49 protein-coding genes and 1 pseudogene (1 of these 50 running past the window's edge) are annotated in these 56,234 nt (G+C 70.7%); 19 read left to right on the top strand and 31 right to left on the bottom strand.

What is annotated here, in order from left to right:
- A protein-coding gene (locus tag ACK4UM_RS06395) for a gamma-glutamylcyclotransferase (RefSeq protein ID WP_409796989.1) crosses the window boundary here: on the bottom strand, positions 1-152 show its beginning. It extends 1,042 nt beyond the left edge of the window; only the first 152 of its 1,194 coding nucleotides appear in the window; the start codon lies at positions 150-152; its stop codon lies beyond the left edge, outside the window.
- Between the two features lie 153 nt (positions 153-305).
- Positions 306-1,310 carry a hypothetical protein gene (locus tag ACK4UM_RS06390; RefSeq protein ID WP_409796987.1) on the bottom strand — a complete coding sequence of 335 codons (1,005 nt, stop codon included), beginning with the start codon at positions 1,308-1,310 and terminating at the stop codon, positions 306-308.
- A gap of 568 nt (positions 1,311-1,878) precedes the next feature.
- Between ACK4UM_RS06390 and ACK4UM_RS06385 the strand changes: the two genes are divergently transcribed.
- The gene (locus ACK4UM_RS06385) at positions 1,879-2,904 is read left to right on the top strand and encodes an SIS domain-containing protein (RefSeq protein WP_409796985.1); all 1,026 of its coding nucleotides are present in this window, start codon (positions 1,879-1,881) and stop codon (positions 2,902-2,904) included.
- Positions 2,905-3,211: 307 nt separating this feature from the next.
- Positions 3,212-3,994, top strand: coding sequence for a 3-oxoadipate enol-lactonase (pcaD, locus tag ACK4UM_RS06380; protein ID WP_409796983.1), 783 nt, complete (start codon positions 3,212-3,214; stop codon positions 3,992-3,994).
- 105 nt (positions 3,995-4,099) lie between these two features.
- On the opposite strand, the gene ldtR is transcribed toward pcaD, so the two are convergent.
- From ldtR to ACK4UM_RS06330, 10 genes are all read right to left on the bottom strand, one after another.
- Positions 4,100-4,609, bottom strand: a complete 510-nt coding sequence (ldtR, locus tag ACK4UM_RS06375) for a transcriptional regulator LdtR (RefSeq protein WP_409796981.1) — start codon at positions 4,607-4,609, stop codon at positions 4,100-4,102.
- Positions 4,610-4,810: 201 nt separating this feature from the next.
- Positions 4,811-5,284 (bottom strand): DUF6163 family protein, encoded by a 474-nt coding sequence (locus ACK4UM_RS06370; RefSeq protein ID WP_409796979.1) that lies wholly within the window; start codon positions 5,282-5,284, stop codon positions 4,811-4,813.
- On the bottom strand, positions 5,284-6,327 hold the full coding sequence (locus ACK4UM_RS06365) for an enoyl-CoA hydratase/isomerase family protein (RefSeq protein WP_409796977.1): 1,044 nt from the start codon (positions 6,325-6,327) through the stop codon (positions 5,284-5,286). The genes ACK4UM_RS06370 and ACK4UM_RS06365 overlap by 1 nt, the downstream gene beginning before the upstream one ends.
- A 220-nt stretch (positions 6,328-6,547) precedes the next feature.
- Complete coding sequence (gene atpC / locus ACK4UM_RS06360) at positions 6,548-6,943, bottom strand: ATP synthase F1 subunit epsilon (protein WP_409796975.1); 396 nt, start codon at positions 6,941-6,943, stop codon at positions 6,548-6,550.
- An 80-nt stretch (positions 6,944-7,023) separates the two neighbouring features.
- On the bottom strand, positions 7,024-8,454 hold the full coding sequence (atpD, locus tag ACK4UM_RS06355) for a F0F1 ATP synthase subunit beta (protein ID WP_409796974.1): 1,431 nt from the start codon (positions 8,452-8,454) through the stop codon (positions 7,024-7,026).
- Positions 8,455-8,479: 25 nt separating this feature from the next.
- Entirely contained in the window at positions 8,480-9,355 is an 876-nt protein-coding gene (locus ACK4UM_RS06350) for a F0F1 ATP synthase subunit gamma (protein WP_409796972.1), read from the bottom strand.
- Positions 9,356-9,444: 89 nt separating this feature from the next.
- A complete protein-coding gene (gene atpA, locus ACK4UM_RS06345) occupies positions 9,445-10,980 on the bottom strand; it encodes a F0F1 ATP synthase subunit alpha (protein ID WP_409796970.1) in 1,536 nt (511 codons plus the stop codon).
- A complete protein-coding gene (locus ACK4UM_RS06340) occupies positions 10,980-11,552 on the bottom strand; it encodes a F0F1 ATP synthase subunit delta (protein WP_409796968.1) in 573 nt (190 codons plus the stop codon). Before ACK4UM_RS06340 ends, atpA begins: the two co-directional genes overlap by 1 nt.
- A 224-nt stretch (positions 11,553-11,776) precedes the next feature.
- Positions 11,777-12,418, bottom strand: a complete 642-nt coding sequence (locus tag ACK4UM_RS06335) for a methyltransferase domain-containing protein (RefSeq protein ID WP_409796967.1) — start codon at positions 12,416-12,418, stop codon at positions 11,777-11,779.
- A gap of 640 nt (positions 12,419-13,058) precedes the next feature.
- Positions 13,059-15,275, bottom strand: a complete 2,217-nt coding sequence (locus tag ACK4UM_RS06330) for a primosomal protein N' (protein ID WP_409796965.1) — start codon at positions 15,273-15,275, stop codon at positions 13,059-13,061.
- A 108-nt stretch (positions 15,276-15,383) separates the two neighbouring features.
- Between ACK4UM_RS06330 and ACK4UM_RS06325 the strand changes: the two genes are divergently transcribed.
- From ACK4UM_RS06325 to ACK4UM_RS06300, 6 genes are all read left to right on the top strand, one after another.
- Entirely contained in the window at positions 15,384-16,358 is a 975-nt protein-coding gene (locus ACK4UM_RS06325; RefSeq protein ID WP_409796964.1) for a tyrosine recombinase XerC, read from the top strand.
- Positions 16,359-16,441: 83 nt separating this feature from the next.
- Positions 16,442-17,296 carry a response regulator gene (locus ACK4UM_RS06320; protein ID WP_409796962.1) on the top strand — a complete coding sequence of 285 codons (855 nt, stop codon included), beginning with the start codon at positions 16,442-16,444 and terminating at the stop codon, positions 17,294-17,296.
- Positions 17,297-17,375: 79 nt separating this feature from the next.
- Positions 17,376-18,128, top strand: a complete 753-nt coding sequence (gene ubiG / locus ACK4UM_RS06315; RefSeq protein ID WP_409796960.1) for a bifunctional 2-polyprenyl-6-hydroxyphenol methylase/3-demethylubiquinol 3-O-methyltransferase UbiG — start codon at positions 17,376-17,378, stop codon at positions 18,126-18,128.
- A 190-nt stretch (positions 18,129-18,318) separates the two neighbouring features.
- Positions 18,319-18,561, top strand: coding sequence for a hypothetical protein (locus ACK4UM_RS06310; RefSeq protein WP_409796958.1), 243 nt, complete (start codon positions 18,319-18,321; stop codon positions 18,559-18,561).
- 118 nt (positions 18,562-18,679) lie between these two features.
- Positions 18,680-19,798, top strand: coding sequence for a polyamine ABC transporter substrate-binding protein (locus tag ACK4UM_RS06305; protein ID WP_409796956.1), 1,119 nt, complete (start codon positions 18,680-18,682; stop codon positions 19,796-19,798).
- A 183-nt stretch (positions 19,799-19,981) separates the two neighbouring features.
- Positions 19,982-21,217 (top strand): MFS transporter, encoded by a 1,236-nt coding sequence (locus tag ACK4UM_RS06300; RefSeq protein ID WP_409796955.1) that lies wholly within the window; start codon positions 19,982-19,984, stop codon positions 21,215-21,217.
- A gap of 136 nt (positions 21,218-21,353) precedes the next feature.
- On the opposite strand, the gene ACK4UM_RS06295 is transcribed toward ACK4UM_RS06300, so the two are convergent.
- From ACK4UM_RS06295 to ACK4UM_RS06260, 8 genes are all read right to left on the bottom strand, one after another.
- Complete coding sequence (locus tag ACK4UM_RS06295; protein WP_409796953.1) at positions 21,354-22,262, bottom strand: DMT family transporter; 909 nt, start codon at positions 22,260-22,262, stop codon at positions 21,354-21,356.
- Between the two features lie 13 nt (positions 22,263-22,275).
- Positions 22,276-23,475 carry a mandelate racemase/muconate lactonizing enzyme family protein gene (locus ACK4UM_RS06290; protein ID WP_409796951.1) on the bottom strand — a complete coding sequence of 400 codons (1,200 nt, stop codon included), beginning with the start codon at positions 23,473-23,475 and terminating at the stop codon, positions 22,276-22,278.
- Positions 23,476-23,746: 271 nt separating this feature from the next.
- On the bottom strand, positions 23,747-24,754 hold the full coding sequence (locus ACK4UM_RS06285; RefSeq protein WP_409796949.1) for a TRAP transporter substrate-binding protein: 1,008 nt from the start codon (positions 24,752-24,754) through the stop codon (positions 23,747-23,749).
- Between the two features lie 53 nt (positions 24,755-24,807).
- Positions 24,808-26,085: a TRAP transporter large permease gene (locus ACK4UM_RS06280; RefSeq protein WP_409796947.1), complete on the bottom strand. Its 1,278-nt coding sequence runs from the start codon at positions 26,083-26,085 to the stop codon at positions 24,808-24,810.
- A complete protein-coding gene (locus ACK4UM_RS06275; protein WP_409796946.1) occupies positions 26,082-26,642 on the bottom strand; it encodes a TRAP transporter small permease in 561 nt (186 codons plus the stop codon). Before ACK4UM_RS06275 ends, ACK4UM_RS06280 begins: the two co-directional genes overlap by 4 nt.
- Positions 26,605-27,357 carry a FadR/GntR family transcriptional regulator gene (locus ACK4UM_RS06270; RefSeq protein ID WP_409796944.1) on the bottom strand — a complete coding sequence of 251 codons (753 nt, stop codon included), beginning with the start codon at positions 27,355-27,357 and terminating at the stop codon, positions 26,605-26,607. Before ACK4UM_RS06270 ends, ACK4UM_RS06275 begins: the two co-directional genes overlap by 38 nt.
- Before the next feature lie 348 nt (positions 27,358-27,705).
- Positions 27,706-28,224 carry a YceD family protein gene (locus tag ACK4UM_RS06265; protein ID WP_409796942.1) on the bottom strand — a complete coding sequence of 173 codons (519 nt, stop codon included), beginning with the start codon at positions 28,222-28,224 and terminating at the stop codon, positions 27,706-27,708.
- A gap of 14 nt (positions 28,225-28,238) precedes the next feature.
- Positions 28,239-28,769, bottom strand: coding sequence for a ubiquinol-cytochrome C chaperone family protein (locus ACK4UM_RS06260; protein WP_409796940.1), 531 nt, complete (start codon positions 28,767-28,769; stop codon positions 28,239-28,241).
- 115 nt (positions 28,770-28,884) lie between these two features.
- On the opposite strand from ACK4UM_RS06260, the gene ACK4UM_RS06255 reads away from it, so the two are divergent.
- From ACK4UM_RS06255 to ACK4UM_RS06245, 3 genes are all read left to right on the top strand, one after another.
- A complete protein-coding gene (locus ACK4UM_RS06255; protein ID WP_409796938.1) occupies positions 28,885-29,370 on the top strand; it encodes an outer membrane protein assembly factor BamE in 486 nt (161 codons plus the stop codon).
- A gap of 137 nt (positions 29,371-29,507) precedes the next feature.
- On the top strand, positions 29,508-30,221 hold the full coding sequence (locus tag ACK4UM_RS06250) for a L,D-transpeptidase (protein ID WP_409796936.1): 714 nt from the start codon (positions 29,508-29,510) through the stop codon (positions 30,219-30,221).
- Between the two features lie 381 nt (positions 30,222-30,602).
- Positions 30,603-32,381 (top strand): acyl-CoA dehydrogenase C-terminal domain-containing protein, encoded by a 1,779-nt coding sequence (locus ACK4UM_RS06245; RefSeq protein ID WP_409796934.1) that lies wholly within the window; start codon positions 30,603-30,605, stop codon positions 32,379-32,381.
- A 7-nt stretch (positions 32,382-32,388) separates the two neighbouring features.
- Here the strand turns inward: ACK4UM_RS06245 and ACK4UM_RS06240 are convergent, their stop codons facing one another.
- Both ACK4UM_RS06240 and ACK4UM_RS06235 read right to left on the bottom strand, forming a co-directional pair.
- Positions 32,389-37,143 (bottom strand): DUF3320 domain-containing protein, encoded by a 4,755-nt coding sequence (locus tag ACK4UM_RS06240; protein ID WP_409796932.1) that lies wholly within the window; start codon positions 37,141-37,143, stop codon positions 32,389-32,391.
- 119 nt (positions 37,144-37,262) lie between these two features.
- Positions 37,263-38,141: a LysR substrate-binding domain-containing protein gene (locus ACK4UM_RS06235; protein ID WP_409796930.1), complete on the bottom strand. Its 879-nt coding sequence runs from the start codon at positions 38,139-38,141 to the stop codon at positions 37,263-37,265.
- 149 nt (positions 38,142-38,290) lie between these two features.
- Between ACK4UM_RS06235 and ACK4UM_RS06230 the strand changes: the two genes are divergently transcribed.
- From ACK4UM_RS06230 to ACK4UM_RS06220, 3 genes are all read left to right on the top strand, one after another.
- On the top strand, positions 38,291-38,593 hold the full coding sequence (locus ACK4UM_RS06230; protein WP_409796928.1) for a DUF1127 domain-containing protein: 303 nt from the start codon (positions 38,291-38,293) through the stop codon (positions 38,591-38,593).
- 147 nt (positions 38,594-38,740) lie between these two features.
- Complete coding sequence (locus ACK4UM_RS06225) at positions 38,741-40,708, top strand: acetyl/propionyl/methylcrotonyl-CoA carboxylase subunit alpha (protein WP_409796926.1); 1,968 nt, start codon at positions 38,741-38,743, stop codon at positions 40,706-40,708.
- A gap of 22 nt (positions 40,709-40,730) precedes the next feature.
- Positions 40,731-41,159 carry a hypothetical protein gene (locus ACK4UM_RS06220; protein WP_409796924.1) on the top strand — a complete coding sequence of 143 codons (429 nt, stop codon included), beginning with the start codon at positions 40,731-40,733 and terminating at the stop codon, positions 41,157-41,159.
- 74 nt (positions 41,160-41,233) lie between these two features.
- Here the strand turns inward: ACK4UM_RS06220 and ACK4UM_RS06215 are convergent, their stop codons facing one another.
- Positions 41,234-43,099 (bottom strand): ABC transporter ATP-binding protein, encoded by a 1,866-nt coding sequence (locus ACK4UM_RS06215; protein WP_409796922.1) that lies wholly within the window; start codon positions 43,097-43,099, stop codon positions 41,234-41,236.
- Positions 43,100-43,204: 105 nt separating this feature from the next.
- Between ACK4UM_RS06215 and ACK4UM_RS06210 the strand changes: the two genes are divergently transcribed.
- Positions 43,205-43,663, top strand: coding sequence for a tRNA (cytidine(34)-2'-O)-methyltransferase (locus ACK4UM_RS06210; RefSeq protein WP_409796920.1), 459 nt, complete (start codon positions 43,205-43,207; stop codon positions 43,661-43,663).
- Here ACK4UM_RS06210 and ACK4UM_RS06205 read toward each other — a convergent pair whose 3' ends face one another.
- From ACK4UM_RS06205 to mgtE (ACK4UM_RS06195), 3 genes are all read right to left on the bottom strand, one after another.
- A complete protein-coding gene (locus tag ACK4UM_RS06205; protein WP_409796918.1) occupies positions 43,664-44,389 on the bottom strand; it encodes an MgtC/SapB family protein in 726 nt (241 codons plus the stop codon). It abuts the gene before it with no gap.
- Positions 44,390-44,767: 378 nt separating this feature from the next.
- Positions 44,768-46,189, bottom strand: a complete 1,422-nt coding sequence (gene mgtE, locus ACK4UM_RS06200) for a magnesium transporter (RefSeq protein WP_409796917.1) — start codon at positions 46,187-46,189, stop codon at positions 44,768-44,770.
- A 305-nt stretch (positions 46,190-46,494) separates the two neighbouring features.
- Entirely contained in the window at positions 46,495-47,931 is a 1,437-nt protein-coding gene (gene mgtE, locus ACK4UM_RS06195) for a magnesium transporter (protein ID WP_409796915.1), read from the bottom strand.
- 354 nt (positions 47,932-48,285) lie between these two features.
- Between mgtE (ACK4UM_RS06195) and ACK4UM_RS06190 the strand changes: the two genes are divergently transcribed.
- Positions 48,286-48,621, top strand: a complete 336-nt coding sequence (locus ACK4UM_RS06190) for a hypothetical protein (RefSeq protein WP_409796913.1) — start codon at positions 48,286-48,288, stop codon at positions 48,619-48,621.
- A 12-nt stretch (positions 48,622-48,633) separates the two neighbouring features.
- Here ACK4UM_RS06190 and ACK4UM_RS06185 read toward each other — a convergent pair whose 3' ends face one another.
- Both ACK4UM_RS06185 and ACK4UM_RS06180 read right to left on the bottom strand, forming a co-directional pair.
- Positions 48,634-49,944 carry a class I SAM-dependent RNA methyltransferase gene (locus tag ACK4UM_RS06185; protein WP_409796911.1) on the bottom strand — a complete coding sequence of 437 codons (1,311 nt, stop codon included), beginning with the start codon at positions 49,942-49,944 and terminating at the stop codon, positions 48,634-48,636.
- Positions 49,945-49,954: 10 nt separating this feature from the next.
- Positions 49,955-50,698: a TlyA family RNA methyltransferase gene (locus tag ACK4UM_RS06180; protein ID WP_409796909.1), complete on the bottom strand. Its 744-nt coding sequence runs from the start codon at positions 50,696-50,698 to the stop codon at positions 49,955-49,957.
- A 183-nt stretch (positions 50,699-50,881) separates the two neighbouring features.
- On the opposite strand from ACK4UM_RS06180, the gene ACK4UM_RS06175 reads away from it, so the two are divergent.
- Positions 50,882-51,604 (top strand): superoxide dismutase, encoded by a 723-nt coding sequence (locus ACK4UM_RS06175; RefSeq protein ID WP_409796907.1) that lies wholly within the window; start codon positions 50,882-50,884, stop codon positions 51,602-51,604.
- A gap of 83 nt (positions 51,605-51,687) precedes the next feature.
- On the opposite strand, the gene acs is transcribed toward ACK4UM_RS06175, so the two are convergent.
- The 3 genes from acs to ACK4UM_RS06160 form a co-directional block, all read right to left on the bottom strand.
- Positions 51,688-53,640 carry an acetate--CoA ligase gene (gene acs, locus ACK4UM_RS06170; RefSeq protein WP_409796905.1) on the bottom strand — a complete coding sequence of 651 codons (1,953 nt, stop codon included), beginning with the start codon at positions 53,638-53,640 and terminating at the stop codon, positions 51,688-51,690.
- A 381-nt stretch (positions 53,641-54,021) separates the two neighbouring features.
- Positions 54,022-54,336 carry a type II toxin-antitoxin system RelE/ParE family toxin gene (locus ACK4UM_RS06165; RefSeq protein ID WP_409796903.1) on the bottom strand — a complete coding sequence of 105 codons (315 nt, stop codon included), beginning with the start codon at positions 54,334-54,336 and terminating at the stop codon, positions 54,022-54,024.
- A gap of 6 nt (positions 54,337-54,342) precedes the next feature.
- Positions 54,343-54,567, bottom strand: coding sequence for a hypothetical protein (locus ACK4UM_RS06160; protein WP_409796901.1), 225 nt, complete (start codon positions 54,565-54,567; stop codon positions 54,343-54,345).
- A gap of 164 nt (positions 54,568-54,731) precedes the next feature.
- Here ACK4UM_RS06160 and ACK4UM_RS06155 point away from each other — a divergent pair, with 164 nt between their 5' ends.
- Both ACK4UM_RS06155 and ACK4UM_RS06150 read left to right on the top strand, forming a co-directional pair.
- Positions 54,732-55,955, top strand: coding sequence for a Zn-dependent hydrolase (locus tag ACK4UM_RS06155; protein WP_409796899.1), 1,224 nt, complete (start codon positions 54,732-54,734; stop codon positions 55,953-55,955).
- A gap of 57 nt (positions 55,956-56,012) precedes the next feature.
- Positions 56,013-56,234 (top strand): annotated as a pseudogene (locus ACK4UM_RS06150) (hypothetical protein); the annotation flags it as partial.

Here is a 56,234-nt window from a genome sequence, read left to right as displayed (position 1 = left end):
GAGGAGTAATAGTCGAACACCAGCGTGTTGTCCGGCAGATGCACGCGCTTGACGGGAACCATGCAAGCAGCGTCGAAACCGGAGCGAGCGCAGAACGCCTGCCAGTCTGCGGCGTTCAAGTTCGAACCATAGGCGAAGTAGAACTGCGTCATCGGTGCCTCCCTGGTGATCGAACAGCAGATTATCGGCTCGACCGGGCCGCCGTGTCGGCGCTCTGTCAGCGCCCGGTCCCGTCCGCCCTACGACCGTTCGTATCAGAGGCTCGGACCTCGTGCGTCAGCAGGGTGTCAGCCGCGGCGACGCCATCAGCGTGGCGGAAGAACCTCGGATCCCGGACGCGTACGCCAGACGCCCTCGTCGACGAGACCGATGACGGCCAGATCCGGGTGGATCCGATAGAGCGACCGAACACGATCGTGGCGGATGGTGTCCAGCGCGTCGAGAGCGGCATGCTTTTCCGCGAGCGCTTGCTTCAGCGCGCGCCGAAGAGAGCCCAGGCCCTCCCTCATTCTGCTTTCGTCCATTCCGGCATCGTTGCTCGTCACCCCTTGGCAGAAATCTCCGAGCCAGCGCGAGGCCTCCGTCCGCGGCAGCGGACGCTCGACGGGATGGACGAGATGCACCTCGTCGTCTTCGAGCCACGTGAAGGCGATGTCGACATGCCCTGACTCGATGCGTGCTCGCAATTCTCCTTCGGCGAGATGCCGGCTCATGCGCACGCTTGTATCGATGTCCCCGGTTCCCACCAGAAGAAAGCCGGTCGAAAGCAGGTTGGCGGCGGGCAGGGCTCCTCGCCCCTCCAACGGCGCGTAGTCCTGCGCCGTCAGCAGGGCGAGGAGCTCCACCAGGTTGAGGAGCTGGCTCTGGACGAGGTAAGGTCGCTGTACGGTAGACGAAGCGAGGAGCCTTTCGAAGGCTGCGGCTGTTCGATCGGCACTGCATCGTGGGTCGGACGGACTCAGCTTGGCCAGCCGCTCCGTCATGACGATCTGAAGTCCATATTGAAGGGGATCCAGCACGCGCTTGGCGTCGTGCACCTCGTCCAGGAGTGCGAGCACTTCACGGATCTGCTCCACGGTGCGTGCGCTACGCGCCTGGAGATACGCGAGGCGAAATGCTGCATGCTGAGGCCAGGGCCACGGCAGCGCGGGCTCATGCCGGGCGAGATCGCGCGCCTTTTCCAGCGCTTCCCGGGCAGCGCTCGAGGAATCGCGCATCACCTTCGCGGAAACGCCGAAATCTATCGCCTTCTGCACCTGCGCACGCCGCTTCTCGTCCACCCCTATTTCGAGGCCCGCTCGTCCGCTCATCGCCGCTCTCACCAAGGTTGGAGTGATGCCGAGCTTGACAATACGGTTGTTCTCAGAGGCTGCAATCCCCGACCATGTACATGCCGATCTCGACCCCTCGCTGGGCGGGCTTCCGCGTGCACGACCATCGGGCTCTGCAGCGCCGGGACGCGCGTGCGGAACTCGTCGTTGGTGGTCCCCTGGTCCAGGCGGGGAGGCGTCAGGGGGAGAACATCTGTCGACATCTCGAGCCATTCCTGTGACTTCATCGACACGAGCTTTATGGAGAACAAAGTCGGTTGCACGCCCCGCAACCAAACCCGAAAAACCCCGCGATCGGCCCCCCGACGCGGGGTTTTTTCGTTGGTGCGGGCGCTCGCCTCGAGCCTCGAGGGGCTCATGGCCCGAGCCGGCGACGAGCGTCTCCCCTCGACGCAAAGCGGTCATGGGGCGAATGTCGCAAACGCGCGCCCGGGCCTGTGGTAGAAGCGGGCGTTTCGCATTCCGCCCTGCGCCCCGAGGCGGATCGCGCATCGCCACGAAAGGCTCGGGCTCGACGTCGCTCGGCCGACGACAGGGAGACATCGGCATGGCCACGTCGCACATGCGCCGCGAGATCGAGGAAATTCCGCAGGCCGTCTCCCGGCTCCTGGCGCAGGCGAGCCCGGCCGTCGCGGAAGCGGCCGACGCCTTCCGGACGCTCGACCCCATCCTGATCGCCACCGTGGCACGCGGGTCCTCGGACCACGCCGCGCATTTCCTGAAGATCGCCTTCGAGCTCGCGCTCGGTCTGCCGGGCGCCTCGCTCGGCCCGTCCCTCGCCTCCGTCTACGGCGTGGTGCCGCGGCTCGAGCGCGCGGCCGTCATCGCCGTCTCCCAATCCGGCCAGAGCCCCGACATCGTCGCGTTGACCCGCGCAGCCGGGCGAGGCGGGGGCTGCTCCATCGCGCTCGTCAACACGGTGCCGTCGCCGCTGGCCGAGGCGAGCGACCACACGATCGACATCGCGGCCGGGCCCGAGGAGAGCGTCGCGGCGACGAAGTCCTTCGTCTGTTCGGTCGTCGCGGGTCTCGCCCTCCTCGCCGAACTCGAGCCGGAGGGACGGCTGAAGACCGCGCTCGCGGCGTTCCCGAAGCGGCTCGAGACCGCGCTCGGCTGCGATTGGTCGCCCCTGGCCGAGGCCTGCTCGCAGGTCCGCTCGCTCTACGTGCTCGGCCGTGGACCGTCGCTCGCGATCGCCGGCGAGGTCGCGCTGAAGTTCAAGGAGACGTGCGGCATTCACGCCGAGGCCTATTCGGCCGCGGAAGTGATGCATGGACCGGTCGAGCTCGTGACGCCGGGGTTCCTCGTCGTCGCGCTCGCCGCTCGCGACCGCTCCGAGGCATCCGTCGCCCACGTCCTCGACGAGCTCGTCTCGAAGGGCGCGAGGGTCCATGCCACGACGGATCTCTGCCGCTCCGCAGGCCAGCTTCCGGTGCCCGATGCCGGCCACCCGCTGCTCGACGCGCTGATTCAGGTGATCCCCGCCTACCTCTTCCTGGAGGCGCTGTCGCGGCGGCTCGGACGCAATCCGGACAGCCCCGAGCGTCTGCGCAAGGTCACGCAGACGATCTGACGGAGCGCCGCTCGCGCGTGCCGCCCGCGTCCTCGGCAGGTCTCGAAAAAAGCCCGGCCCGCGAGGCGCGAGCCGGGGGAGTTGCCTTCCTTTGGAGGTCCGTCCGAGGGGTCTGCCCGAACCGAACGCCATTCAACGCCATCCAAGCGCGCGAGTTCCCCTTGGGCAGAAGATCTTCACGCCGCTCGGCTCCAGACTTCCCGGCGCCCCTCCCCTCCCCTATCCTCGCGCGCGACGGCGTCCCGCCCCTCCGGCCGGCGGCGGCGGCGGACCGCAGGCGAAGAACGATACGGAGCGAGGAACGCCCATGCAGATCGAGATCGACGGCCTCTCCTTCCACGTGCGGCTCGACGGGCCGGAGACCGCGCCCGTCCTGATGCTCTCGAACTCGCTCTCCTCGAATCTGTCGATGTGGGACGCGCAGATCGAGGCGTTCACGCGGCGCTGGCGCGTGCTGCGCTACGACCAGCGCGGCCATGGCGGGACCGAGGTCTCCGACCGCCCGGTGAGCTTCGAACGGCTCGCCGACGACGCGATCGCGATCCTCGACGCGCTCGACATCCCCAAGGTGCATTTCTGCGGCGTCTCGATGGGCGGCATGACCGGCATGACGCTGATGACCCGCCACCCGAAGCGGATCGAGCGCGCCGTCCTCGCCAACACGGCGGCGCGCATGGGCCCGGCCGAGCTGTGGAATGCGCGCATCCGCGCGACGCGCGAGGGCGGCATGGAGGCGGTCGTCGACGCGACGATCGCCCGCTGGTTCACGGAGGCGTTCCGAGCCCGCGCGCCGGAGACGGTGGCGGCGGTGCGCGAGATGATCCTCTCGACGCCGGCCGCGGGCTACGCGGCGTGCTGCGCCGCGATCCGCGACATGGACCAGCGCGAGGCGATCCGCGCGATCCGCCACCCCGTGCTCGTGATCATCGGCGCCCACGATCCCGCCACCACGCCCCAGGCCGGCGAGATCGTGCACGCGGCGATCCGCGGCTCGCGTGCGGTCACGCTCGATGCGGCGCACCTGTCCAATATCGAGGCGCCGGACGCCTTCGACGAGGCGGTCACCGCGTTCCTCTCCGAGAAGCCGTGAGGAGCGACTTCGTCCCTTCCGACGGTCGCGAACGAGAACGGCGGGGGTCTCCCCCCGCCGCTTCGAGCCCCCCGGCCATGTCGGTGCGCGGCCGCGCCTGCCGCCTCAGAGCCGGTAGCGGATCTGGTCGGTCCAGAAGCGCTCCAGGCGGGTGAGCGCCTGGTTGAGCCGCACGAAATCGTCGTCGGAGATGCCGCCGATCGGGGTGATCGTGCGCGAATGCTTCTGATAGAGCGCGTGCACGATCTCGTGCACTTCCTTGCCGCGGTCGGTCAGCGAGATCCGCACCGAGCGGCGGTCGACGCGCGAGCGGGCATGGTGGAGATAGCCCATCTCGACGAGCTTCTTGACGTTGTAGGAGACGTTCGAGCCGAGATAATAGCCGCGGGTGCGCAGCTCGCTCGCGGTCAGCTCCTTGTCGCCGATATTGTAGAGGAGCAGGGCCTGCACGGAATTGACGTCGTCGCGGCCGCGGCGCTCGAATTCGTCCTTGATGACGTCGAGGAGGCGGCGGTGCAGACGCTCGACGAGATGCAGCGCCTCGAGATAGGCCGGCTTCACCGACGTCGCGGTGGCGTCCGCGGGCTCGGACACGGTCTTTGCCAGGTTGTTCATCATACGCCTCACCGTTCTTTGTGCCTGGCCGGAGTTCCCGGCTCGTTGATGAGGTGAGGCTAGGTTGATCCGATAAAAACGAGTTTAAACGACAGGATGAACACGCAACTAACCGATTCGGGCGAATCCCAGAAAGATACGCCGATATTCACGCGAAACAGCCCGAACCCTTATGAGATCTAGGCGACGTCTGGTTAACCCTTACCGCTCTTCACTCGATGCGAAGAACGAGATCAGGAGATAGGTAACCATCAGGAGACAATAGACGATCGCCAAGGCCAGGCTGACCGGAACGACGCCGGGAAAGAAGACCGCCAGAACGAGGTGGCTCATCACCGCCAGCAGCCACAGGACGCCGCCCCACGTCGAGGTGAGCCAGAGCCCGACGGCGGCGATGGGGTCGATCACCGCGAAATAGACCACCGTCGCCTGGAAGCCGAGCGAACGGTCCTCGAAGGGCGGGGCGACGCCGCCGGCGTCCACAATCACGCCCCAGAAGCTCAGGCCCTTGGCGATCCACAGGAGCGCCATCAGGCGCATGAACCAGGTGAGGGCGGTCTCCCACCGGATCTTGGGGCGGGCGCGCTCGTCGGCGAGCCGCAGGGCCGCCTCGGCCCCGGCAGGCTCGTGCGCGGGCTCCTCGCTGCGCTCGGCGCGGCGCCGGAAGGGCCACATCAGATCGCGAGCTCGTCGTCGCCGAGCGGCGCGAAATAGGCGTCGATCGCCGCCTCGTCCACCTCCTCGAGGCGGGCGGGGCTCCAGCGCGGGGCGTGGTCCTTGTCGATCAGCACCGCGCGGACGCCCTCGTAGAAATCGTGGCCGTCGAGCATGCGGGAGACGATGCGGAACTCCATCGTCATGGCTTGGCGGAAATCGAGCCCGGCGCCCTCGCGCATCTGGCGAAGCGCGATCTTGAGAGAGGTCGGGGACTTGCCCCGCATCGTCTGCGCCGTCTCGGCGGCGACCGCGTCGCCGGATGCGGCGGCCTCGTCCAGGCGGGCGAGGATCGCCTCGACCGTGTCGGCGCGGAAGGCGGCGTCGATCGTGGCGGCCTTCGCCTCGATGGGGGCGGGGCCGGGATCGCGGGCATGCTCGGCGAGCACGGCGTCCACGTCCTCGCCGGCGAGGAGGCGCCGACGGATCTCGGGGATCGCGGCGGAGGCCACCGCATGGGTCGCCAGCCCCATGGCGAGGCCGTCGGCGGGGCCGATGCGGGCGCCGGTCAGCGCGAGCCAGGTGCCGACGACGCCGGGCAGGCGCGGCAGCTTGAAGCTCGCGCCGACATCGGGGAAGAAGCCGATGCCGACCTCGGGCATGGCGAACAGGTAGCGCTCGCCGGCGACGCGGTGCGAGCCGTGCAGCGAAATGCCGACGCCGCCGCCCATCACGATCCCGTCGATGAGGCTGACATAGGGCTTCGGATAGGCCTCGATGAGCGCGTTGAGCTCGTATTCCTCGCGCCAGAAGGCATGCGCCTCCTCCCTTTGGCCGGCGCGCCCGGCCTCGACGAGGCGCCTGATGTCGCCGCCCGCGCAGAACGCCTTCTCGCCGGCGCCCTCGACGACGACGCGGGTCACGGCGGGATCGGTCGCCCAGGCATCAAGCGCGCGACGCATCGCGCGAACCGCGTCGAGCGTGAGGGCGTTCAGAGCCTTCGGCCGATCGAGCACGATCCGGCCGGCGCGGCCTTCGATCCGGCAAACAGCGTCCTGCGTCATCGCTCGCGCGTCCTCCTGCCCATCCCGGCCCGCTCGCGCGGATCCCGTCGGCCTCGATGCTCTAGACGGTCGGGTGCGCCTCGGTCAACGCGCGAGCGGGGATCGGGGCTCGCGGGAGGCGCGGACGGGAGCGACGCCACCCCTCAAACGCAGCGAGCGCACGACCCGATCGCGTCGGGCGTGCGCTCGTCGAAGGATGGGGCGGATCGGAGGCGCGGGCTCAGAGGCCCATCTGGGCGCGGGCGTCGCCGAGGCGGAAGACGACCTCGTTGGCGGCCTCCTTCGCGTCCGGATCCTCGGTCGCGGCGGCGGCAGCCTCCGCGCGGGCGATCTCGCGGTCGAAATAGGCGCCGTCGACCTCCTCGGCGGGGATCGCGCGCTCGGCGAGCACGGTCGTCGCCTGCGGGCCGATATCGGCGAAGCCGCCCTGGACGAGGATGCGCTTCTCGCCGCCCGGCGCCGCGATCACCAGGAAGCCCGTGGTCAAAGCCGCCATGCGCGGCGCGTGGCCCGGAAGGATCGTCATCTCGCCCTGGAGCGCCGGCAGCCGGGCGGATTCGACGTCGCCGGAGAACAGGATGCGCTCCGGGGAGACGAGATCGATGGTGAAGGGCATCAGTACGGATCCTGAGGCGAGACGGGATGGTCGACGCGGCGGCGCGCGGTGGCGCCGCCGCGGAGAGACGGTCTTTGCGCTTACGCCGCCTGGGCGAGGCGCTCGGCCTTCTCGATCGCCTGATCGATCGAGCCGACCATGTAGAAGGCCGCCTCCGGCAGGTGGTCGTACTTGCCCTCGACGAGGCCCTTGAAGCCCTTGATCGTGTCCTCGATCGCGACGAGCTGGCCGGGCGAGCCGGTGAACACTTCCGCGACGAAGAAGGGCTGCGAAAGGAAGCGCTCGATCTTGCGGGCGCGCGCCACCGTCATCTTGTCCTCTTCCGACAGCTCGTCCATGCCGAGAATGGCGATGATGTCCTGGAGCGACTTGTAGCGCTGCAGCACCTGCTGGACCTGGCGGGCGACCTGATAGTGCTCATCGCCGACGATGCGCGGGTCGAGCATGCGCGAGGTCGAGTCGAGCGGGTCGACCGCCGGATAGATGCCCTTCTCGGCGATCGAGCGGTTGAGCACCGTCGTCGCGTCGAGATGGGCGAAGGAGGTGGCGGGCGCGGGGTCGGTCAGGTCGTCGGCGGGGACGTAGATCGCCTGCACCGAGGTGATCGAGCCTTTGGTGGTCGTGGTGATGCGCTCCTGGAGGGCGCCCATGTCGGTCGAGAGCGTCGGCTGATAGCCCACCGCCGAGGGGATGCGGCCGAGCAGCGCCGACACCTCGGAGCCCGCCTGCGTGAAGCGGAAGATGTTGTCCACGAAGAAGAGCACGTCCTGGCCCTGGTCGCGGAAATGCTCGGCGATGGTCAGGCCGGTGAGGCCGACGCGGGCGCGGGCGCCGGGCGGCTCGTTCATCTGGCCGTAGACGAGGGCGCACTTGGAGCCGGCGGTCGAGCCGCCCTCCTTCGGGTCCTTGTTCACGCCCGAATCGATCATCTCGTGGTAGAGATCGTTGCCCTCGCGCGTGCGCTCGCCGACGCCGGCGAAGACCGAGTAGCCGCCGTGCGCCTTGGCGATGTTGTTGATCAGCTCCTGGATGAGCACCGTCTTGCCGACGCCGGCGCCGCCGAACAGGCCGATCTTGCCGCCGCGGGCGTAGGGGGCGAGCAGGTCGATGACCTTGATGCCGGTGACGAGGATCTGCGCCTCGGTCGACTGGTCGGCATAGCTCGGCGCCTCGGCGTGGATCGGGCGGAAGCCCTCCGCGTCGACGGGGCCCGCCTCGTCGATCGGCTCGCCGACGACGTTGAGGATGCGCCCCAGGCAGCCGGCGCCGACGGGCACCTTGATCGGCGCGCCGGTGTCGCGCACGGGCTGGCCGCGGGTCAGGCCCTCGGTCGTGTCCATGGCGATGCAGCGGACGGTGTTCTCGCCGAGCTGCTGGGCCACTTCGAGGACGAGGCGCGCGCCCTGGTTCTCGGTCTCGAGCGCGTTGAGGATCTCGGGCAGGTGCCCGTCGAACTGAACGTCGACGACGGCGCCGATGACCTGGGAGATGCGTCCGGTAGGTTCAGCCATGGGTCTCGTCCTTCGTGATGGCGTATCAGAGCGCCTCGGCGCCCGAAATGATTTCGATCAGTTCCTTGGTGATCTGAGCCTGACGCGTCCGGTTGTAGGTCAGCGTCTGCTTCTTGATCATCTCGCCGGCGTTGCGCGTGGCCGAATCCATGGCCGACATGCGCGCGCCCTGCTCGGAAGCGGCGTTCTCGAGGAGCGCCGAGAAGATCTGGACCGAGACGTTCTGCGGCAGGAGCCGCTCGAGGATCGCGGTCTCGGAAGGCTCGTATTCGTAGAGCGCCCCGCCCTCGGCCTCGCTCGCGCCCTCGATCTCGACCGGGATCAGCCGCTGCGCGGTCGGGATCTGCGAGATCACCGAGCGGAAGCGGGCGTAGAAGAGCGTCGCGATGTCGAACTCGCCCGCCGAATAGAGATCGAGCACCTTGGTGCCGATCTCCTCCGCGTTCTCGAAGCCGAGCGTCTTCACGCCGCGCAGCTCGATCAGCTCGATGATGTTCTTGCCGAGCGTGCGGCGCAGGATGTCGTAGCCCTTGCGGCCGACGCAGATGATCTTGACCGTCTTGCCCTCGGCGAGGAGCCGGTTGGCGTGCTCGCGGGCGAGACGGGCGATCGAGGAATTGAATGCGCCGCACAGGCCGCGCTCGGCGGTGCAGACGATCATGAGATGCGTCTGGTCCGAGCCCGTGCCGGCGAGCAGCTTCGGCGTATCGGGATCGATGGTGACCCCCGAGGCGACGTTGCCGAGCACCTTCGCCATCCGCTCGGCGAAGGGGCGCGCGGCCTCGGCCTGCATCTGGGCGCGGCGGAGCTTGGCCGCGGCGACCATCTGCATGGCCTTGGTGATCTTCTGCGTCGCCTTCACCGAGGCGATGCGGTTGCGCAGATCCTTGAGTGACGGCATCGCGCCCTACTGACCTCTCTTCGACATCGCTTCGGGTGTGCGCCCGGGCCCGCGGCGCGTGCCGCCGGCCCGAACCGCCCCTTCGCCGCTCACGCGACGAAGGTCTTCTGGAAGTCGGTGACGACGTCCTTGAGCTTGGCCGCGGTCTCGTCCGTGAGATCGCGCTTCACCCGGATGTCCTCGAGGATGTCGACATGCTTGCCGCGCAGGAGCGAGAGCAGGCCGTCCTCGAACGCGCGCACCTTGGCGACCGGCAGCGGATCGAGATAGCCGTTCACGCCGGCATAGATCACGCAGACCTGCTCTTCCATCTTCAGGGGCGAGAATTGCGGCTGCTTCAGGAGCTCGGTCAGGCGGGCGCCGCGGTTGAGCAGGCGCTGCGTCGTCGCGTCGAGATCCGAGCCGAACTGCGCGAAGGCGGCCATCTCGCGGTACTGCGCGAGCTCGCCCTTGATCTTGCCGGCGACCTTCTTCATCGCCTTGGTCTGCGCGGCCGAGCCGACGCGCGACACCGAGAGGCCGACGTTCACCGCCGGGCGGATGCCCTGGTAGAACAGATCCGTCTCGAGGAAGATCTGGCCGTCGGTGATCGAGATCACGTTCGTCGGGATGTAGGCGGAGACGTCGTTCGCCTGCGTCTCGATGACCGGCAGCGCGGTCAGCGAGCCGGCGCCGAAATCGTCGTTCATCTTCGCCGCGCGCTCGAGGAGACGCGAGTGGAGATAGAACACGTCGCCCGGGAAGGCCTCGCGGCCCGGCGGGCGGCGCAGGAGGAGCGACATCTGGCGGTAGGCGACGGCCTGCTTCGACAGGTCGTCGTAGATGATGACCGCGTGCATGCCGTTGTCGCGGAAGTACTCGCCCATGGCGCAGCCGGCGAAGGGCGCGATGAACTGCATCGGCGCCGGGTCGGACGCGGTGGCGGCGATGACGATCGAGTACTCGAGCGCCCCGTTCTCCTCGAGCGCCTTCACGAACTGGGCGACGGTGGAGCGCTTCTGGCCCACGGCGACGTAGACGCAGTAGAGCTTCTGGCTCTCCGGCGCGCCCTCGACGTTGAGCGGCTTCTGGTTGAGGATCGTGTCGAGCGCGATCGCGGTCTTGCCGGTCTGGCGGTCGCCGATGATCAGCTCGCGCTGGCCGCGGCCGATCGGGATGAGCGCGTCGACCGCCTTGAGGCCGGTCGCCATCGGCTCGTGCACCGACTTGCGCGGGATGATGCCCGGGGCCTTCACGTCGACGCGGGCGCGGTCGGTGTATTCGATCGGGCCCTTGCCGTCGATCGGGTTGCCGAGCGCGTCGACGACGCGGCCGAGCAGGCCCTTGCCGACCGGAACGTCCACGATGGCGCCGGTGCGCTTGACGGTCTGACCCTCGGAGATCTGGCGGTCGGAGCCGAACACCACGACGCCGACATTGTCGACCTCGAGGTTGAGCGCCATGCCGCGCACGCCCGATTCGAACTCGACCATCTCGCCGTACTGGACCTTGTCGAGCCCGTAGCAGCGCGCGATGCCGTCGCCGACGGACAGCACCTGGCCGACCTCGGTGACTTCCGCCTCCTGGCCGAAGTTCTTGATCTGCTCCTTGAGGATCGCGGAGATCTCAGCGGCACGAATGTCCATCAGCGGACCTCTTTCATCGCAAGACGAATGGAATTGAGCTTGGTGCGCAGGGAAGCGTCGATCATCCGGCTGCCGACGCGGACGACGAGGCCGCCGATCAGCGCGGGGTCGACCTTGACCTCGAGATCGATCTCGGCGCCGGCGGCCTGGGCGATCGCGGTGCGGATCTCGGCGAGCAGCGCCTCGGAGGGCGCCTCGGCGACGCTGACGCGCGCGGACACGATGCCCTTGGCCTGCGCCACGAGCGCCCGGTAGCCGCGGATCATCGCCGGCAGGAGGAAGAGGCGGCGCTTGGAGGCGACGAGCTTGATGAAATTCGCCGCCACGCCGCCGATCTTCGCCGCGGCGAGGATGGCCGTGATCGCCGACATCTGCTCCTCGGCGGAGAAGACCGGGCTGCCGACCAGGCGCCGCAGGTCCTCGCTCTCGGCGAGAAGGGCTTCGAAGGTGCTCAGATCCGCGGCGACGGCGTCGATCGCGCCGGTCTCCTGCGCGAGCTCGAACAGAGCGGACGCGTAGCGGCCGGCGACACCCGACACGATCGATCCGCCTGAATTGCTGGGCTCAGCCACCGATGTCTCTTCCGTGATTTGAGCGCCCGACCGGCGAGAGGCCGAAAGCGAGCGCCCGCTTGAAGTTGGATTGGCTCGGCCGCGAGCGGGCAGGAACCCTTCGCCCGCGAGGCGTGGCTGCGATACCACGGGTTTTCGGGGGGCGCAAGCGCCGCGGAACCCGTCTTGTCGCGCTGCGGGAGAGCTTGCGGGCGCTCATCCCCGGGCGCAGGTCCGCAGGCGGCTCAGGCCTTGTAGGCGATGAGCGATTTCGGAACGCCGAGGACGCGCTCGACGGCGATCGCGCCGTCGGGAAAGAGCGATTCGAGCTCCCGGCGCAGGATCACGGTCGTCCCCTCGATCATCTCGCACCAGGCCGGCACCGAGCGGCGCCAGCCGCGCACGAAGGCGCGCTTGAGCGGCGGCGGGTAGAACCACCAGAAGGGCAGACCCGTATGCGGCTCGAGCGGGAACAGGATCGAGGGCGTCTGCACGTACCAGCGCGGCGCGAGGCGCCGGATCTCGGCGGCGAAGGCGGCACGCTTCTCCGGCCCGCCCACATGCTCGATGCAGCTGTTGCTGAAGGCGAGGTCGAAGCTCCCGTCGGCGAGGTCGCGCGCGCAGGTCGCATCCCCCTCGACGAAGCGGAAGCGGTGCGGGCCGCGCGCGCCCTCGCGCATCCGCGTGCCCGGCAGATTGAGGATGGTGACGTCCAAGGGCACGTCGATCCATTGCCAGATCGAGGTCGTGCCGCCGAGATCGACGACGCGATCGCCCGGCCTGAGCGACAGGAGCGCCTGCATCCGGTGCATGCGCGCCGCCCGCGCCCGAGGCGCGAGACGATCCCGCAGGGCGAAGTAACCGTGCAGGCGGGCGTAGCGGACCATCCGTGCCGACCTCGGGTGGGGTGGATGCGATCGGCGCCGAGCCTGAAGGAGCGCGCGCCGCAGGCCAAGCGAACTTGGCCGCCCCCGATGCGCTCGCGCTGTCTCGATCACACATCTCGCTTCGCCCCGGCCGAAAAGCGCCAGCTTGTCCTTCCCCCTCGGGGGAAGGTGGCTCTTCACACACCGTGATTTGCGCATGGGATCGGCGCATCGAGGCGCCGCCGCTCTCCTTCCCCTCAGGGGAAGGTGGCCCGGCGGCGAAGCCGACGGGTCGGATGGGGTCATTCGACGCGGAACGCGGCGAAGGGGCGTCGTCCTAGAGCGCCTTACGTAAGGAGAAACCCATCGCCCCTTCGCTCCTTCGGAGCGAAAGACCCCATCCGTCTCCGGACCCTGTTCGGGTCCGGAGCCACCTTCCCCTGAGGGGAAGGAAAGCGGCCGCACCGCTTCGTCGAACGCAGGCACGAACGCCGATATGTGCACTCCGTAGCCCCTTGGGGAAGGTGGCTCCGAGCGAAGCTCGGAGACGGATGGGGGCCGTCGGGGAGACCGTCGAGCTCTCCGCAAACCCTGAGAACTCCCGGGAAGCCGATCGGGAGAACCGTACGAGGCGAATAGAGACGTTCTCGGCAGCTCGCGCTCACAAGAAACTGTACGGCTCCACGTCCACCGCCACCCGCACGCTGCCGCGGGGTTTGGGCGCCCGTGCCATCCAGGCGCGCAGGAAGCCCTGCAGGTCGCGGCCGCGCGATGCGCGCACGAGGAGGCGCACGCGGTGGCGGCCGCGGATCATCGCGATCGGCGCCTCGGCTGGGCCGATGACGGAGAGCTCGTCGTCGAGCGCGCCGGTCTCGTGGGCGGCGCGGGCGAGCGCGCGGGCGTGGGCGTGCGTCGCTTCCTTGTCCGTGCCGGTGACGAGGATCGCCGCGAGCCGGCCGAAGGGCGGCAGGCGGGCGGCCTCGCGCATCGCGATCTCCTGCGCGTAGAAGGTCTCCGCGTCCCCCGACAGGAGCGCGCGCAGCACGGGGTGATCCGGATCGTAGGTCTGGAGGAAGGCCCGCCCCGCCGTCGCCCCGCGCCCGGCGCGTCCCGTCACCTGCTGGAGGAGCTGGAAGGTGCGCTCGGCCGCGCGCGGATCGCCCGAAGCGAGGCCGAGATCGGCATCGACCACGCCCACGACCGAGAGGAGCGGGAAATTGTGCCCCTTGGCGACGAGCTGGGTGCCGACGACGATGTCGGCCTCGCCCTCCGCGATCGCGACGAGCTCGCGCCGCAGCCGCTCGGCGCCGCCGGGGAAGTCGGAGGAGAGGGTCACGATGCGCCGGCCGGGGAAGAGGGCGGCGGCCTCCTCCGCGATCCGCTCGATGCCCGGCCCGCAGGCGACGATCGACTCGAGGCTGCCGCAGGACGGGCAGACGTCCGGGCGCCGCTCGACATGGCCGCAATGATGGCAGACGAGGGCGCGGCGGAAGCGGTGCTCGACGAGCCAGGCGGTGCAGGAGGGGCACTCGTAGCGATGCCCGCAGGCGCGGCAGAGCGTCAGCGGGGCGAAACCGCGGCGATTGAGGAAGAGGAGCGCCTGCTCGCCCTTCGCGACCGCCTCCTCGACCGCGCGCGCGAGACGCGGCGCGATGAAGCGCCCTTGCGCGGGGCCCGCCTTGCGCATGTCGATCGGCGCGATCGTCGGCAGGGCGCGTCCGCCGAAGCGCTCGGGCAGGCGGACATGGGCGTAGCGCCCGCGCGCGGCGTTCACGCGGCTCTCGATCGAAGGCGTCGCCGAGCCGACGACGACCGCCGCGCTCTCGAGCCGCCCGCGCACCACCGCCATGTCGCGCGCGTGATAGGCGACGCCGTCCTCCTGCTTGAAGCCCGAATCGTGCTCCTCGTCGACGACGATCAGGCCGAGATCGGCATAGGGCAGGAACAGAGCCGAGCGCGCGCCGATCACCACCTTCGCCTCCCCCGAGGCGATGCGCGCGTGCAGGCGCTCGCGCTTGCGCCCCGTCACGCCCGAATGCCAGGCGCCGGGCTCGACGCCGAACCGCTCGGCGAAGCGGGTCAGCACCTGCCCCGTGAGCGCGATCTCCGGCATCAGGACGAGGCTCTGGCGGCCCTCGCGCAGAGCCTGGGCGATCGCCTCGAAATAGATCTCCGTCTTGCCCGAGCCGGTGACGCCCTCGACGAGCGTCACCTCCCCCGCCTCGCCGACGGGCGGCGGCGTCCGCGCGGCGCGCCGCTGCGCCATCCGCCGCACGCTCGCCGCGACGTCGTCCGCCGCCGCGCGCTGCTCGGGGGAGAGCGGGATCGGGCCGTAATCGGGATCGGGCAGAGGCGGCGGCAGGTCGGCGAGCGCGACCGCCTCGAGCACGCCCTCGTCGACGAGCCCGTCGACGACGCCGACGCTCGCGCCCGCCTTCAGCGCGAGCTCGCGCTTGGACAGAGCGAACCCGTCGGCGGCGGCGGCGAGGATGCGGGCGCGGGCCGGCGTGATCCGCCGCGGCGCCGTGCCGGTGACGCGCACGCCGACGCGCGGCGCTTCCGGCTTGTCGGCGTCCGGCAGCTTCAACGCCATCGCCAGCACCGCCCCGCGTGGGGCGAGCGTCCAGCGCGCCACCCAATCGACGAAGGCGCGCAGGCGCTCGGGCAGAGGCGGGGCGGGATAGGGCGCCTCGAGGCTCTTGAGATTGTCTCCGCCCGGCCCCTCGCGCAGCTCCCAGACGACGCCCGGCACCACCCTCTGGCCGAACGGCGCGCAGACGACGTCGCCCGGCGCCACGCTCATCCCGGCGGGGACGCGGTAGCTGAAGGCGTTGTCGAGGGGGAGCGGGACGAGCACGTCCGCGATGGGCTCTGGCATGGAGACGGGCGATTCACCATTTCGGGGCAGGCTCGCCGCAGACATAGACGGGAAGCTCCCGCGGCGCCACCGGCACCGTGCGGGCGGAGAAGGCGGGGAGGATCGCGGGTGGCGCAGGCGGGCGGGACGGTCGAGGCGGGGATCGCGCCGGACGTGGAGGCGGCTCTGCGCGGCTTCCTCGTCGCGCTCGGCACGCAGCGGCGGGCCTCGCCGAAGACGGTCGAGGCCTATGGCCGCGACCTGCGCCAGGTTCTCGCCTTCCTCGCCGAGCATCTGGGCGCGCCGCCCGCTCTGTCCGATCTCTCCGCGCTCGGCGCGCGCGACGTGCGCGCCTTCCTCGCCGCGCGGCGGCGTGCGGGGGCGAAGGAGGCGACGCTCGCCCGCAAGCTCGCCGCGATCCGCGCCTTCGCCCGCCACCTCGCCCGCACCGGCGCGGCCGAGATCGCCGCGGCGAGCGCCGTGCGCGGGCCGCGGCGGGTGCGCGACCTGCCCCGCCCCGTCCCCGTCGCGGCGGCGCTCGCGATGACAGATCCGGACACGCGCGCAGGCGAGGAGCGGCCCGATTGGGTGCTCGCGCGCGACGCCGCCGTCCTGGCGCTCCTCTACGGCTGCGGCCTGCGCATCTCCGAGGCGCTCTCGATCCGCCGCCGCGACGCGCCGACCGAGCCCTCCGCGACCCTGCGCGTCGTCGGCAAAGGCGGGCGGGCACGGGTGGTGCCGGTGATCGCGCCGGTGGCGGGCGCGGTCGCGGCCTATCTCGCCCGCGTCCCCTGGACGCTCGGTCCGCTCGATCCGCTCTTCGTCGGGGTGCGCGGCGGCCCGCTCTCGCCGCGCATCGTGCAGCTCGCGGTCGAGCGGCTGCGCGGGGCGCTCGGCCTGCCCGCGAGCGCGACGCCGCATGCGCTGCGCCATTCCTTCGCCACCCATCTCCTCGCCGGCGGCGGGGATTTGCGCGCGATCCAGGATCTCCTGGGCCACGCCTCGCTCTCGACGACCCAGATCTACACCCGCGTCGACGCCGACCGCCTCGCCGACATCGTCGCCGCCGCCCATCCGCGGGCGCGCCGCGGCGGCGCCGGTTGACGGGGGAAATCCTCTAGGAAGAGTAACCTTGTGACAATCATTGCGGCCTATTCTCTCCTCCCGGACGAAAGGGGGAGCGGCTGATGCTCGCTGGCGGGCCGATCATATCCGGGCGGGGATCGCGCGATCGTCTGCGCGCCCTCGTCGCAGACGGCGCCGCCGGATCGCGGCTGAGCCTCGCCGTCACCCTCAAGGGCTTCGACGCGACGATCGAGATCGTCGAGGCCGCGAGCGGGCAGGCGGCGCTGCGGGCGCTCAACGACGACATGCCCCACCTCGCCTTCGTCAACGTGCAGCTCGAGGGGATGAGCGGCGCCGAGGCCGTGGCCATGGCCCGTCACCACGGCGTCCGCCCGGTCACCTTCCTCATGACGGACGGCGTCGTGAAGAAATGGGTCGACCTCTCGGTCGAGCTCGACGCCTACGAATTCCTGAAGAAGCCGCTCGACGTCGACCACCTCGTCGCCATGCTGGCCAACGTGCGGCGCATGCGCGAGCGGCTGCGGCTCCTCCTCGTCGAGCCCTCCGACACCGCGCGCAACCTCGTGCGCAAGGTGCTCGGCACCACGCGGTTCGACATCGAGATCGACGAGACCGATTCCGGCGCCCACGCCGTCAAGCTCCTGCAGCTCACCCGCTACGACCTCGCCCTCGTCAACGAGGCGATGCCGCGGATGGACGGGCTCGAGACGATCTGCCAGGGCCGCGAGGTCGCGACGCAGACGCATTTCCTCCTGATGTCGACCGGCCGCGGCGACACGCTGCCGGCCTCGCTGCGCCATTTCGGCGTCGCGGCGGTGCTCAACAAGCCCTTCTACGCGCGCGACGTCGAGAAGGTGCTCCACCGCCTCTACGGCCTGCGCCGGCCCTACCTCCTCAACCACTTCACCCCCGAGCACGAGCGCAAGGCCCGCGTCGGCGCGCTCGCCGTGAGCTGAGGCGATCCGCCGGGCTTGACCGCGGGGCGGTTCGGGCGGATGTGTGGCCGCGTCCGCGACGAGCCGCAGGAGAGCCCCGATGACGCGTCCGCAAGCCGCCGAGACCGGCATCGACCCCGACGAGGTCGCGCGCTTCGAGAAGATCGCGCGCACCTGGTGGGATCCGACGGGGCCGATGCGCACGCTGCACAAGTTCAACCCCGTTCGCCTGGCCTTCATCCGCGACCACGTCGCCCGCCGGTTCGGCCGCGATCCGCACGGCGGCGCGCCGCTGGACGGGCTCTCGCTCCTCGACGTCGGCTGCGGCGGCGGGCTCCTGACGGAGCCGCTCGCGCGGCTCGGGGCGCGCGCGACGGGGCTCGATCCGGCGCCGACCAATGTCGAGGTCGCCCGGCTGCACGCCGAGCGCTCGGGCGTGTCGGTTTCCTATCGCGGCGACACGGTGGAGCGCGTCGTCGCGGAGGGTGCGCGCTTCGACGTGGTGATCGCGATGGAGGTCGTCGAGCACGTGCCCGATCCCGCCGCCTTCACCCGCGCCTGCGCGGAGGCGGTCGCGCCGGGCGGGCTCCTGTTCATGGCGACGATCAACCGGACCATGCGCGCCTTCGCGCTCGCCATCGTCGGCGCCGAATACGTGCTCGGCTGGCTGCCGAAGGGCACGCACGAATACGGAAAGCTCGTGACGCCCGACGAATTGCACGGCGCCATGGGCGCGGGCGGCCTCGATCTCCTCGAGACGACGGGCGTCGTCTACGACCCGTTCCGCGACGTCTGGAAGCTCTCGCGCGACACGGGCGTCAACTACATGAGCGTGGCGGGCAAGCCGGGCTGAGCGGAGCGCCTCTGCCCTCCCTCCCCCGGCGACACCTTGACGCAAGGGCGATCGATCCCCATTTGAAAGGCGCGCGCGCCCCAGTCCGCGGGGCTGCAACCGATCCGCCGCGGGCGCCGTGCCGACGCGGCGCGCGCCACGCAGGCGCGGCGCGCGTATTCGCGGCGCGCAAGACTCGAAAGGCCTCACGATGTCCGAAGATCCCGATGCGCGCCGCGCGCAAGCCGAGATGCGCTTCGCCCGCGCCCAGAAGCAGCGCGCGGACGGCGAGGCGGCGATGCGCGAATACGAGGACCACGTCCGCGCCACCGAGGAGAAGACCCAGCGCCTGCGTGCCATGCGGCTCGCCAAGGAGCAGGCCGAGCGCGACGCCGCGCCCCCGCCCTCCCCGGCGAAGCCTCCGGCCAAGCGCAAGATCGTCCGTCGCGGCTGAACGCGCGCGATACGCATCGGCGGGGCGACGCATTCGGCTTGCCCCCCCGTTTTCCGTCCCATAACGTGCCCACGGCCTCGGCCGCCGTCCTCCCTCTCGCTCACGGAGATCGCACGCGATGGGTCGTAACGTCACCGCCGGCTTCGGCGCGAGTCTGGCACTCGCCGCTTGTCTCACCGTCTCGGCCGCCGCGATCGACGCGACTCAAGCGCAATCGCGCGTCGTCAATGTCTACAATTGGTCGGATTATATCGACCCGGACGTCCTCGCCGCCTTCACCGCCGAGACGGGGATCCGCGTCGTCTACGACACCTACGACAACAACGAGATCGTCGAGACGCGCCTGCTCGCCGGGCGCTCGGGCTACGACATCGTCGTGCCCTCGGGCCCCTTCACGCAGCGCCTCGCCGCGGCCGGGATCTTCCAGGAGATCGACCGCTCGCAGATCCCCAACATCGTGCACGCCTGGCCGCAGATCGAGGAGCGGCTCGCCGTCTACGATCCGGGCAACCGTTTCGCGGTCAATTACATGTGGGGCACGACCGGGATCGGCGTGAACGTCGCCATGGTGCGCGAGCGCCTCGGCGGCGAGATCCCCGACAGCTGGGACCTCGTCTTCGATCCGGAGGTCGCGAGCCGGCTCGCCGATTGCGGCATCTACGTGCTCGATTCGGCCGAGGACATGTTCCCGACCGCGCTGAACTATCTCGGGCTCTATCCCGATTCGCGCGACCAGGGCGAGCTCCAGCAGGCCGCCGATCTCCTGACGCGCGCGGCGGCGAACGTCCGCCGCTTCCATTCGTCCGAATACATCAACGCGCTCGCGACCGGGGACATCTGCCTCGCGGTCGGCTATTCCGGCGACATCCTGCAGGCGCGCGACCGCGCCGAGGAAGCCGGCAGCGGCATCGAGATCGCCTATATCGTGCCCGAGGAAGGCGCGCAGATCTGGTTCGATTCCTTCTCGATCCCGGCGGACGCGGAGAACGTCGCGGAGGCGCACGCCTTCATCGACTTCATGATGCGCCCCGAGATCGCCGCGCAGAACGTCAATTACGTGAACTACGCCTCGGGCAACCTCGCGGCCAAGGAGTTCATCGATCCGGCGATCCTCGCCGATCCGGGCATCTATCCGGACGACGACACGATGGAGCGGCTGTTCACCAACACCGCCTACGACGAGCGCACCCAGCGCTTCGTCACCCGCGCCTGGACCCGCATCCGCACCGGACGCTGATCGGAGGGGGTCATCCCTCCCCGTAGGGGAGGGTGGCCCCGGAGCGCAGCGACGGGGTCGGGCGGGGCCCGGGTGGAGAGCGCTCTTCGAGCGTCGCGCCCCACCCGGCCTTTCTCGGCTCACGCCTCGAGAGTCCACCCTCCCCTACAGGGAGGGATTTTTTTCCGTCGAGACCCTGATATCATGTCCGCTCCCGCCGCACCCCGTCCTGCGATCGCCCCCGAGATCGTCGTCCTCGCCGGCTGTCTGATCGCGCTCGTCACCTTCGGCCCGCGCGCCTCGGCGGGTCTGTTCCAGGTGCCGATGACGACGGATCTCGGTTTCGGGCGCGACACGTTCGGGCTCGCGATCGCGCTGCAGAACCTCCTGTGGGGCATCGGCCAGCCCTTCGCGGGTGCGATCGCCGACCGCTTCGGCACGGTCCGCGTGCTCGTGATCGGCGCAATCCTCTATGCCGCGGGCCTCGTGGTGATGGCCTACGCCTCGACGCCGCTCGTGCTGCACACGGGCGCGGGCGTGCTGATCGGGCTCGGGCTCGCCGGCTGCTCGTTCAACCTCGTGCTCGGCGCCTTCGGCAAGCTCCTGCCGGAGGAATGGCGCCCGATGGCGTTCGGCGCGGGCACGGCGGCGGGCTCCTTCGGGCAATTCCTGTTCCCGCCGATCGGCAACGCGCTGATCGGCTCCGTCGGCTGGCAGGGGGCGCTCGTCTGGTTCGCGGTGAGCCTCGCCCTCGTCCTGCCGCTCTCGCTCGCGCTCGCGACGCGCGGCACCGGCGGCGCCTCCGCCCCGGCCGGGATGGGCCCGGCGCAATCGATCCCGCAGGCGCTCGCGGAAGCGTTCCGACACCGCTCCTACGTGCTCCTCGTCGCGGGCTTCTTCACCTGCGGCTTCCAGCTCGCCTTCATCACCGCGCATCTGCCGGCGTACCTGAAGGATGCCGGCCTCTCCGCCTCGATCGGCGGCTGGACGCTCGCGCTGATCGGGCTCTTCAACGCGGCCGGCTCGCTCGGCGCGGGCTTCCTCTCGACGCGCATGCCCAAGCGCTATCTGCTGGCCTGGATCTATCTCGGCCGCGCGATCGCCATCGCCGCCTTCGTGCTCCTGCCCGCGAGCCCGCTCACCGCCCTCGTCTTCGGCGCGACGATCGGCCTCCTCTGGCTCTCGACCGTGCCGCCGACCTCGGCGCTCGTGATGGTGATGTTCGGCACGCGCTACATGGCGATGCTCTACGGCTTCGCCTTCTTCTCCCACCAGCTCGGCGGCTTCATCGGCGTCTATCTCGGCGGCGTGCTCTACGAGACGACGGGCGGCTACGCGCTCGTCTGGTGGCTGTCGGTGGCGCTCGGCGTCGCGTCCGCGCTGATCAACCTGCCGATCGTGGAGAAGCCGGTGGAGCGCGCCGCCGCGCAGGGGGCGTAGCATCCCTCCCCGCAGGGGAGGGTGGACCTTCGAGCGTCAGCGAGAAGGGCCGGGTGGGGCCCGTGGCGCGGAGATCATCCTGCAAGCGTCGGGCCCCACCCGACCTCGCTCGCCTCGCTCGCGAGGCCACCCTCCCCTACGGGGAGGGATTCGCCGCCGCCTTCTTCGCCACCGCCCGCTCGCGGAAGAAGATGAACAAGCCGGCCCCCACGATGATCGCCGCGCCGATCAGCATCGCGGTGCGCGGCACGTCGCCGAAGACGAGGAAGCCGAGGACGATCGCCCAGAACAGGAGCGTGTACTGGTAGGGCACGACGGTCGCCGCGTCGGCGAGCTTGAGCGAGCGGTTGACGCAGACATGCCCCGCCATCGAGACGACGCCGAGAAGCGCGAGGAGCGTGAAATCGATCGCCGTCGGCGTCACCCAGCCGAAGCCCGCGGTCGCGATTCCGGCGGCGAGCGCGCCCATCGTCTGCCAGAAGACGAGGGTCGTGTCCGGCGTGCCGCGCAGGGTGCGCGAGAGGACGATCATGCCCGCAAAGCACAGGCTGCCGACGATCGAGATGAAGGCGGGCGCGGTGAGCGTCGCGGCGGAGGGCTCGAGCGCGACGGTCACCCCGACGAATCCGATCGCGATCGCGGTCCAGCGCCGCCAGCCGACCTTCTCGCCGAGCAGGAAGGGCGAGACCGCGGCGACGTAGATGGGGGCGGCGAGCCAATAGGTCATCACGTCCGCGAGCGGCAGCCAGATCACGGCGGCGTAGAAGCAGAACACCTCCGCCGTCGACAGCCCGACGCGCAGGGCCTGCAGCCCCGGCCGCTCGACGACGAGGAGCTTGCGCGGCCCCATCATCCACAGGAAGGGCGCGAGGATGATCAGCGCCGCGATCGAGCGGATCAGGAGGACCTGGCCGACCGAATAGGTCGCCACCAGCCATTTGCCGAGCACGTCGTTCGCCGCGAACAGGAACATGGCGAACAGCATGATCGCGATGCCAAGCCTCGCGCTCGGCGTCGAGAGGTAGCGTGCTGCGGCGGCGGACATCGATCGGCGACCCTCAATCGGCCCGGCTCGTGCGCACGATGGCGTCGGCGCGGCGCTCGAGGCCCGGCAGGAGCTCGGTGCCGTGCCCGGGCGCCTCGCCGACCGCGATCTCGCCGCGCTCGATCCGCGGCAGCGCCGTCACGAGCTCGGTGTACCAGCCCGTATAGAACGCCCGCACGCTCTCCTGCACGAGGGCATTTCGTGCGTGCATGGAGAAATGGCAGGAGGCCATGAACACGACCGGCCCCGTGCAATCGTGCGGCGCGACCGGGATCTGGTGGGCTTCCGCGAGCGCGGCGATCTTGCGCGCCTCCGAGATGCCCCCGCACCAGGACAGATCGAGCATGGCCACCCCCGCGATCCCGGTCGCGAGATAATCGCGAAAGGCGTGCGGATAGGCGAGCGTCTCGGAGGCGCAGACCATGGCGCGCGAGTGCGGGGCGTAGGCCTTCAAGGTCTCGAGACTGTCCATCCGCACCGGATCCTCGTGCCAATAGGTCTCGTAGGGCGCGAGCGCGCGGGCGATCCGCTGGGCGGCGGGCAGCGACCAGAGCGAGTGGAACTCGACCATGACATCCATGGCGTCCCCCACCGTGCGGCGGATCTTCTCGAAGGGCTCGAGCGCCTTGCGCAATTCCTCGGGGGAGATGTCGAGCCCGCCCGAGCGCTCGGCGGCGATGTCGAAGGGCCAGATCTTCATCGCGCGGATGCCCTCGTCGAGCAGCGATTGCGCGAGCGTGCCCGCGTCGTCGAGGAAGGCGTCGAGATCCTCGTAGGGCCCGGCCTTCCCGCCGCGTCCCCAATTCGCCACCGTCTGCGCCCGCGCGTCCCGCACGTAGCGATAGCCCGCGCAGGTATTGTAGGTACGGATCGATTCGCGCGAGCGCCCGCCGAGCGCCACGCAGAGCGGCACGCCGAGCGCCTTGGCGAACAGGTCCCAGAGCGCGATGTCGACGGCCGAGTTCCCCCGCGTCTCCACGCCCGCGCCCCGCCAGCCGAGATAGCCGAGGAGATCGCGGTTGATCGCCTCGATCTGGAGCGGATCGCGCCCGATCAGCTTGGGCGCCACGCTCTCGTGGAGATAGGCCTCCACCGCCGCCGCCCCCATGAAGGTCTCGCCGAGCCCGACGAGGCCCTCGTCGGTGTGGACGCGCACGAAGATCAGGTTCGGGAACTCGCCGAGGCGGATCGTCTCGAGGGCGGTGACGCGCATGGGGTTCGGCTCGCTGCGTGTGGCTCAGGTGTGTCATCCCCGGCTGGAGGTCGCGAAGCGACCGCAAGGAAAGGGGACCCAGCGCAAGAAATCGCTTGCGCAGCAAGCGCTCGCGGCGCCGACCAGCCGCCTGGTCGGCGGCACGATAGCGTGCTCCGCACGCGTCTTCGTGCTGGGTCCCCATTCCCTGCGCCGCTTCGCGGCTCCGGCCGGGGATGACACCGATCGGACCCCCCTCCCCGCCTCGCGGCGGAGAGGGGGTGCGGTCGCCTCACTGCCCGCGCAAGGTCGCGAGCTCTTCCTGGATGCGGGCGACGACGTCGGGGCCGATCTGCTCGGCGTGGCGCTCGTAGACCGGCTGGGCGCGCTCGACCATGCGCTGCTGCTGATCGGGCGAGATCTCGTTCACCCGCATGCCCGCCTCGCGAATGCGCGCGAGCGACTGATCGGAGAGCTCGCGGCTCGCCGCGCGCTGCGCGTCGCGCCCGAGGATCGCGCAATCGCGCAGGATCTCCTGCTCGGCCTCCGAATAGGTGTCCCAGATCGGCTTCGAGAACAGCACCATGAACGGCGTGTAGGCGTGGTTGGTGATCGAGAGATAGCTCTGCACCTCGTAGAATTTCGAGGTGTCGATCGTCACGAAGGGGTTCTCCTGCGCGTCGATGGCGCGCGTCTCGAGCGCGGTGAAGACCTCGCCGAAGGCCATCGGCGTGGCGTTCGCGCCCATGTTCTGGAAGGTGTCGAGGAAGATGTTGTTCTGCATGACGCGCACGCGCATGCCGTCGAGATCCTCCCACCGCTCCACCGGACGAACCGAGTTCGTGAGGTTGCGGAAGCCGTTCTCCCAGTAGGCGAGATTGACGAGGCCGAGGTCGGGGAGCATGTCGTTGATGAAGTCGCCGAAATCGCCGTCGAGAATGGCGTCGGCCTCCTGCGCGTTGGCGAAGAGGAACGGCAGGTCGAACACGCCGAGCGCGGGCAGGATGCCGACCAGCGGCGAGGAGGAGGTGACGACCATCTCCTGGGTGCCCGAGCGCAGCGCCTGCGTCGCCTGCAGATCGCCGCCGAGCGCGCCGCCCCAGAAGGCGGTGAGCTGCATCCGGCCGTCGGAACGCTCCTGCATGCAGGCGTTCATGACGGAGATGCCGTTGCCGACCGGGTGATCGGCGTTGACGCCGTTCGAGACGCGGATGTTGCGGTCGCGGATCTCGGCCGAGGCGGGAAGCGCGATGCCGGCGAGAAGGATCGCGGCGGCGGCTGTGAGAACGGTCTTTTGCATGAGTTTCCTCCGTTTGCGTTTGTGACGTCGGTTTCTTCTTCTCGCTCGCGCCCCTAGCGCAGCCAGCGCAGGGGCGTGAGGACGAGCTCCGGGAACAGGACGAGCAGGAACAGCACGCAGACCTGGGCCAGGAGGAAGGGGAGAATACCCCAGACCACCTGGCCGAGCGGCACGCGCGAGACCCCGCTCACCACGTTGAGGACGATGCCGACGGGCGGCGTGATCAGACCGATGCAGGTGTTCATGACGAAGATCACCCCGAAATAGACGGGGTCGATTCCCGCCTCGCGGACGATCGGCATCAGCACCGGCGACAGGATGAGAATGGTCGGCGCGAGGTCGAGCGCGGTGCCGACCACGAGCACGAGGAGCATGATCACGAAGAGCAGGAGCTTCGGATTGTCCATCAGCGGCCGGATCAGGCCCCCGATCTCGGCTGGGATGTTGGCGCTCGTGATCAGCCAGGCCGAGACGAGGGCCGCCGCGACGAGGAAGAGCACGACCGACGTCGTCTTCGCCGCCTGCAGGAAGACGCCGTAGAGTTGGGCGGGCTTCAATTCGCGATAGATGAACATGCCGACGAACAAGGCGTAGACGGCCGCGACCACGGCGGCCTCGGTCGGCGTGAACAGGCCGAAGCGGATGCCGCCCAGGATGATCACGGGCATCATCAGCGCCCAGCCCGCGCGCCCCGTCGCCTTGAGCCGCTCCGACCAGGGCTGGCGCGGCAGGGGCTCCACCGTCTCCTTGCGCGAGACGATCAGCCAGGTGATGCAGAGCGCGACCGCCATCAGGAGGCCCGGCACGATGCCCGCGAGGAAGAGCTGCGTGATGGAGACGTTGGCGGCGACCCCGAAGATGATGAAGGCGATCGAGGGCGGGATCACCGGGGCGATGATGCCGCCCGACGCCATCAGGCCGGCCGCGCGCGGCACGTTGTAGCCCGCCTGGCGCATCATCGGAATGAGGATGGAGGCGAGCGCGGCGGTGTCGGCGGCGGCCGAGCCCGAGAGCGAGGCCATGATCACCGCGGCGATCACCGCGACGATGCCGAGCCCCCCGCGGATGTGCCCGACGCAGGCGACCGCGAAGGCGATGATGCGCTTCGACAGCCCGCCCGCGTTCATGAGCTCGCCGGCGAGGAGGAAGAACGGGATCGCGAGCAGCGTGAACGTGTCGGCGCCCGAGATCATGTTCTGCGCCACGATCTGCGTGTTGAAGATGCCCATGTGGAACATGAGCACGATGCCGGTGAAGATCAGCGCGAAGGCGACGGGCACGCCGATCGCCATGGCGCCGAGCAGCGCGGCGAGGAAGACCGCGATCGTCATTGCGCGCGCCTCCCCGTGGCGGACGGGTTCTCCGACGCCGTCGTCACCTCGTCGACATGCTCGCCGGCGAAGGCGCGCACCTCCTCGTCGGTGACGCGGCCGAGGAGAATGCGCGCGAGCCGGATGCCGGCGATGAGGGCGATCATGCCGCCGGTGAAGAAGCCGATGCCGTAGACCCAGATCATCGGCATGCCGGAGACCGGCGCGCGCATCGTGGCGTTGATCGGCGCCTGCAGCCAGGTGCCCCAGAAGAACACGCCCGCGCAGCCGATGATGATCAGGTTCGAGAGCGCCATGCAGACGAGCCGCCCGCGCCGCCCGAACAGGCGCACCATGGTCTCGACGCCCATATGCGCGTTCTCGCGGAAGGTGATCACCGCGCCGATGAAGGTCAGCCACACGAAGAAATAGCGCGACATCTCCTCCGAGATGACGATGCCGCTGTTGAAGCCGTATCGCAGCACGACATTGCCGAACACCATCGCCACCATCGCGACCAGAAGCGCGACGATGACGAATTCAAGTGGTCGGAACAGCCAGTCGATCGCCTTGCGCATCGCTGCGTCTCCTCCTCTCGCGCCGCTCCAGCGCCACGCGGATGTCCTCCCGCGCGGCCTCGATCAGGCTCGTCAGCGCTCTTGCGGCGCCCTTGGGGTCGCGGGCGACGATCGCGTCCGCGACGGCTCGGTGCAGCGGGAGCGAGCCCCGCGCGGTGCCCATGTCGATCACCGACAGCCGGATCGAGACGCGCAGGGCGTTGTCCAGCATCGGCGCGAGCTGGCGCATGAACTGGTTGCGCGTCCCGTCGAGAATGGTGCGGTGGAAATCGAGATCGGCGGCATGGTAGTCGCCCTCCCCCTCGACCGCCGCGCTCATCCGCGCGAAGGCGTCCTCGAGGGTCGCGTCGGGGAAATCCGGGTTCTCGGCGCAGAGCGCGGCGGCGAAGGGCTCCAGGCCGAGCCGGAAGCGCACGAGGTCCTCGGCGAATTCGCGCGTCAGCCCCGCCTCGAGCCGCCAGTCCATCACCTGCGGATCGAACAGGCTCCAGGTGTCGAGAGGTTCGATCGTGGTGCCGTGGCGGCGGCGCACGCGCACCATGCCCTTGGCCGCCAGCGTGCGCATCGCCTCGCGGATTACGGTGCGCGAGACGCCGAGCGCCTCGCCGAGCTCGCTCTCCGTCGGGAGAGGCGCCCCGGGCCGGTAGCGGCCGCCCACGATGCCCGTGGCGATCCGCTCGACGGCATCCTGGTGGAGGGTGCGGGTGCGACGCATGGAAAGATCATACGTATGATCTTTCGCCGCATAACCCCGATTCGGTGCTGCCCCGCAGCAATTCGTCGCGGCAGCGCGAAAAGCGGGCGGGCGCCTCGGTCGCGGATCGAAGCTTGGCGAGGTTTGCCGCCCTTGTCATCCCGGGCCGCGAAGCGGACCCGGGACCCATAAGCACGACGTTGATTTCGCAGCCTATAGGCTGCGTATCGCCGACGATCCGTGCTGCACATTCTGTGCGGTCGCGGAGCGAGCGCGGCATGCGCGCTCGAACGATCGTGGAGCGTATGGGTCCCGGGTCCGCTTCGCGGCCCGGGATGACACCACCCCATCGACCGACGAAGTCTCCACTCAGCCCTTCTCGTCGCCTGTCGTGAGCCCCTTGAGCTTGGCGAAGGGGCTCTGCGCGTCGCTGTCCACGATCGGCTCGAAGGCGACGCCGGGCTTCTTCGGGTAGGGGTCGAGGCCGAGCGCCAGGAACTCGGCGGTGAGCGCGCCGAGGTCGATCTTGCCGTCGACGATCTCGTCGGGCGGATCGAGCTTGCGGGCCTCGGCCTCCGCCTCGTCGACGGGGGCGGTCGCGGGCGCGAAATCGACCTCGACCGTCTCGTGGACGTCCTGCTCGAAGGGCTCGAGCGTGACGACGCAGGTGCGGGTGACGCGGCCCTCGACGGTGCCGGTCACGCCGACGCGCTTGCCCCCGCCCTCGAGCTCGAAGCGGCCGACGAGCGCGTGCACCGCGGGGAGGCCGAACGCGCGGGCGAGCGCCTCGCGCTCCGCCTCGCTCGCCTCGATGCGGACCCGCTCGCCCTTGGCGGGCAGGCGATCGACGGGCACGAGGCGGGTCAGGGGAAGCGTTTCGACGGTCATGGCTGGCCTCCTCGTCAGAACGTCTGCGGCGCGGCCGGGAAATCGGGGCCGGCGGCGAAGAGCGCGTCGAGATCCTGGGCGGCGAGGCGCGCCTGCGCCTCGAGCGCGTAAGCGGCGAGCGGGTGGGCGGGTTCCGACGCGCCGACGACGTTGCGCCCGAGCGCGAGGGCGAGACCCGGCGCGTCCTTCGCATCGAGCAGCGGATCGTAGGTGCGGGCGCGGCCGTAGAAGGCCTCGGCGAGCTTCTTCATGCGCTTGGGCACGCCGAGATCGCCGACGCCCATCTCGCGCAGCATGTGATCGAGGCTCTTGAAATAGGCGTCCACGAGTTCCTGGGCGGCGTCGTCGGCGGGCGCCGGCAGCGTGCGCATGTGGCGCAGCGTCAGGACCATATGCAGGGCATAGGATTCGAAGCGGCCCTCGACGGTGTCGGGCACCCCCATGTCCCGGTAGAGCCAGGGCGCGCGCGCGGCGACGGCGACGCGGGTCAGGAGCGTGTCGATTAGGACGCGGCTCGGGTCGGGCCGGAAGAAGCGGAAGATCATCGGGGCGCCCTCCAGGCGTTCGCGCCTTGCCAAACGACACGTGTTCGGGGTACGCCAAACCGCCCAGCGCGCGCAAGCCGTCCTCGCGCCGCAGACACCGAGCCGGACCCGCCCCATGCGTCTTTCCTCACGAAGCCACCTCGAGCATCCTTCCCGCCGGGGCTTCCTGCGCCTCGCGGCGACCGTCGCCCTCGCCGGCGCCGCGGGCGCCTGCACGATGGGCGGAATCAGCGAGGAGTTCCAGGCCGGCTACATCCTCGACGAGGCCGCCTTCGCCCAGGTTCGGCCCGGGCTCGGCGCCGAGGCGGTGCTCGAGCTGATGGGCACGCCGTCGACCGTTTCGACCGTCGGAAACCAATCCTGGTACTACATCAGCCAGACCATGGTGCGGCGCGCGGCCTTCATGCGCCAGGAGATCGTCGACCGCCGGATCGCGGCGATCTACTTCACGCCACAGCTGCGCGTCGAGCGCACGGCGCTGTACGGCCTGCAGGACGGCGTCGTGTTCGATTTCGTCTCCCGCACCACGCCGGCCGGCGGCGCCGAGCCGAGCTTCGTCGGCAACCTGCTCCAGGGCCTCGGGCGTCCGCGCGCCCGCTGAGCCGCCCCCGCCCGCCGCATCGGCGGATCGGGAGAAATCCTATTCGACCACGATCGCGCACCGGCCAGGGAACCTGAGCCGGTGCGTCCGCTTTGGTTCGGCGACAAAAGAGCATTCCCTGACCCGCGAGGATCCCCATGCTCACGCGCCGCACCTTCTTGGGCGCGGCGGCGGCGTTCGTCGCCTCCGCTCGCCTCGACCCCTTCGGCTCCACACAGGCCCACGCCCAGGTCCACGACGGCTGGTATGTCGGCTTCATTCCCGACCGGCCCCATAACATCCCCTTCGTCGATCCCGATCGCCTCCCCGCCCATCTGCGCCGCACCGTCATGCGCTACGACGGGCGCGAGCGGCCGGGCACGATCCTCGTCGACACCTCCGCCCGCCAGCTCTTCCTGATCCGACCCGGCAACCGGGCGATCCGCTACGGGATCGGGGTGGGCCGCGACGGCTTCTCCTGGTCGGGCACCGCGACGGTGGGCCGCAAGGCGCGCTGGCCCGATTGGCGCCCGCCGGCCTCGATGCGCCGCCGCCAGCCGGAGCTGCCCGTGCACATGGAGGGCGGCCTCGACAATCCGCTCGGCGCCCGCGCGCTCTACCTGCACCAGGGCGGGCGCGACACGCTCTACCGCATCCACGGCACCAACGAGCCCTGGTCGATCGGTCAGGCGATGTCCTCGGGCTGCGTGCGCATGCTCAACCAGGACGCCCTCGACCTCTACGAGAAGACGCCGGTCGGCGCGACGGTGCGCGTCCGCCACGGCATGAACCGCGACGCCTTCGCCGCGCTCGACGCGCGCGAGGAATACGGCTCCCTCGACCTCGCCCAGAGCGTCCGCGGCCTCTTCTGAGGCGCCGATCGTCGGAAAAACCCGGTCCCGCCGCCCCCCATCGCGGCGGGATCGTCGCATCGGCTGTCGTCCTGGGCCGCGAAGCGGACCCGGGACCCTCGACGAAAAGTCCGAGCGCGCGCGCATGCCGCGCTCGCTCCGCACCTCGCGGCAGCATCGATCGTCGAAGAAAAACGCAGCCGACAGGCTGCGACCCGCCGGTCGTGAGTATGGGTCCCGGATCGCCTTCGGCGTCCGGGATGACAACCTCGCGTTTATCATGCAGGCTCGCCGGCGTGACGCTCCTCATCACGATCGCGCGGGTCGGGGCGGGCGAGGGCTTGGCTCCCGAGCGTGTATAGTTTATATGTGAACTAACTGACGCCACAGGAGAGAGACGCCATGCCGGTCTACAAGGCCCCCGTCGCGAACACCGCCTTCATCCTGCAGGACGTGCTCCGGATCTCGGATTATGCCGATCTCCCGGGCTTCGCGGACGTGGGCGAGGACACGCTCGTCGCGATCCTCGAGGAGGGCGCGAAGCTCTTCGAGAACGAGTGGGCGCCGACGAACCGCGACGGAGACGTCCAGGGCTGCACGCGCCACGCGGACGGCCGCGTGACGACGCCCGAGAGCTTCAAGGCGGCCTACCGCGCCTATTGCGAGGGCGGCTGGCTCGGCATTTCGGTGCCGGAGGAATTCGGCGGCCAGAACCTGCCGTCCACCGTCAACACCGTGATGCAGGAATTCGCCTCCTCGGCCAATCTCGCGCTCGCGATGTATCCGGGCCTCACCATGGGCGCGGTCGCCGCGCTCCTCGTGCACGGGTCGCAGGCGCAGAAGGAGACCTATCTGCCGAAGATGATCGACGGCTCCTGGTCGGGCACCATGAACCTGACCGAGCCCCATTGCGGCACCGATCTCGGGATGATCAAGACGAAGGCCGTGCCGAACGGGGACGGCTCCTACGCGATCACCGGCACGAAGATCTTCATCTCGGCGGGCGACCACGACCTCACCGAGAACGTCGTCCACCTCGTCCTCGCCCGCATCGAGGGCGCGCCGGCCGGCACCAAGGGCATCTCGCTCTTCGTCGTGCCGAAGGTGCTCGTGAACGAGGACGGCTCGCTCGGCGAGAAGAACCCCGTCTCCTGCGGCTCGCTCGAGCACAAGATGGGCATCCACGGCAACGCCACCTGCGTGATGAATTACGACGGCGCCAAGGGCTGGCTCGTCGGCGAGGAGAATCGCGGGCTCGCTGCGATGTTCGTGATGATGAACGAGGCGCGCCTCGCGGTGGGCGTCCAGGGCCTCGCCATCTCCGAGGTCGCCTATCAGAACGCGGTCGCCTACGCGAAGGACCGCCTCCAGGGCCGCGCGCTCACCGGCCCGAAGAACCCCGACGGCCCGGCCGATCCGATCATCGTCCATCCGGACGTGCGCCGTACGCTGATGACGATCCGCGCGATCAACGAGGCGGCGCGCGCGCTCATCCTCTACACGGCGCTGAAGTCCGACGTGCGCCACCGCTCGCCGGATCCGGCCGCGCGCCAGGCGGCGGACGACTTCATGGGGCTCCTCACCCCGGTCGTGAAGGGCGTCTTCACCGATCTCGGCTTCGACAACGCGGTCAAGGCCCAGCAGATGTTCGGCGGCCACGGCTATGTCGAGGAATGGGGGATGTCGCAATTCGTCCGCGACGCCCGCATCACCATGATCTACGAGGGCGCGAACGGCATCCAGGCGATGGACCTCGTCGGCCGCAAGCTCGCCAAGGACGGCGGGCGCGCGGTGATGAGCTTCTTCCAGGAGGTCGGCGCCTTCTGCGAGGGCGCCAAGGCCGACCCGGAGATGGCGCCTTACGTCGGCCCGCTCGCGGAGGGGCTCGGGCGGCTCCAGCAGGCGACGATGTGGTTCATGAACAACGCCATGGCCAAGCCCGACAATGCCGGCGCCGGCGCGACCGACTACATGCACCTCTTCGGCCTCGTCGCCATGGGCTACATGTGGGGCCGCATGGCCAAGGCCGCGCTCGCCAAGAAGGACGCGCCCGGCATGGCGGACACGCTGGTCGTCGGCCGCTTCTACATGGAGCGCCTGATGCCCGAGACCGCCGCGCAGCTCGCGCGGATCTCGGCGGGCGCCGACACGACGATGGCGCTCTCGGCCGACGCCTTCTGAGGCGCGCTCACGGGCCGGGATCGGCGGGCGGGGCGATCCGCCCGTCGCGCTCGCGCAAGCGCCCCTCCCCGATCGCCGCGGCGATCACGACCTCGACCCGCGCGCGCAGATCGGGGCCGGTGCGTTGGAAGCCGAGAAGCCGCACGATCGCGGTGACGCATTCCTCGCGCGCGAGCCCGCCATTTTCTGCGAGCGCGCGCAGAGCCGCCGCGCGGATCTCGGAGGCGGCGATCCGGTCCGCGCGCTGGAGCGAAGGCGGCGCGGCCGAGCGGTCGCGCACCGGCGGCGTCCGCATCTGCGCGCGGGTGGCGAGGAAGCCCTCGGCGTCGACGCCCACGGCGCCCGCCTGGCCCGCGATCCGCAAAGCCTGATCGGTCGCCGCGACGATGCGCGTGCCGGCGCGCTGGGCGCCGAACAGGCTCGCCACGCGCCGCGCCACCTCCTCCGCATGGATCGGCCCCTCGACCTCGGCGATCGCGGCGACGATGCGGGCGAGCTCGCGCGGCGGGCACAGATGCGCCTCGACGCCGCGCGGGACGGGCGGGCTCGCGATCGCGTAGGGCTCGCCGAGTGGGGGCGACGCGGGCGTCGATGCGGGCTCGTCGGCGGGCGCGGGCTCCGGCGGCGGCTCGACGGCGGGAGGCTCCGGCGGGGTCGGAACGGGCTCCTCGCGCGCGCGGCGCAGGGCCTCGGCGAGGCGGGCGATCTCGTCGGCGCGGCGGCGATACCAATCCGAGCTCCAGATGCGGTGGAAGCGCCAGCCGAGCCCCTCGAGGATCTCCTGGCGCAGCCGATCGCGCTCGCGCGCCCAGAGCGAGGTGTGGTAGCGCGCGCCGTCGCACTCGATCGCCATGAGGTACCGCCCCGGCCGATCCGGATCGCGCACGCCGAGATCGATGAAGAAGCCCGACGAGCCGACCTGCGAATCGACCGCGTAGCCCATGCCCTGCACGACGCGCGCGACGTCCTCCTCGAAGCCCGAATCGAAGCCCCGCCCGCTCGGGCTCGCGACGTCGAGGACGCCGCTCTCCGCGAAAGTCAGAAAACGCTTGAACACCCGCGGGCCCTCGCCCTTGGCGCGGGAGAGGTCGATATCGGCGGGGTCGAACGAGGCGAAGACCTCGCAGCGGAAACGGGCGCGCGTGAACAGCACGTTGAGCCGCCGCTCGCCGCCCTCCCCCGAGACCGGCCCGAAACTCATCGAATCGAGCGGGCGGCCGGCCTCGCGCGGGCCGTAGCCGACGCTGATCAGGATCGTGTCGCGCTCGTCGCCCTGCACGTTCTCCAGATTCTTCACGAACAGGCTCTCGCCGCCCTCGTTCGTCGCGATGAACTTGTCGAGCGCCCCGTCCTCGCGCCGCGCCTCGTCGAGGAGGCGCGAGACGAGGTCGCGCTGGGCGGTGGAGAAGGTGACGATGCCGAGCGAGCGCGCGGGCTTGCGTGCCGCATGCGCGGCCGCGGCGGCGACGACCGCGCGCGCCTCGATCTCGTTCGTGCGCCGCCCGCCGCGATCGTAGGCGCCGGCGACGCGCCGCAGGACGAGCCCGTCTTCCTCGCGCGTCGCGGCGGGCGCGGGCGGGAGGACGAGGCGGCGGTAGAATTCGGCGTTCGAGACCTCGATCAGAGAGGGATGGCGGGAGCGGTAATGGGTGAGGAGCATGCGCTCGGGCAGGCCGCGCGCGGCGCACAAGGTGAGGATCGATTCGAGCTCCGTCGCCTTGGCGGCGCCTGCGAAGGCGTCGCCCGGCGCCTCCTCGTCGTCCTCCTCCGGTGTCTCGTCGACCATGAGACGGTCGAAGAAGCTCGTCGGCGGCAATTGCTTCGAATCGCCGACGACGACGATCTGCCGCCCGCGCGCCGCGACGCCGAGCGCGTCCTCCGGGCGCCCCTGGCTCGCCTCGTCGATGACGACGAGATCGAAGGCGATGCGTCCCGGCGGCAGATATTGCGCGACCGAGAGCGGGCTCATCAGGAAGACCGGCTTGATGCGCTGCAGCGCCCCGCCCGCGCGCGTCACGAGACGGCGGATCGCCATGTGCCCGCGCTTGCGCGCGATCTCGCCGCGGATCACCCCCATCTCGCCGAGCGCCCCGCGGGGCAGCCCGGCCGCGTGGCGGGCGCGGATCGTCGCGGCGAGCACCGCGCGGCGCTCCCGCTCGAGGCGCGCGAAGGTCTCGACGAGCCGGTGGCGTTCGGCGCCGTCGAGCGCGGCGAGGCGCGGGACGGTCTCGATCGCGCGGCGCCACAAAGCCTCGGCGCGGGCATGGCGCAGCTCTTCCGCCGCGTCCTCGGGGGCGAGCCTGCCGTCGGCGAGGCGGCGGGCGACGTCGCCTGCGCCGAGCGCCGCGAGCGCGGCCTCGCCGCGGGCGAGATCCACATGGCCCTGATAGGTCCCCTCCCCCGCCGCATAGGCGGCGGCGCGCGCGGCGAGATCGGCGAGCGGGATCGCGGCGAGATCGGGCGTGCCGAAGGCGCGGGAGAGATCGATCTCGAGCCGCGCGACGAGGTCCTGCGCGGCACCCGCGACCGCACGGCCGGCATCGGCGAGCGTCTGGCGCGCGGCGGCGGCCTCGTGGCCGAGCGCGCGCGCCTCCTCGGGCGTCATCGCCGGCAGGAGCCCGGCGCTGCGCGCCTCCGCGACCCAGAGTGCGACAGTCTCGAGATGGAAGAATTCGGTCCGTCGCCCCCGCCAGAGCGGCCCGAGAAGCGTGCGGAGCTCGTCGCCGATCTCCTCGAAACTGCGGATTTGCGCACGCAGCGCGATCAGACGGTCGATGGCGGCCAGCCGTGCCTTTGGCGCCGCCGGAAGCGGCTCGGCCATCAGGCTCGCGAGCATGCGGGAGTCGGTGCGATAGCGGCCGAACAGGCGCGACAAAAAGGAGCCCACGCCCGCCGCGATCCCGGCCCGGATCGTCGCCGTATCCGCCTCGAACGCGGCCGGGATGAAAGCGGCGCTTTCCCTTGCGATCTCACTAGCATCGGCGAGCGCCATCGCGAGCAGCGTGTGCGCTTGGTCGAGAGACTTCGGCTCTAAGGTCGCGAGCGCGCTTGCGGTGGCGACGTCCTCCGGCGCGTCGGCGACGAGGGCGAGCGCGCGGACGAGATCGAGGACGCCCCTGAGGTTCTCCGGCGCCGCAAGCCCGATCCGGGCCGCCACCTCGCCCGCACGCGTCGCGAGCGCCGCCGTCGCCTGCGCGAGCGCCTCGGTCGTCGGCACGAGACGGGCGACGTCGAGCGGTTGCATGGCGAGCGCGCCGATTCCGCGCCAGGTATGCGCGTCGGCGCGGCCGTGGCGCGCGGTGGCGTCGGCGAGCGCCGCGACCTCGGCGGCGAGGCGGGCATGGGTCTTCGCATCGAGATCGCCGAGGCCCGTCACCGCGATCTGCGGCGGCGGCAGAGCGAGCCCCGCCGCGCGGGCGAGATCGCCGAGCGCGCGATGGGGGGTCGCCCCGGTCTCGCCGATCGGCGCGTGCAGATCCTGCGTGATCGCGTCGAGCGCATCGCGCACCGCCGTCAGCCGCGCGTCGAGGGCGGCGAGATCGGGCGCGCGCTCGGCATGGTCCAGGGTCTTGCCGAGCTCCTGCGCGACGAGCCGCTTGTTGGCCGTGCGCGCGTGCAATTCGAGGCAGACGAGCCCGAGCCCCGCGCGGGCGAGGCGCTGGTGGACGACCTCGAGCGCGACCATCTTCTCGGCGACGAACAGAACCGTCTTCCCGTCGTGCACCGCGCTCGCGATCATGTTGGCGATCGTCTGCGACTTGCCCGTGCCGGGCGGACCCTGCACGACGAGGCTGCGGCCCGTGCGCACCGCCTCGATCGCATGCGCCTGCGAGGCGTCGGCATCGACGACGTGGACGAGGTCGGCGGGAGCGAAATGGCGGTCGAGCGGCGCATCCTCGGGCAGGAGGCCCGCGCCCGCGCCGTCGAAGCCTCGGGCAAGCAGGCCGGCGAGGAGCGGATGGGCGAGGAGCGCGCCGCCCTCCCAGCTCTCGGGCTCGAGATCGTGGAACATCAGGAGCTTGGCGAAGGAGAAGAAGCCGAGCTCGGTCCCCTCCCGGTCGATCGACCAGCGCGGGCGCGTCGCGACGGCCTCCGCGACGGCGTCGAAATAGGCGCTCGGCGCGAAATCCTCGCCCTCGGGGATCGGCGGCAGCACGATGCCCTGCTCGCGCAGGCGCTCGGCCAAGGGCAGGTTGAGGCCGAGATCCTCCTCGCGCGCGGCAAGGTCGAAGGTCGACCGGCGCGCATCGCGCGACAGCCGCACCGGCAGGAGGAGGAGCGGCGCCTCGCGGATCGTCTGCGCGCGCTCGTCCTCGGTCCAGCGCAGGAACCCGAGCGCGAGATAGAGGACGTTCACGCCCTGCTCCTCCTCGACGAGCTTCGCGTCGCGGTAGAAGCGCAGGAGCTTGCGTTCGAGCGCGGACGGGCCGAGCCGGGTGAGGAGACCGTCGGCGGGCGCGCTCTCGGAAAAGGAGAATGCGGGCGCCGCCTCCCCCTCCTCCGCCTCCTCCGGCTCGCCCGCGGCGGCGCGCGCGGCGAGAAGAGGGTCCGGCCGGAAGCGCAGGCTCTCGCCCTCGCGCAGGAGGCGCTCGAACAGAGCGTCGGGAGAGGCCGCCACGATTGCGAGCGTCGCCGGGCGCTTGGCCGAGCGGTTGACGTGGACGAGCCGGTTGCGCGTGCCCGTCTCGATCAGGCGCAGCCGCGCGGCCTCGAGCTCGCGGGCGACGCGCGCGGGATCGGCGCTCGGCATCTCGGCGTTCACGGATCAGGGCCCCCTCGGCGCGGCGCCCGCGATTCGCCGGGCGCCCCACTCTATCGCCACTGGACGACCCACACGCAACCCGAGGAGAGTTTCGGCCGAGGTCGGTTGCGGAGCCGTCTCTACTCCGCCGCGACGCCCGTCGCGCTCAGATTGTCCAGGCTCTCGCGGATCTCGTCGGCGAGCGCGGCCGCGAGCGGGCTCTGCTCGCCGACGCGCAGGAGGGCGATCTTGCAGGTGGCGAGCGCGGGAAAGCCGTCGGAGGGGCCGAGCACGCGCATGCCGGGCCGCAATCCGCTCTCGGGCAGGACGGAGACCGCGAGCCCCGCCTGGACGGCGGCGCCGACCGCGCTCGAGTTCCAGCTCACGTAGAGGATGCGCGAGTGGATGCCCGCCTCGGCGAGCCGCTCGACCGCGGCGCGACGCCAGTCGCAGCTCGGCCGCCCGAGCGCGAGCGGCACCGGGCGCTCCTCGTGGACGGTGTGGCGCGCCGACGTCACCCACAGGAGCTGCTCGACGCGAATCACCTCGGCCGGGCCCTTCGACGCGACATGGGTGATGATCGCGAGCTCGAGGTCGCCGCCCACCACGCGCTCGACGAGCATCGGCGTGGGCTCGCAGATCACCTCCACCTCCGCGCGCGGATGCGTGGTCGAGAAGCGGGCGAGGATCTCGGGCAGGTAGCGCTCGGCGTAATCGTCCGGCACGCCGAGACGCACGCGGCCGGTCAGGGCCTCGCCCTCGAAGGAGGCGAGGCATTCGGCGTTCAGCCGCACGATCCGGCGGGCATAGTCGAGGAGCCGCTCGCCGTCCTGCGACAGGCGCACGCCGCGGCCGTCGCGGGCGAAGAGCGGGCGCCCGACGCGCTCCTCGAGCCGCTTCATCTGCATGGAGACGGCGCTCTGCGTCTTGTGGACGCGCTCGCCCGCGCGGGTGAAGGAGCGCGTGTCGGCGATGGCGACGAAGGTGCGCAATTGCTCGACGTCGAGAAGATGGGACATGGAGAGCGCTCCGGCATCAAGACTCGTGATCCTGTCTATCATGAACATTCGTTTCCGTCATCGGTCCAACCGTGGCATCAAGGCCGGGCAGCAACACGGAAGCGACACCGCTGCCGGGCCCGCACCGCCGCGGCCCCGAGGAATCGCGCTTGCGCGCGCCAGACGACATCAAGGAGCACGCCATGGTCGGCCGGATCACCGTCCCGTCCGCCGCGAGCCGGAGCCTCGCGCTCGCTCGCCTCGCCCTCGCCCCGCTCGCGGCCTTCGTGGCCGTGCGCGCGAAGGCCGTGCTCCGCCGCCGCGAGGTGGCGCGCATCGCCGATTACGACGACCGCATGCTCGCCGATATCGGCCTCACCCGCGAGGACGTCGCCCGCGCCCTCGATCGCCCCTGGTCGGAGGACCCCACCCGCACCCTCGCCGAGCGTCGGCGCGGCGTCCGCGGCGGGTGAGACGAGCCGCGGCCGCTCTCCTCGGTCTTTTTGGGGAAAGGAGCGGCCGCGGACATTTCGGCTCGTCCCCCTTGACCCGCGGCGCGCATCGTTTTCCAAAGGACGTCGTTTCGAGTGCCCAGGTTTCGCGTGCCCAGGAGAACGAGCGTGCTCTCATCCGTGCTGATCGCCAATCGCGGCGAGATCGCCTGCCGCATCATCCGCACTGCGCGGCGGCTGGGCCTGCGCACCATCGCGGTCCATTCCGACGCCGATGCGGACGCGCTCTTCGTGCGCATGGCCGACGAGGCCCACCGCATCGGCCCCGCCCCCGCCGCCGAGAGCTATCTGCGCATCGACGCCATCCTGGAGGTCGCCAGGCGCACCGGCGCGGCGGCGATCCATCCCGGCTACGGCTTCCTCTCGGAGCGCGCGGAATTCGCGGAGGCCTGCGCGCAGGCGGGCATCGTCTTCGTCGGCCCGCCCGCTTCCGCGATCCGCGCCATGGGCCTCAAGGACGCGGCGAAGGCGCTCGCGGAGAAGGCGGGCGTGCCGGTCGTGCCCGGCTATCACGGCGCACGCCAGGAGCCCGATTTCCTGCGCCAGAAGGCCTACGAGATCGGCTATCCGGTCCTGATCAAGGCGGTCGCCGGCGGCGGCGGCAAGGGCATGCGGCGCGTCGACAAGGCGGCCGAGTTCGACGCCGCGCTCGCCTCCGCCCAGCGCGAGGCGCAAGCGGCCTTCGGCGATCCGCGCGTCCTCATCGAGAAATACGTGCTCGCCCCGCGCCACGTCGAGATCCAGGTCTTCGCCGACGCGCACGGCAACGTCGTGCATCTCAACGAGCGCGACTGCTCGCTCCAGCGCCGTCACCAGAAGGTGATCGAGGAGGCGCCCGCGCCGGGCATGACGCCCGACATGCGCGCGGCGATGGGCACCGCCGCCGTCGAGGCCGCGCGCGCCGTCGGCTATGTCGGCGCCGGCACGGTCGAGTTCATCGCCGACGGGCGCGAGGGGCTGCGGCCGGACCGGTTCTACTTCATGGAGATGAACACCCGCCTCCAGGTCGAGCACCCGGTCACCGAGGCGATCACCGGGCTCGACCTCGTCGAGCTGCAATTGCGGGTCGCCTCCGGCGAACCCCTCCCCTTCGCGCAGGACGAGGTGCCGCTCCTCGGCCACGCCGTCGAGGCGCGGCTCTATGCCGAAGACCCCGAGCGCGGCTTCCTGCCCTCGACGGGCCGGCTCTACGCGCTCTCGCTGCCGGAGGGCGAGGGCTTGCGCATCGACACCGGCGTCGAGGCGGGCGATGCCGTGACCCCCTTCTACGACCCGATGATCGCCAAGATCATCGCCCACGGCGAGACCCGCGAGGCGGCGCTCGACACGTTGGCCGACGCGCTCGCGCGCACGATCGTCGCCGGGCCGCGCACCAATGCCGGCTTCCTCGAGCGGCTCGCCCGCGCGCCGGGCTTCCGCGAGGGCGCCTTCGACACCGGCTTCATCGACGCCAATCTCGAGAGCCTCGGCGCGGTCGCGCAGGATCTCGACGCGGCCGCGGTGGCGGCGGGCGCGCTCGCCCTCGTCTCGCGCGATCTCGACGCCTCGCGCGGGATGCTGAGCGCGACGGTGGCGGACCTCGCCGGCCCCTGGTGGGACGAGGACGGCTTCCAGCTCGTCGGCACGCGGCGGACCGCGATGCCCCTCGTCGTCGACGGCAACCGCCTCGACGTGCTCCTCGCCTTCGACGCGGAGGGCCCCTCGGTCGAGGTGCCCGGCCACGCCGTCGAGCCCGGCGAGATCGACGCGAGCCTCGTCGAGGCGGACGCGGACGTGCTCGTGCTGCGCCGCGGCCGCCAGACGCGCGTCGCGCTCTACGATCCGGGCGCGATCGACGTCGAGCATCTCGACGCGGGCGGAACGGTCGCCGCGCCGATGCACGGCAAGGTCGTCGCGCTCTTCGTCGAGGAGGGCGCGCGCGTCGAGAAGGGGCAGAGGCTCGCCGTCGTCGAGGCGATGAAGATGGAGCATCCCCTTCTCGCGCCGGTCTCGGGCACCATATCCGAGATCGTGGCCGTCGCCGGAGCGCAGGTGGCCGAAGGCGCGCGCATCCTGTCGATCGCGCCGGACGAATGAGATCTTCGGGGGTGTTCTCGGGATGAGGCGTGGGATCGCGATCGCGGCAGGCGTGGCTCTGGTCGTCGGGGGATTCGTCGGGTACCTCGTGTGGCAATTGCAGGTGCATGGCGCCGAGTGCGATTCGACGCTGCGCCATTGCGCCGTCCCGCGCGAGGAGATCGCCTTCCTCGAAGGCGCCTGGTGCCTCGCCGCCGACCCGACGGGCCTGCGCGAGACGATCCGCTTTGAGCCCGAGCGGATCATGGTCGCGCAGGAGGGCCGGCGCGCCGGCCCAGAGGGCCGGATCGTCGAGGCGCGGGTATTCCGCTCGATGGAGGCGCTCGTCTATTTCGAGCACGACCCCGAGAGCGGCGCCCGGCTCTCCGGCGAGCTCGGCCTGCGCCGCACCGGCGAGGGCACCCGCCAGACCATCGTCGGCCCCCAGCGCGTCGCCTGGGTGCGCTGCTGAGAGGGATCTCTCGGAGGCGTCATCCCAAACGCTAGAGCGCGAGCCGAGACCCGTACGCTCGACGCCTCACTCGCTCACCCCGCCTGCTGCTGCGCGCGGCGCTCCTCGACGATGAACCCGCCCGATTGCCGCTCCCACAGCCGCGCATAGGCGCCTCGCCGCGCGAGGAGGTCGCGATGCGTGCCCTCCTCGACGATGCGGCCCTCGTCGAGCACGATCAGGCGATCGAGCGCGGCGATCGTCGAAAGGCGGTGGGCGATGGCGATGACGGTGCGCCCCTGCATCAGACGCGTGAGCGAATCCTGGATCGCGGCCTCCGTCTCCGAATCGAGCGCGGAGGTCGCCTCGTCGAGGACGAGGATCGGCGCGTCCTTGAGGAGGACGCGGGCGATCGCCACCCGCTGGCGCTGGCCGCCGGAGAGCTTCACGCCGCGCTCGCCGACATGGGCGTCGTAGCCGCGCCGCCCGCGATGATCCTCGAGGTCGAGGATGAAATCGTGCGCATGCGCCGCGCGCGCGGCCGCCTCGATCTCGGCATCCGTCGCGTCGAGCCGGCCATAGGCGATGTTCTCGCGGATCGAGCGGTGCAGGAGCGAGGTGTCCTGCGTGACGACGCCGATCTGCGCGCGCAGGCTGTCCTGCGTCGCCGTCGCGATGTCTTGCCCGTCGATGAGGATGCGCCCGCCCTCGACGTCGTGGAGGCGTAGCAGCAGCGAGACGATCGTCGACTTGCCGGCGCCCGACGGCCCGACGAGGCCGATCTTCTCGCCCGGGCGCACCCGCAGCGAGAAGTCCTCGAGCACGCCCTCCGAGCGGCCGTAGCCGAAGGTGACGCGATCGAAGCGGATCTCGCCCGTCTCGACGCGCAGCTGCGTCGCGTCCGAGCGGTCGGTCAGCGCGTGGGGCTTGGCGATGGTCTCCATCGATTCCTGCAGCGAGCCGACGTTCTCGAAGATGCCGCGCACCATCTGCATGAACCAGCCCGACATCGTGACGATGCGCATCACGAGCGCGAGCCCCGCCGCCGCCTCGCCCGACGACATGGCGCCCTCGCGCCACAGAGAGAGCGCGAGCCAGGCGGTCGTGACGATGAGCGCCGCGTTGACGAGGCCGAGCAGCGCCGAGGTGCCGGTCACGAGCCGCAGGAGGTCGAGATAGGCCTTCGTGTTGCGCCCGAGCGCGGTGCGCACCGCCGAGCGCTCGGCCTCGGTGCGGGCGAAGAGCTTGACGGTCATCACGTTGGTGTAGCTGTCGACGACGCGCCCCGTCAGCGCCGAGCGCGTATCGGCGACGATCCGCGAGCGATCGCGCGCGCGAGGAACGAAGTGGCGCAGGATGAGGCCGTAGGCGACGAGCCAGATCGCCATCGGCAGCGCGAGCACCGCGCTGATCGAGCCGAACAGGACGAGGGCGGTGATCGCGAAGACGAGCACGTAGAGGAGCGTGTCGAGCAGCGCAACCGCGATCTCGCGCGTCGCCTGCCCCGCCTGCATGATGCGCGTCGACAGCCGCCCGGCGAAATCGCTCTGGAAATAGCCGATCGCGTGGCCGAGCGTGTAGGAATGCGCCCGCCAGCGGATCATGTTGGTCGTCTGTGGCACCACGATCTGGTTGACCACGATCTCGTGGGCGAAATTGAGGGCCGGGCGCAGGACGAGGATCGCGAGCGCGAGGAGGAGGAGCGCCGTGCCGTGGGTCTCCAGCACGGTCTCCGGATCCGCCGTGGCGAGGAGATCGACGAACCAGCCGATCATCAGGTAGATGCCGCTCTCGAACAGCCCCACCGCGAGCGAGAGCACCGTCATCAGCACGAGCCAGCCGCGCACCGGCTTCAGATAGTGCCAGGCGAAGGGCGCGACGCCGCGGCCGGGCGGTGTCGCGTCGCGGTCGAAGGGGGCGAAGAGGTCGATCCGGCGCTCGAACCAATCGAAAGGCTTCATCGGGACCTTGGGCGTGTTGGGGGATCGCGGGGGCACCCTCTACAAGTAGGGCGGGCGCCGCTCGGTTCACTTGACGTTTTCGCATGGGAGGCGGATGACGCATGCATGCGCCTCGTCATCTACCAGCCCGACATACCCCAGAACACCGGCACGATGCTGCGCACCTGCGCGTGTCTCGGAATCGGCGCCGCGATCGTCGAGCCGGCCGCCTTCGACGTCTCCGACCGTCATTTCCGGCGCGCCGGGCTCGATTATCTCGACCATGTCGACATCGAGCGCCACGCCTCCTTCGCCGCCTTCGAGGCGTCGCGGCGCGAGCGCGGCCTACGGCTCGTGCTCGCGACGACGACGGGCGCGGTGCGCTATACCGATTTCGCCTTCGGCGCGGACGACCTGATCATGGTCGGGCGGGAATCGGCCGGCGTGCCGGAGAGCGTCCACGCGGCCGCCGACGCGCGCGTCGCGATCCCGATGCGGCCGGACCTGCGCTCGCTCAACGTCGCGGTCTCGGCGGCGATGATCCTCGGCGAGGCGCTGCGGCAGACGCGGTGGAGCGCGCGCTGATCAATCGGGCGCCTCCCCCTCGACCACGCTCCAACTCGCGGCGCTGACGCCGGATTCGAGCGACAGCCGCCCCACCAGCGTCTCGAGGACGGCCGAGCCCTTCGTCTGCGAGCGCAGGCCCGCGATCACCTCGACCCGCGTGCCGTCGTCGACGTCCCGGCTCTCGAGGCGCTCGAGATGCAAGGCCGTGCCGGCGACGCCCTGCAGGAGGAGCGCGCGGACATGGGCCTCGTCGGAGGCGCGCGCGCGGATCTTCACCCGGTAGCGCAGCTCGATCTCGTCGGGGGGCACGAGGCTCGTGTTGATGTGGCGCACGATGGGGCGCAGGAAGAGGTTCGTGCCCACGATCAGCACCGTGGTCATGGCGGCCGGGACGTAGTGCGCTCCGCCCGCGAGCAGCCCCACCGCCGCCGCGCACCACAGCGTCGCCGCGGAATTGAGCCCCCGCACGTTGAGCCCCTCGCGCAGGATCACGCCCGCGCCGAGGAAGCCGATCCCCGAGACGACCTGCGCCGCGACGCGCGTCGGGCTGATCTCGTCGGGCGTGAGCGTGGCGAAGACGGTGAAGCTCGCCGCCCCCAGCGCGACGAGCGCGTTCGTGCGCAATCCCGCCATCCGCTGGCGCCATTGCCGCTCGAAGCCGATCAGCGCGCCGAAGCTCACGGCCGCGAGGAGCCGCAGGAAGGTGTCGACGAGCGCGAGCCAGTCGATCGCGAGATGGGTCATGTCCGCCCCCCTTGTGTCCGTCCGTTTCTCGATGGTCCGGTCTTCGCGACACGCGCGTGACGCATCGCCCTTCTCCTTCCCCGGGGAGTTTGGAAATCTTTCGTTGCGGTGTCATCCCGGACGCCGAAGGCGATCCGGGACCCATATCCACCACGTGTCGGTCGCAGCCTGTAGGCTGCGTTTCCTCGCCGATCGAACCTGCTGCACTCTGGTGCAGCGAGCGCGGCATGCGCGCTCGAAGGATCGTCGAGGATATGGGTCCCGGGTCCGCTTCGCGGCCCGGGATGACAGCCTCCGGAAGATTCACGAGCCTTCAGGGGAAGGAAAGAGGCCCACGGCGCTCACGAGCGCGCGCCGCCGGCATGCGTGAGAAGCCCCTCAGCCCGGCATCGGCAAGAAGGTCGTCGCCAGCGCGAAATAGATCAGCACGCCCGAGGCGTCGGCGATCGAGGTGACGAGCGGGGCCGAGGCGGTCGCCGGGTCGAGCTTGAAGCGCGACAGGACGAAGGGGAGCGACATCCCGATCACCGAGCCGACGATCACGATGAGCACCATCGAGGCCGAGACGACGAGCGCGATCTCGGGCCCCGCGCGCACGATCCCGATCAGCGACACGGCGAGCGCCATGGTGACGCCGAGAAGGAGCGCGATCGCGATCTCGCGGCCGAGCATCGAGCTCCAGTCGCGGATGCGCACGTCCCCGGTGGCGAGCGCGCGCACCATCAAGGTCGCCGATTGGGAGCCCGCGTTTCCGCCCGAATCGATCAGGAGCGGCAGGAAGAAGACGAGCGCGACGTAGGCCTCGATCGTCTCCTCGAAATAGGCGATGCCCGCGCCCGAGAAGATGTTGCCGAAGACGAGCAGCACGAGCCACACGATGCGCGCCCGGTAGAGCACGAAGATCCCCGCCTCGCGCACGCTCGTCTTGAGGTTCTGGACGGTGCCGACCTTGTGGAAGTCGGTCGTCGCCTGCTCCTGCTGGACGTCCATCGCGTCGTCGTGGGTGACGATGCCGACGAGCCTCTCGTCGGCGTCGACGACGGGGATCGCCACGAGGTCGTAGCGCGACACAATCCGGGCCGCCTCCTCGCGCCTGTCGGAGGCGTGGATGAAGACCGGATCGATGTCCATCAGGTCGCGCACCCGCGCCCGAGGGCGGGCGAGGATGAGGTCGCGCAGCGACACGACCCCGACGAGGCGGCGCTCGGCGTCCACGATATAGGCCTGGTAGACGGTCTCCGCGTCGATCGCCTGGCGGCGCAGCGCCTCGATCGCCTCCGGCACGCTCATCTCCGGCGACAGCGTGGCGTAGTCCGAGGTCATGACGGCGCCGACGGTGCCCTCCTCGTAGGAGGCGAGCTTGCGCAGATCCTCGCGCTCGGCCTGGGCGAGGCCGGGCAGCACCGCCTCCCGGGCCACGGGATCGAGGCGCTTGTAGAGGTCGACGCGCTCGTCGTGGGACATCGCCGACATCAGGCGCGCGAGGTCGTGCCGGCCCATCAGCTCGGCGATGTCGATCTGGCAGCCGGGCGCGAGATAGCCGTAGATCTCGGCGCGGTGGCGCTGGTCGAGGGCGCGCATCGCCGCGAGCGCCTCCTCGGAGGGGAGGTGGGCGAGCATGGTCGCGGCGTCCGCCGTCTCGTGAGCGTCGAGGAAGTCGCGGATCGCGGCGGTGTCGCCCTGCGCGAGGGCGGCGCGGATCGCCTGCGCGGCGCGGTCGAGCGTCTCGGGCTCGTGGAGGGTGTCGGTGTCGATCTCGAGATCGCGCAGGGCGGTGCGGATGGCGAGCGTCTCGTTCATCGTCGTCTCCCGTTCGGCGAGCCGACAGGAGGCGAGCGGCCGACGCGTCAGCCCCTCGCGTCCGGCCGGACGCGGAATGCCGGCACGCGCGCGGCGTGCTTCGAGGTATGCTGCGCGCTTCCGGGGAAGCGCATTCTAGGGTGTTCGTCCATGGCTCTCGGACTTCGGGTTGAGTGGCGCGCCCGTCGGATCGTCCCTGAGGGTCGGCCGGCGCGGCGCACCCGACGGGCGCGCCCCGCAAGGAGCGGAATGCCGCGCGACGGCCCCGGTTCCCCGGCTCGCCCGCGCGCGGCAGCCGCCGGCGGTCAGCCCTCCGGCATCGGGAGGAGCTGCGTCGCGATGGTGAAGTAGATCAGGACGCCGACGACGTCCGCGATCGAGGTGACGAGCGGGGCGCTCGCGGTCGCCGGGTCCATCTTCAGCTTCGAGAGGACGAAGGGGAGCGACATGCCGATCAGCGAGCCGAGCACGACGATCGACACCATGGCGAGCGCCACGACCAGCGCGAGCTCGGCGCCGCCGCGATAGAGGCCGATGCCCGAGATCGCGAGCGCCATCGTCACGCCGAGGAAGAGCGCGACCACGAGCTCGCGGCCGATCATCCAGCCCCAATCCTTCATGCGCACGTCGCCGGTGGCGAGCGCGCGCACGGTGAGCGTCGCCGCCTGCGAGCCGGCATTGCCGCCCGAGCCGATCAGGACCGGCAGGAAGAAGACGAGCGCGACGTAGGCCGCGATCGTGTCCTCGAAGATCGCGATGCCCGCGCCCGAGAGGATGTTGCCGAAGACGAGCAGGATCAGCCAGACGATGCGGGCGCGGTAGAGCAGGAAGATGCCCGCCTCGCGCACGCTGCCGCGCAGGTTCTGCACCGAGCCGACCTTCTGGAAGTCGGTCGTCGCCTCCTCCTCCTGGACGTCCATCGCATCGTCCTGGGTGACGATGCCGACGAGCCGATCGCCGCCGTTGATGACGGGGATCGCCATGAGGTCGTAGCGGGAGACGAGCTGGGCCGCCTCCTCGCGCTTGTCGGTGGCGTGGATCCAGACCGGGTCCGTGTCCATCAGGTCGCGCACGCGCGCCCGCGGCCGCGCCATCAGGAGATCGCGCAAGGAGACGACGCCGACGAGGCGGCGCTCCTCGTCGACGATGTAGGCCTGATAGACGGTCTCCGCCTCGATCGCCTGATGGCGCAGGGCATCGATCGCCTCGGGCACCGTCATGTCGGGCGAGAGCGTCGCATAGTCCGACGTCATGATGGCGCCGACCGTGCCCTCCTCGTAGGAGGCGAGCTTGCGCAGGTCCTCGCGCTCGGCCTTGGCGAGACCGGGCAGGATCGCCTCCTGGGCGACGGGATCGAGGCGCTTGTAGAGGTCGGCGCGCTCGTCGTGCGACATCGCCGACATCAGGCGCGCGAGATCGTGGCGGCCCATCAATTCGGCGATGTCGACCTGGCAGCCCGGGGCGAGATAGCCGAACACGTTGGCGCGGTCGCGCAGCTCGAGCGCGCGCATGGCGGCGAGCGCGTCGGCCGACTCGAGGTGATCGAGCATGGTCGCGACGTCGGCGGTCTCGTGCGATTCGAGGAAGGCGCGGATCGTGGCCGTGTCGCCGGCGGCGAGCGCGGTGCGGATCGCGTCGGCCACGACGTCGAGCGTCGCCTCGTGTGTCGCCTCCTCGTGGAGGGCGTCGGTGTCGACCTCGAGCTCCGCGAGATCGCGCGTCTTGTCCACGACGTCGTTCATGGGCTGCCTCCTCGCCGGTCGGGGGTCCGGCGGGAGACGAGGGGCGCGACGTCAGCCCCTCGCGCCCGGCCGGACGCGGCTGCGGTGCGCGCGACGGGCGCGCGCGCTGTTCTGGAGAGCGCTTCCGGAGAAGCGCCTACTAGAGCTGTCGTCCATCGTTCCGAGCTGGGTTTGTGCGCCGCAAAGGACGCGTGAGGGTGGGGATGCGCTCTGATTGCGCTCGTGTCAAGAGGGTTTCGAGGGTCGACGAAACGAAAAGCAACGAGGGCGTCGGAGCGTTCCGCCACGGCACTGTTTCATCCGCAGGGAGGCCCCCATATGATGCGCGTCGACATTCCGGCGAGGCGGACGTCCATGCCCCATTTCGAGCCCTTCTACGCCGACAAGCTGCGCGGGAGCCTCGGCATTTCCAATGCGGACGCGGTGCTCGACCTGCGCGCGGCGGGGGAGCGGCAGGCGCTCGCCTCGCTCGCGGAGATGATCGAGCGCTCGCGGTTCTCGGCGCCGCGCACGATCGCCATTCGCCTCGCGCCCCCGCCGGAGGGCGGCGGGGAGACGCTGTTCCTGCCGATCGGGCGCGCTCTGCTCGAGGCCAAGCGCAAGGGCCATGTCGAGACCCTCGCGCCGCTGCCCGCCCATGACGGGCTCGGGTTCTTCGTGCGCCTGAAGGGCCGGGCGACGAGCGCCTGACGCAGCCGATCCTCAGCGCTTCCGGCGCGGCTTGGGCCCGACGAAGGCGCCCACGAGCTCGACGTGCCCCGTATACGCGAACTGGTCGACCGGGGTGACGCGCGCGAGCGCGTAGCCGCCGGCGATCAGGATCGCGGCGTCGCGGGCGAAGGTGGCGGGGTCGCAGGAGACGTAGGCGATCGCGGCGACCGGCGTCTCGGCGAGGCGGCGCATCTGCGCCTCGGCGCCGGCGCGGGGCGGATCGAGCACGACCGCGTCGAAGCCCGCGAGCTCGGGGGCGAGCAGCGGGCGGCGGAAGAGATCGCGCCGCTCGGTCGTGATCGGCCGCAAGGACGGCGTCGCCCGCGCCGCCTTCTCGAGCGCCGCGAGCGCGCCCGCCTCGCTCTCGACCGCATGGACCGCGACGCGCTCGGCGAGGCGCAGCGCGAAGGGTCCGCTCCCGGCGAAGAGATCGGCGACGCGCTTGCCCTTGCGTGCGGGCTCGAGCGCCGCGTCGACGAGCGCCGCGAGCGCCGCCTCGCCCGCGCCCGTCGCCTGCAGGAACGAGCCCGGCGGCGGCACCACCGCCGCCCGGCCCATCCGCACGAGCGGCGGGCGGCGCTCGACGAGCACCTCGCCGTGCAGCGAGAGCCGCGCGAGGTCGAGCCGCTCGGCCGCCGCGATCAGGAGCGTGCGCTGCTTGCCCGAGACGGGGCCGTGGCCGCGGATGTCGATGTCGAGCCCGGCTTCGCTCGCGCTCGCCTGGATGTCGAGCGGCTTGCCCGAGGCTGCGAGCAGTGCGGCGAGCGCGTGGGCAGCGGGAGCGGCGCCGTCGAGGCCGGGCTCGGCGGCGGGACAGGTCTCGATCGGCACGAGCGCGTGGCTGCGCGCGGCCATGAAGCCGACCGCGACGCCGCCTCCCGCGACGCCGCCTCCCGAGCGTGAGCGCGCATGCAGCGTCACCCGCCGCCGGCCCGCGCCGCGCGCATCGACGAGGGGCGCGACGAGCGCATCCGCTTCCTTGATGCGGGCGGCGTCGAGCGCGCCGACCACGATGCCCCGCTTCCACTCGGCATAGGGCGCGGGCGCGAGATGCTGCACCGAGCAGCCGCCGCAGCGGCCGAAATGCGGGCAGAAGGGCGCGATCCGCTCGGGCGAGGCCCGCTCGATCGCGGCGAGCCGGGCCCGATCGCCCGCCCCGATCGCCGCCGACACACGCTCGCCGGGCAGCGCGCCGGCGACGAAGAGCGGTCCGCGCGCGGTCTGCGCGACGCCGTCGCCGCGCGCGCCGAGGCGCTCGATGTCGAGGAGAACGATATCGGTCTCGTCCGCTTCGAGGCGCATGGCGTGCGGATCAGTCTCGTGCGGGCTCAAGCCGGGCTCCGATCAGGTATTCGAGATTGCCGTCCCCGCCCGCGACGGGGGAGGGGACGAGGCCGAGGATGCGCCATCCCGCCTCGACGAGGAAGGTCTCGACGCGGGCGCAGGCCGCCTGGCGCGCGCTCTCCTCGCGCACGATGCCGTTCTTGTCGAGCGCCGCCCGCCCGGCCTCGAATTGCGGCTTGACGAGGCAGACGAGCTCCGCGCCCGGCCCCATCCGGGGGAGGACGGGGGCGAGCGCGATCGTCGCCGAGACGAAGGAGACGTCCGCGACGAGGAGCGTGACGGGCCCCGGCAGCGCCCCGAGATCGAGGCTGCGGGCGTCGGTGCCCTCGAGCGAGAGGACGCGCGGATCCGCACGCAGGCTCGCATGGAGCTGGTCGCGCCCGACGTCGACGGCGATCACCCGCGCCGCGCCGCGGGCGAGGAGCACCTGCGTGAAGCCGCCCGTCGAGGCGCCGACGTCGAGGCACGTGCGGCCCGTCGGATCGAGACGGAAGGCGTCGAGCGCCGCCTCGAGCTTCACCCCGCCGCGCGACACCCAGGGGTGCGGCGCCTGCGCCTCGATCGCTGCGTCGGCCTCGACCGCCTCGGAGGCCTTGCGCACGACGCGCCCGTCCGCCGTCACGAGGCCCGCCTGAATGGCGGCCTGCGCCCGCGCGCGGCTCTCGAAGAAGCCGCGCTCGACGAGGAGGAGATCGGCGCGCTTTCGGGTCATGGCGGCTCGCTTGCCGGAGGGGGCCGCGGATGAAGGCGGCGGGCCGCACGTTCTATCGTCGGCCCCGCCTCTCGCGCAACGCGCGACGCGCGGCGCCCGCGCGGGGAACGCCGTGGGGGGCGCGCCGTTCGCGAAGATGTCGAGAGACCCGAGCCGCCGGGCCTTCCCAAGGAGACGACCGCCATGCCGATCCTCACTCGCCGTCACCTGCTCGCCGGAGCAGGCGCGATCCTCGCGACGAGCTTCCTGCCGCGCGCCGCGTTCGCCCAGGCCGACGGTCCCCACAGCCTCGCGCCGCTGCCCTATCCCGCGGACGCGCTCGAGCCGCATATCGATGCGCGCACGATGGAGCTCCACCACGGCGCCCATCATCGCGCCTACGTGGACAACCTGAACCGGGCGCTCGCCGACCATCCGGACCTCGCCGAGCGGCCGCTGCACGAGCTCCTCGCGGATCTCGACGCGGTGCCGGAGGACATCCGCCGCGCGGTGCGCAACAATGGCGGCGGGCACGCCAACCACACGATGTTCTGGGAGATCATGAGCCCCGACGGCGGGGGCGAGCCCGAGGGCGACCTGCGCGAGGCGATCGATCGCGATCTCGGCGGGCTGGACGCGATGCGCTCGGATTTCGAGGCCGCGGGCCGGGGCGTGTTCGGGTCGGGCTGGGTCTTCGTGACCGTCGACGAGGAGGGGCGGCTCGCGCTCACCACGCGGCCGAACCAGGACACACCGCTGATGGACGGCGAGCGGGTGCTCTTCGGCAACGACGTGTGGGAGCACGCCTATTACCTGAACTACCAGAACCGCCGCGGCGAGTATCTGGAGGCCTGGTGGAACGTCGTCGACTGGGCGCGGATCGCCGAGCGCTACGAGGCGGCGCGCGCGGGCACGCTCACGATCTGAGCCGGTCGCGGCCGAAAGGCAGACGGGGCGCCCGAAAGGAGCGCCCCGTTCGCATGGTCGTCACGGCGTGCGAGGCGCGCGCCTCAGGCGGCGGTGCGCTTGTTCTGCCGGTTGGCGATCAGGTCATCGACGACCGCGGGCTCCGCGAGCGTCGAGGTGTCGCCGAGATTGCCGAACTCGTCCTCGGCGATCTTGCGCAGGATGCGGCGCATGATCTTGCCCGAGCGCGTCTTCGGCAGGCCGGGCGCGAACTGGATCTTGTCGGGCGTCGCGATGGGGCCGATCTCGTGGCGGACATGCGCGACGAGCTCCTTGCGCAGCTCCTCGCTCGGCTCGATTCCGGCCATCAGGGTCACGTAGGCGTAGATGCCCTGGCCCTTGATGTCGTGCGGATAGCCGACGACGGCGGCCTCCGAGACCTTGGCGTGGGCGACGAGCGCGCTCTCCACCTCGGCCGTGCCCATGCGGTGGCCGGAGACGTTGATGACGTCGTCGACGCGGCCCGTGATCCAGTAATAGCCGTCTGCGTCGCGGCGGCAGCCGTCGCCGGTGAAGTACTTGCCCGCATAGGTCGAGAAATAGGTCTGCACGAAGCGCTCGTGATCGCCGTAGACCGTGCGCATCTGGCCCGGCCACGAATCGGCGATGCAGAGATTGCCCTCGCAGGCGCCCTCGAGCTCGCGGCCCTCGGCGTCCACGATCACGGGCTTCACGCCGAAGAAGGGCAGCGTCGCCGAGCCCGGCTTCTGGGCGATGGCGCCGGGCAGCGGCGTGATCAGGATGCCGCCGGTCTCGGTCTGCCACCAGGTGTCGACGATGGGGCAGCGGCCCTCGCCCACCACGCGGTGGTACCATTCCCAGGCTTCCGGATTGATCGGCTCGCCGACCGAGCCGAGGAGCCGCAGGCTCGCGCGCGAGGTCTTGCGCACCGGCTCCTCGCCCGCGCCCATGAGGGAGCGGATGGCGGTGGGCGCGGTGTAGAAGATGTTGACCTTGTGCTTGTCGACCACGTCCCAGAAGCGCGAGATCGACGGATAGGTCGGCACGCCCTCGAACATCAGCGTCGTCGCGCCGTTCGCGAGCGGGCCGTAGACGATGTAGGAATGGCCCGTCACCCAGCCGACGTCGGCCGTGCACCAATAGACGTCGCCTTCCTGATAGTCGAAGACGTATTGGTGCGTCATCGAGGCGTAGACGAGATAGCCGCCGGTCGTGTGCAGGACGCCCTTCGGCTTGCCGGTGGAGCCCGAGGTGTAGAGGATGAACAGCGGATCCTCCGCGTTCATCTCCGCGCAGGGGCACTCGTCGGTGACCATCTCGGCGGCGGCGTCGTAATAGACGTCGCGACCCGGGTCCATGGCGACCGCGCCGCCGGTGCGGCGCACGACGATCACGTGGTCGACGCTGTCGGGCCCGAGCCGCGCGATCGCCGCATCGACATTGGCCTTGAGCGGGACCTTGCGGCCGCCGCGCAGGCCCTCGTCGGCGGTGATGACGCAGCGCGAGCCGCAATCCTCGATGCGCCCGGCGAGCGCGTCCGGCGAGAAGCCGCCGAAGACGATCGAGTGGATGGCGCCGAGCCGGGCGCAGGCGAGCATCGCGTAGGCCGCCTCGGGGATCATCGGCAGGTAGATCGTGACGCGATCGCCCTTCTCGACGTTCCGGTTGCGCAGGACGTTGGCCCAGCGATTCACGTGGGCGGACAATTCGCGATAGGTGATGTGCTTCGACTCGGAGGGATCGTCGCCCTCCCAGATGATCGCCACCTGGTCGCCGCGCGTCTCGAGATGGCGGTCGACGCAATTGTAGGAGACGTTGGTGGTGCCGTCCTCGAACCACTTGATCGAGACGTCGCCCGTGAAGGAGACGTTCTTCACCTTGGAATAGGGCTTGAACCAATCGATCCGCTTGCCCTGCTCGCCCCAGAAGGCATCCGGATCGCGCACGCTCTGGGCGTACATCTCGTGGTATCGCGCCGCGTCGACATGCGCGCGCTGCGCCCATTCCGGAGAGACTTCGTAGAGCTTGTCCGACATCGCGTTCCTCCCGCCAAGACTCGAGGCCCGCCGCGCGATTGTGGGCGTCGCGGCAAGGACTTGGTTTGGCGGCACGTTAGCGGAAGCGATGCGCGCGCGACAAGGTAGGGCAACCTCGCACTTTCGGTGGGGCGACGAAGGAGTGATCTGCTCGATGCCTTCCGGCTCGACGGTCTCGGCATCGTCCCAGAAACCGGGCGGAACGGCGCCTGCGTCGAGGTCCGAGGCCGCACGCCACTCGATCTCCTCGTCCGACATCGATTTCGCGTCCGGCGATAGCGGCGGTGCGCTCGGAAGATCCTCCAGGCGCCCGAATCGGACGGCGTCAGAGCCTCTGGTATGCTTCGCGGTCATTGCGTCCGGCCCCCCGCTGCGCCGCCCCTATCCCAAGACCCGATTTTGCCTCGGCTGGAACACCCTCAGAACGATCACGCGCGTTTCTTCGGCTGGCAACAATGGATCATCGGGCTCGACTCGGTAGACGATCGTGTGTCCACGCACGATCCGAACGCGGCGTCGCGGATGATCCACGCTTTCGGGCCATCGGAACGGGGCCGACGCCAAGTCTGCGATCGCCGCGGCGATGTTTCGCAACGCGAGGCTCGCCTGGCGGCCCGATCCCGGTTGGCGCAGCCACAGACGCACTTTGTCGAGATCTCTCGCCGCGGCAGGCGCGATCCTCAACCGAGCCGGCATCGGCGTTCATCGATTCTCGGATTTCGACGAGACGGGTATCGCAAACTCGCGGCCTTCCGCGAACGCTTCGAGCAACTCCCGAGCATCGTCGCCAGCAATGCCGTAACCGGCAGCGATCTCGGCCTCCGCCTCTTCGATGAGCGCGCGTTCGTGCGCGAGGCGCGCCTCTCGCTCGCCCGCAGTCTCCGCCAAGGCGCCACTCTCGTCGCGTTGCAGAAACAGCCTGTTCACGTCAGGGCCTCCTCGGGCGCGGACTTGATGCGCTCTTTCTCCAGAATAGGTCGCCATGCCCTCTCCCACAACCCGCCCCGCCCGCGACCCCAACACCCCCTTCGCACCCCCGCCCCTTGCGTCCCCCCCCTCCTCCGCTTCAACAATCCCCCGAGGAGGAGCCCATGCCGACCATCGATCCCGACCGTCTCCTGTCCGATCTGCACACCTTGCGCCAATTCGGCGCCTACGAGACGGGCGTGCACAGGCCGACCTTCTCGCCCGAGGACGTCGCCGCGCGCGAATGGTTCGCGGAGCGCTGCCGGGAGGCAGGGCTCGCGGCGCAGATCGACGGGATCGGCTCGGTCTACGCCGTCTCGCCGGCCCCGGGCCCGAAGGTGCTCGCGGGCTCGCATCTCGAGAGCCAGAACCGCGCGGGCTGGCTGGACGGGGCGCTCGGCTGCGTCTTCGCGCTCGAGGCCGCGCGCGCGATCGCGGCCGATCCCGACCTCGCGGGGTGCGGCGTCGACGTCGCCGCCTTCTGCGACGAGGAGGGCCATTTCGGCTCCTTCATCGGCTCGCGCTCCTATGTCGACCTCCTGGAGGAGGAGGAGATCGACCGCCTCGCCAACCGCTACGACGGCACGCCTCTGCGCCAGGCGCTCGCGCGCGTCGGGCTCGCCGGGCGGCCGCGGGTGCGCCACGAGGAGGGGCGCCACAAGGCCTTCTTCGAGGCGCATATCGAGCAGGGCGATACGCTCATCTCGTCGGATCTGAAGATCGGCGCGGTGACCGCCATCGTCGCGATCTGGCAGTACAGGATCACGATCCTCGGCGATCAGAACCATGCCGGCACGACCTCGATGGCGCGCCGCAAGGACGCGGGCCTCGCAGCCGTGCGGCTCCTCGCCGAGATCGACCGACGCTTCCCCGCGCTCGCCGCCGAGCGCACGGTGTGGACGACGGGGCGGATCGCGCTCGATCCCGGCGCGCCGAGCATCATCCCCGGCCGGGCCGAGGTGCTCTTCCAGTTCCGCGACGCGGACGACGCCGTCCTCGCGCGGCTCGACGCGGAGCTGCGCCGGCTCGTCGCCGAGGCCGATGCGGCGGGGCCCTGCTCGGTGAGCCTCGAAGTGCTCGGCCAGAGCCGCCCCGCGCTCATGGACGAGGGGCTGCAGGACGCGATCCTCGCCGCCGCCGAAATCCATTGCCCCGGCCGCGCCATCCGCATGCCGAGCGGGGCGGGGCACGACGCGCAATATCTCGCCCGCATCATGCCGTCCGTGATGCTGTTCGTGCCCTCGATCGGCGGCATCTCGCACCATTGGACCGAGGACACGGCGGAGGAGGACATCGTGCTCGGTGCGCGCGTGTTCACCGACGCGATCGCCTCCGTCCTGAGAGCGTGAGATGACGCATGGCGCCGCGCCGAGCGCCGTGCTAGTGCGCGGATCATGAGACGGAACGTGCGCGCGTGGAGAGGCGTGAGGGCGGCGATCGCGATCGCGGCGCTCTACGCCTTCGCGCTCGCGGGCTTCCTCGCCGATCACGCGATCGCCCGCTCGGCGGGCCTCCTCGCGGCGGGCTGGTGCCCGATCGAGGACGGGCGGCCCGTGCCGCACGGCGCCGAGGAGCCCTGCCTCCACGCCTGCCGAATCCATGCGAGCGGCGCGGGCGCGGCGCTCGCG

The sequence above is a fragment of the Salinarimonas sp. genome (assembly GCF_046292825.1).
Lineage (GTDB): Bacteria > Pseudomonadota > Alphaproteobacteria > Rhizobiales > Beijerinckiaceae > Salinarimonas.
The sequence above is the reverse complement of the archived record's forward strand: the minus strand, read 5'-3'. Positions and strand labels throughout refer to the sequence as shown.

Excerpts from the sequence above, each read along its gene's own strand:
- ACK4UM_RS06390 (WP_409796987.1), bottom strand. The coding sequence starts at position 1,310 with ATGAGCGGACGAGCGGGCCTCGAAATAGGGGTGGACGAGAAGCGGCGT.
- ACK4UM_RS06385 (WP_409796985.1), top strand. The coding sequence starts at position 1,879 with ATGGCCACGTCGCACATGCGCCGCGAGATCGAGGAAATTCCGCAGGCC.
- pcaD (WP_409796983.1), top strand. The coding sequence starts at position 3,212 with ATGCAGATCGAGATCGACGGCCTCTCCTTCCACGTGCGGCTCGACGGG.
- ldtR (WP_409796981.1), bottom strand. The coding sequence starts at position 4,609 with ATGAACAACCTGGCAAAGACCGTGTCCGAGCCCGCGGACGCCACCGCG.
- ACK4UM_RS06370 (WP_409796979.1), bottom strand. The coding sequence starts at position 5,284 with ATGTGGCCCTTCCGGCGCCGCGCCGAGCGCAGCGAGGAGCCCGCGCAC.
- ACK4UM_RS06365 (WP_409796977.1), bottom strand. The coding sequence starts at position 6,327 with ATGACGCAGGACGCTGTTTGCCGGATCGAAGGCCGCGCCGGCCGGATC.
- atpC (WP_409796975.1), bottom strand. The coding sequence starts at position 6,943 with ATGCCCTTCACCATCGATCTCGTCTCCCCGGAGCGCATCCTGTTCTCC.
- atpD (WP_409796974.1), bottom strand. The coding sequence starts at position 8,454 with ATGGCTGAACCTACCGGACGCATCTCCCAGGTCATCGGCGCCGTCGTC.
- ACK4UM_RS06350 (WP_409796972.1), bottom strand. The coding sequence starts at position 9,355 with ATGCCGTCACTCAAGGATCTGCGCAACCGCATCGCCTCGGTGAAGGCG.
- atpA (WP_409796970.1), bottom strand. The coding sequence starts at position 10,980 with ATGGACATTCGTGCCGCTGAGATCTCCGCGATCCTCAAGGAGCAGATC.
- ACK4UM_RS06335 (WP_409796967.1), bottom strand. The coding sequence starts at position 12,418 with ATGGTCCGCTACGCCCGCCTGCACGGTTACTTCGCCCTGCGGGATCGT.
- ACK4UM_RS06330 (WP_409796965.1), bottom strand. The coding sequence starts at position 15,275 with ATGCCAGAGCCCATCGCGGACGTGCTCGTCCCGCTCCCCCTCGACAAC.
- ACK4UM_RS06320 (WP_409796962.1), top strand. The coding sequence starts at position 16,442 with ATGCTCGCTGGCGGGCCGATCATATCCGGGCGGGGATCGCGCGATCGT.
- ubiG (WP_409796960.1), top strand. The coding sequence starts at position 17,376 with ATGACGCGTCCGCAAGCCGCCGAGACCGGCATCGACCCCGACGAGGTC.
- ACK4UM_RS06310 (WP_409796958.1), top strand. The coding sequence starts at position 18,319 with ATGTCCGAAGATCCCGATGCGCGCCGCGCGCAAGCCGAGATGCGCTTC.
- ACK4UM_RS06305 (WP_409796956.1), top strand. The coding sequence starts at position 18,680 with ATGGGTCGTAACGTCACCGCCGGCTTCGGCGCGAGTCTGGCACTCGCC.
- ACK4UM_RS06300 (WP_409796955.1), top strand. The coding sequence starts at position 19,982 with ATGTCCGCTCCCGCCGCACCCCGTCCTGCGATCGCCCCCGAGATCGTC.
- ACK4UM_RS06295 (WP_409796953.1), bottom strand. The coding sequence starts at position 22,262 with ATGTCCGCCGCCGCAGCACGCTACCTCTCGACGCCGAGCGCGAGGCTT.
- ACK4UM_RS06290 (WP_409796951.1), bottom strand. The coding sequence starts at position 23,475 with ATGCGCGTCACCGCCCTCGAGACGATCCGCCTCGGCGAGTTCCCGAAC.
- ACK4UM_RS06285 (WP_409796949.1), bottom strand. The coding sequence starts at position 24,754 with ATGCAAAAGACCGTTCTCACAGCCGCCGCCGCGATCCTTCTCGCCGGC.
- ACK4UM_RS06280 (WP_409796947.1), bottom strand. The coding sequence starts at position 26,085 with ATGACGATCGCGGTCTTCCTCGCCGCGCTGCTCGGCGCCATGGCGATC.
- ACK4UM_RS06275 (WP_409796946.1), bottom strand. The coding sequence starts at position 26,642 with ATGCGCAAGGCGATCGACTGGCTGTTCCGACCACTTGAATTCGTCATC.
- ACK4UM_RS06270 (WP_409796944.1), bottom strand. The coding sequence starts at position 27,357 with ATGCGTCGCACCCGCACCCTCCACCAGGATGCCGTCGAGCGGATCGCC.
- ACK4UM_RS06265 (WP_409796942.1), bottom strand. The coding sequence starts at position 28,224 with ATGACCGTCGAAACGCTTCCCCTGACCCGCCTCGTGCCCGTCGATCGC.
- ACK4UM_RS06260 (WP_409796940.1), bottom strand. The coding sequence starts at position 28,769 with ATGATCTTCCGCTTCTTCCGGCCCGACCCGAGCCGCGTCCTAATCGAC.
- ACK4UM_RS06255 (WP_409796938.1), top strand. The coding sequence starts at position 28,885 with ATGCGTCTTTCCTCACGAAGCCACCTCGAGCATCCTTCCCGCCGGGGC.
- ACK4UM_RS06250 (WP_409796936.1), top strand. The coding sequence starts at position 29,508 with ATGCTCACGCGCCGCACCTTCTTGGGCGCGGCGGCGGCGTTCGTCGCC.
- ACK4UM_RS06245 (WP_409796934.1), top strand. The coding sequence starts at position 30,603 with ATGCCGGTCTACAAGGCCCCCGTCGCGAACACCGCCTTCATCCTGCAG.
- ACK4UM_RS06235 (WP_409796930.1), bottom strand. The coding sequence starts at position 38,141 with ATGTCCCATCTTCTCGACGTCGAGCAATTGCGCACCTTCGTCGCCATC.
- ACK4UM_RS06220 (WP_409796924.1), top strand. The coding sequence starts at position 40,731 with ATGAGGCGTGGGATCGCGATCGCGGCAGGCGTGGCTCTGGTCGTCGGG.
- ACK4UM_RS06215 (WP_409796922.1), bottom strand. The coding sequence starts at position 43,099 with ATGAAGCCTTTCGATTGGTTCGAGCGCCGGATCGACCTCTTCGCCCCC.
- ACK4UM_RS06210 (WP_409796920.1), top strand. The coding sequence starts at position 43,205 with ATGCGCCTCGTCATCTACCAGCCCGACATACCCCAGAACACCGGCACG.
- ACK4UM_RS06205 (WP_409796918.1), bottom strand. The coding sequence starts at position 44,389 with ATGACCCATCTCGCGATCGACTGGCTCGCGCTCGTCGACACCTTCCTG.
- mgtE (WP_409796917.1), bottom strand. The coding sequence starts at position 46,189 with ATGAACGAGACGCTCGCCATCCGCACCGCCCTGCGCGATCTCGAGATC.
- mgtE (WP_409796915.1), bottom strand. The coding sequence starts at position 47,931 with ATGAACGACGTCGTGGACAAGACGCGCGATCTCGCGGAGCTCGAGGTC.
- ACK4UM_RS06190 (WP_409796913.1), top strand. The coding sequence starts at position 48,286 with ATGCCCCATTTCGAGCCCTTCTACGCCGACAAGCTGCGCGGGAGCCTC.
- ACK4UM_RS06185 (WP_409796911.1), bottom strand. The coding sequence starts at position 49,944 with ATGCGCCTCGAAGCGGACGAGACCGATATCGTTCTCCTCGACATCGAG.
- ACK4UM_RS06180 (WP_409796909.1), bottom strand. The coding sequence starts at position 50,698 with ATGACCCGAAAGCGCGCCGATCTCCTCCTCGTCGAGCGCGGCTTCTTC.
- ACK4UM_RS06175 (WP_409796907.1), top strand. The coding sequence starts at position 50,882 with ATGCCGATCCTCACTCGCCGTCACCTGCTCGCCGGAGCAGGCGCGATC.
- acs (WP_409796905.1), bottom strand. The coding sequence starts at position 53,640 with ATGTCGGACAAGCTCTACGAAGTCTCTCCGGAATGGGCGCAGCGCGCG.
- ACK4UM_RS06165 (WP_409796903.1), bottom strand. The coding sequence starts at position 54,336 with ATGCCGGCTCGGTTGAGGATCGCGCCTGCCGCGGCGAGAGATCTCGAC.
- ACK4UM_RS06155 (WP_409796899.1), top strand. The coding sequence starts at position 54,732 with ATGCCGACCATCGATCCCGACCGTCTCCTGTCCGATCTGCACACCTTG.